The sequence below is a fragment of the Aeromicrobium sp. UBA7512 genome, from assembly GCF_002476985.1.
Classification (GTDB): Bacteria; Actinomycetota; Actinomycetes; order Propionibacteriales; family Nocardioidaceae; genus Aeromicrobium; species Aeromicrobium phoceense.
Window position 1 is genome coordinate 17255 of the sequence record NZ_DLNK01000006.1, and the last position, 55616, is coordinate 72870.

Sequence of the window (55616 nt, forward strand, 5' to 3'; positions counted from 1 at the left end):
CGTCGGTCCTGTGTCGTGACGGGGAGCTGACCATCACCTCCAGCCGTCCCCACTCGGGCAAGTGGCTGGTCCACTTCGCGGAGGTTCCCGACCGCACCGCGGCCGAGCGGTTCCACGGCGCGGTCCTCGAGGTCGAGGTCGATCCCGACGAGGTCCCCGAGGACGACGACGCCTTCTACGACCACCAGCTCGTCGGGCTGACCGTCACGGTCGGCGGCACGTCGCGCGGTCGCGTCCTCGACGTGATGCACCTGCCCGCCCACGACTCCCTGCTGGTCGAGGTCGACGGGCGACGCGTCCAGGTGCCGTTCGTCGAGGCGCTCGTGCCCGAGGTCGACCTCGAGGCCGGCACCGTCACGATCGAGGACCGCCCGGGGCTGCTGAACCCCGAGGAAGCGGACGAGGTGCGCTAGTGCGCATCGACGCCCTCTCGATCTTCCCCGACTACTTCGCTCCGCTGGAGCTGTCCCTGCCGGGCAAGGCGCGCCGCGCCGGCTTGGTCGACTTCCACGCGCACGACCTGCGCGACTGGGCCCACGACCGTCACCGCACGGTCGACGACACGCCCTACGGCGGTGGCGCCGGCATGGTGATGAAGCCCGAGCCGTGGGGCGAGGCGCTGGACGCCGTCTGCACCGACGCGGCGATCGTCATCGTTCCGACTCCCTCCGGGGCTCCGTTCACGCACGCCGAGGCGGTGCGGCTGTCGGGCGCCGAGCAGCTCGTGTTCGCGTGCGGGCGCTACGAGGGCATCGACCAGCGCGTGCTCGACCACGCCGCCACCCGGTGGCAGGTCCGCGAGATCTCCCTGGGCGACTTCGTCGTCAACGGGGGAGAGGTCGCGGCCCTGGCGATCATCGAGGCGGTCGTGCGGCTGCTGCCCGGCTTCATGGGCAACCCCGAGAGCCTCGCGGAGGAGTCGCACGCCGACGGCCTCCTGGAGTACCCCGTCTACACCAAGCCCGCCTCGTGGCGCGGGCTCGACGTCCCGCCGATCCTCCTGTCGGGCGATCACGGGCGGATCGCGGACTGGCGGCGGGAGCAGTCCCGCCTGCGCACGCAGCAGCGTCGTCCCGATTTAACACGCGACCTCAGTGAGTAACACGTTCGTAACGGCTCCGGCGGCCCTCCGTAATCGGCCTTGAGCAGGATCGTTGCAGCGCCGCGGCAAGGGAGCTCGGGCGCAGCACACGTGAACTACCTACTGCGAAGAGGTTGATATGGAACCCGGGACGATCTGGCTGCTCATCTGCGCGGCCCTAGTGCTTTTCATGACGCCCGGTCTGGCGTTCTTCTACGGCGGACTCGTCAAGGCCCAGAGCGTCATCTCGATGATGATGCTCAGCTTCGGTGCGATGGGCCTGGTCTTCGTGCTGTGGATCCTCTACGGCTACAACATGGGATCGGCCGGCTCGTCCGACCTCATCGACGGCTGGCTCGCCAACCCGTTCTCCGACTTCGCCCTGCAGGACCTGGCCACCGGTGACGGCGCCGCCGGTCTGGCCGGTGTGGCGTTCGGCTCGACGTTCGCCGTGATCACGACCGCGCTGATCTCGGGCGCCGTCGCGGACCGTGCGCGCTTCTTCCCCTGGATGCTCTTCTCGGGCCTGTGGGCCACGATCGTCTACTTCCCGTCGCAGGGCTGGGTCTGGGGCTTCGACGACGAGGGACTGACGGGCTGGATCGGCACGCTCACGATCGGTGACGCCGTCCCGATCGACTGGGCCGGTGGCACGGTCGTCCACATCAGCGCCGGCGCCGCGGCGTTCGCCCTGGCCCTCGTGCTGGGCAAGCGCACGGTCGGCTTCAGCAAGGAGGCCGCCGAGCCGCACAACGTCCCGCTCGTCCTCATCGGTGCCGCCATCCTGTGGTTCGGCTGGTTCGGCTTCAACACCGGCGCGGCGACCGAGAGCGGCCTGGGCGCGCTCATCTTCCTGAACACGATCGCCGCTCCCGCGGCCGGCGTCCTGGGCTACATCGTCGTCGAGCACTTCAAGGACGGGAAGCCGACCGCCGTCGGCGCCGCCTCGGGCATCGTCGCCGGTCTCGTCGCGATCACTCCCTCGGCCGCCAACCTGACGCCGTTCTGGGCGATCGTCCTGGGCCTGCTGGCCGGTGCGGTCTGCTGCTTCGCGATCGACCTCAAGTACAAGCTCGGCTACGACGACTCGCTCGACGTGGTCGGCCTGCACCTGGTCGCCGGCTTCATCGGCTGCCTCTACCTGGGCTTCTTCGCCACGGACACGGGCCTGTTCACCGGTGGCAACATCGACCAGCTGATCGCCCAGATCATCCCGTCGGTGTTCGTCGCGGCCTACTCCTTCGCCGTCGCCTTCGGCCTCGGCAAGGCGATCGACGCCACGGTCGGCTTCCGCGTGACCGAGGACGAGGAGGTCGCCGGCCTGGACAACGTCCTGCACGGCGGCGCCGCGTACAAGTTCGACTGATCCATGCACCACTGCGGCGCCCCGTCCCCGATTTCTCCGGGGGCGGGGCGCTGTGGCATCATGGACTGTTGGTGCAGGACGGCTCTGCCACGAGGGAGCTTCCACGCAGCACCACCCGAAACTTCGAGCAACACCGACATTCCGCAGGTGACTTGTGGCACCCGGCGAGGAGAGACCATGACGAACGTCATCGACCAGATCGCAGCGCAGAGCAAGCGTGACGACATCCCGCAGTTCCGTGCCGGCGACACCCTCAAGGTGCACGTCAACATCGTCGAGGGCAACCGCTCCCGTGTGCAGCTGTTCCAGGGCGTCTGCATCAAGGTGCAGGGCTCGGGCATCGGCCGCACGTTCACCGTCCGCAAGGTGAGCTTCGGCGTCGGCGTCGAGCGTACGTTCCCGGTCCACTCGCCGGTCATCGAGAAGATCGAGGTCGCCACCCGTGGCGACGTCCGTCGCGCCAAGCTGTACTACCTGCGCAACCTGCGCGGCAAGGCCGCCAAGATCAAGGAGAAGCGCGAGATCTGATCTCGACCGCTCCGCGACGACCCCGCACCCTCATGGGTGCGGGGTCGTGGCATGTCCGGGGCTAGGATCCCGGGGTGACCGACGAGCCCCGAGCCCAGCGACGGCGGCGGCCGTGGTGGCTCTCCGCGATGGTCTACGTGTCCGCGACGCTCGCGCTCGCGCTGGCCGTGACGACGTTCGTCGTCCAGCCCTTCGTCATCCCCTCGAGCTCGATGGTCCCGGCGCTGGCGAAGGGCGACCGCATCCTCGTGCAGAAGTGGACCTATCGCGGCGGTGAGCCCCAGCGGGGCGACGTGGTCGTGTTCCGGGACCCTGGCGGGTGGCTGGGCGAGCTGGACGACCCGTCCGCGTTCCAGCGCGGACTGCGAGCCGTCGGCCTCGCTCCGCAGGGCGGCTACCTCGTGAAGCGCGTCGTCGGCGTGGCCGGTGACGAGGTGCGCTGCTGCGACGAGGCGGGCCGCACCCTCGTCAACGGGCACGCGATCGACGAGCCGTACCTGGCCGACGTGAGCGCGAACGCGGCGCGGACGTTCCAGGTGACGGTGCCGCGCGGCATGCTCTGGGTCGAGGGGGACAACCGGGGCGACTCACGCGACTCCCGGGCCATGCAGGACGAGCCCGGCGAGGGCTTCGTCCCCGCCGACTCGGTCGTCGGACGGGTGTGGGCGAGGGCCTGGCCGACCGATCGGATCGGGCCCCTCCGGCCGACCGACGCGTTCGCCGACGTGCCGTCGCCCTGACGCGACACCGATGCGCGGTTCGCCCGGGGCCAGCCGGTAGGCTCATCGGGTGTCCGAGGAGAAACGTCAACTGCCGCTCTGGCAGGAGTCCCTCCTCCTCGTGGCGACAGCCCTCGTCCTGGCGCTGATCGTCAAGACCTTCTTCTTCCAGGCCTTCTACATCCCGTCGGACTCGATGGTCCCGACGATGGTCAAGAACGACAAGCTGCTCGTGCAGAAGTGGTCCTACTGGAGCGGCGGGCCCGAGCGCGGCGACATCGTCGTCTTCCGCGATCCCGGCAACTGGCTCGGACCCGACGTCGACGAGTCGTCGAACGCGGTCCAGCGCGGTCTCGAGCTGGTCGGGCTGTTCCCGTCCGGCGGGCACCTCATCAAGCGCGTCATCGGCACCGGTGGCGACCGTGTGGTCTGCTGCGACGCCGAGGGCCGCACCACGGTCAACGGCGAGCCGATCGACGAGCCCTACCTGGCCGACCCGTCGGTCAACGCCGACCAGACCTTCGACGTGAAGGTCCCGAAGGGCTACCTGTGGGTCCAGGGCGACAACCGGGGCAACTCGGCCGACTCGCGGGCCCACCTCGGCGAGCCCGGGGGAGGATTCATCGCTGACGAGGACGTGGTCGGCAAGGCATGGTTGAGGGTGTGGCCGCTCAACCGCTTCGGCACGATCGAGGGCACCGACGCGTTCGACGAGGTGCCGTGAGCCCGGCGCCGTCGCTGCGCGTCGAGCGCCAGCTCCTGCGCGCGGGGCGCACCGCCCTGGCCTGCAGTGACGAGGTCGGTCGCGGCGCCCTCAGCGGGCCCGTCACGATCGGCATGGTCCTGGTGACCGAGCAGACCCGCACGGCACCGCAGGGCGTGCGCGACAGCAAGCTGCTCACCCCAGCGGCGCGCGAGGCGCTGGTGCCGAAGATCCGTCGGTGGGCGCCCGTCCACGGCGTCGGCCACGCGAGCCCCGCCGAGATCGACCAGTACGGGATCATCGCCGCCATGCGACTGGCCGGCCACCGAGCGCTCGCGCAGCTGACGGTGCGCCCCGACGCGGTGCTGCTCGACGGCAACCACGACTACCTGAGCGTGCCCGAGCAGTCGGCCCTCTTCGGCCCGCCCGACCTGTCCGACGACGTGCCGCCGGTGACCACGATGATCAAGGCCGACCTGCGCTGCGCCGCGGTCGCCGCCGCCAGCATCCTGGCCAAGACGACCCGTGACGCCTTGATGGTCGAGCTCGCGTCGCAGCATCCTCAGTACGGCTGGGAGCTCAACAAGGGATACTCGGCACCGGAGCACATCGCGGCGCTCGCGCAGCACGGTCCGTCGGTCCATCACCGGCGCTCGTGGTCGCTGCCGGGCTGCGGGTCCGGAACGACGGTCGAGATCGACGAGACGCGAGAGGTGGTGGCCGGATGAGCGCCGAGGATCTCGAGCGGTACGAGAACGAGATGGAGCTCTCGCTCTACCGCGAGTACCGCGACGTCGTCGGCATCTTCAAGTACGTCGTCGAGACCGACCGCCGCCTGTACCTGTGCAACGCGGTCGACGTGAAGGTGCGCTCCGAGTCCGGTGACGCCTACTTCGAGGTGACGATGGCCGACGCCTGGGTCTGGGACATCTACCGTCCCGCGCGCTTCGCCAAGAACGTCAAGGTGCTGACGTTCAAGGACGTGAACGTCGAGGAGCTGCAGGACTCCGACGTCAAGCTGCCTCCGGCCTGACCGGCGATGACGCCCGATCCCGCCCCGTCCCGAGACGGAGCGCGGACGTTCGCGCACGTCCTGGTCAACACCCTCGTCGCCAACGTCACCACGAGCTTCCTGTGGTTCGCGCTGACCTTCTGGGTCTACCTCGAGACGCGATCGGTCCTGGCCACCGGCGTCGTCGGCGGCGCCTACATGCTCATGCTGGCGCTGTTCGCGATGCTGTTCGGCACGCTCGTCGACCGCCACCGCAAGCGCGACGTGCTGGTCGGGTCGAGCCTCGCCACGGCCGCGTCCTTCCTGGTCGCCGGCGTGCTCTACGCCGTGCTGGGACCCGGGGCGATCGTCGACATGACCGGTCCGTGGTTCTGGCTCTTCTCGGGCATCGTCCTGTTCGGCTCGGTCGTGGAGAGCCTGCGCAACATCGCGCTGTCGACCCTGGTGACCCTGCTCATCCCGGCCGACCGCCGTGACCGGGCGAACGGGCTGGTCGGCACGGTGCAGGGCCTGGCGTTCATCGTCACCAGCGTCTTCAGCGGGCTCGCGATCGGCCAGCTCGGCATGGGATGGACGCTCGTCATCGCCAACGTCCTCACGGTGTGCACGGTCGTCCACCTGCTCTTCGTGCGGATCGCGGAGGAGCAGCCGGCCGCCGACGAGGACGGGAAGCGCCCGACGGTCGACGTCCGGGGAGCCCTCGCCGCGATCGCGCTGGTGCCCGGGCTGTTCGCGCTCATCGTGCTCACGACGTTCAACAACCTCGTCTCGGGCGTGTTCATCGCGCTCGTCGACCCCTACGGGCTGACGCTCTTCACCGTCGAGGAGTGGGGCCTGGTCTTCGGCGTGGCGTCCACGGGCTTCATCCTCGGCGGTCTCGTGATCGCCCGGTGGGGGCTGGGCTCCAACCCGCTCCGCACGATGCTATGGGTGCTGGCGGCGATGGGGGTGATCAACGCGACCTTCACGCTGCGCGAGTCGGCGTGGCTGTGCATCGCCGGCATCTGGCTGTTCCTGCTGATCGTGCCCGCCGTGGAGGCGGCCGAGCAGACCGTGATCCAGCGCGTCGTGCCGTTCACCAGCCAGGGCCGGGTCTTCGGGTTCGCCCAGGCCTTCGAGGCGGCCGCGGCTCCCGTCACCGCCTTCCTCGTCGCCCCCATCGCGGAGTTCTGGGTGATCCCGATGATGGAGTCCGAGGCCGGCGCGCAGCGGTGGGCATGGCTGGTGGGGTACGGCGACGCGCGCGGCATCGCGCTGATCTTCTTCTTCGCCGGACTGGTCATGGTGGTGATCTCCCTGGCGGCGTTCGGGACGCGCTCCTACCGGGTGCTGTCCGACCGCTACCGCGACGACGCGGTGTCCGGCGTGACCGCGGGCTGACGCTCGTCCACAGGCCGCGGCGGCCCGGCTGGCGTCGTCCACAGGCATGCCGCGGGACCTTCTCCCCGGCGCTGCGGGCCGGGAGGCTCGTCCCATGACCTACGCGCGCAACCAGGCCCTCGGCGCCTACGGCGAACGGATCGCCGCCGACCACCTGCGAAGCCTCGGGATGGTGATCCTCGCCCGCAACTGGACCTGCCAGCACGGAGAGATCGACATCGTCGCGCGCGACGGCGACACCCTCGTGGTGTGCGAGGTCAAGACCCGCACCAGCACCACCCACGGCACGGCCCTGGAGTCGGTGTCCGATCGCAAGGTCACGATCCTGCGCCGGTCGCTGGCGCACTGGCTCGACGTCCACGGCGTGAGCCCCGACGGGGTGCGCATCGACGTCGTCACGGTGTGGGTCCCGCGCAGCGGGGGCCCGCGGGTCGAGCGGATCGCGGGGGTGGCGTGATGGCCGCCGTGCACTCGATCGCGCTCGACGGCCTCACGGGGCGGCCGGTCGAGGTGGAGGTCGACATCGCCTCGGGGCTCTCGGCCACCGTGGTGGTCGGACTGGCGGACGCCACGGTCAGCGAGGCCCGCAACCGGGTGCGGTCGGCCGTGGTGAACTCGGGGACGTCGTGGCCCGACACCCGCGTAACGATCAACCTCGCGCCGTCCAGTCTGCCCAAGAGCGGTCCCCACTACGACCTGGCCATGGGGCTGGGCGTGTTCGCGGCGAAGGCCGTGGTGCCGGTCGAGACGTTGGCGGGCACCGTCTTCCTCGGCGAGCTGGCCCTCGACGGTCGCCTGCGGCCCGTGCGCGGCGTCCTGCCCGCCACCCTCGCCGCGGCCGAGGCCGGGTTCGAGCGCGTCGTGGTCCCCGAGTCGAACGTGAACGAGGCGCGGCTGGTGCCATCGATCGCGGTGGTCGGCGTGCGGTCGCTGCGCCAGGTCGTCGCGATGCTGCGCGGCGAGGAGGAGCCCGAGGATCCACCCGTGCCGCCACTGAGTGAGGCGGGGGACGGCTGGAGCGGGGTGGCGCTCAGCGGCGAGCTCGATCTCACCGACGTCGTCGGCCAGGACGACGCGTGCCTGGCCACGGTGATCGCCGCCAGTGGTGGTCACCACCTGCTGCTCACGGGCCCGCCCGGCGTCGGCAAGACGATGCTCGCGCAGCGCCTGCCCGCGCTGCTGCCCGACCTGGACCCGAACGACTCGCTCGAGGTCAGTGCCCTGCACTCCCTCGCCGGAGTCCTTCCGTCGGACCTGCCGATGCTGGTGCGACCGCCGTTCCTCGAGCCGCACCACACCGCCAGTGCCGCCGCGGTGGTCGGCGGCGGCAGCCGGGTGGTGCGGCCCGGTGCGATGTCGCTGGCCCACCACGGCGTGCTCTTCCTCGACGAGGCGCCCGAGTTCGCGAGCAACGTCCTCGAAGCCCTGAGGCAGCCGCTGGAGAGCGGGCAGGTGGTGGTGTCACGGGCCGCGCAGACGGCCGTCTTCCCCGCACGATTCCAGCTGGTCCTCGCCACCAACCCGTGCCCGTGCGGTCACGCCGGCTCGGTGATGCAGCGGTGCGAGTGCCCTGCGGCCACGCGGCGGCGTTACGCCGACCGGCTGTCCGGACCGATCCGCGACCGCATCGACATCCACCGCACCCTGGTGGAGCCGTCGCGTCGGGATCTCGTGCACGGGCTGATCGCCCGGCCCACCACCGGCGAGCTGGCCGAGCGGGTGGCGCAGGCCCGGGACCGCCAGCGACGGCGCCTCGTGGACACGCCCTGGCGCGTCAACGCGGCCGTGCCGGGGGTGGAGCTGCGCAAGGTCTGGCCGGCTCACGACGACGGCAGCCGGCTGCTCGAGCAGCAGGTGCGCGGGCACAAGGTCACGCCGAGATCGGCCGATCGCGTGCTGCGGCTCGCGTGGAGCATCGCCGACCTCTGCGGGCACGACCGGCCCACGATCGACGACGTGCAGGCCGCGCTCGACCTGCGCCGGGGCAGTGCCATCGGCGGCGAGCTCCTCGGCCTGCTGGGGGCGGCATGACCAGGAGCCAGTCCCGCACCCGACTGCTGCTCTCGCTCGTCGTCGAGCCCGGCGACCCCCGCCTCGTCGCCTGGCGCGAGCGGTGTGACCCCGTCGAGCTCTGGCAGGCAGTCGTGCGGGGCGGCCCCGAGATCCCCGGGCCGTGGCACGAGGCCGCCGCCGAGGCCCCGCGCCGGGCCGATCATGCGCTGCGGAGGGCGGAGGAGGCGGGCGGTCGCTGGGTCGTCCCCGGCTCGTCGGCGTGGCCCGTGGCCCTCGACGACCTCGACCAGATCGACGGCATCGGTCAGGTGGCCGGCGCCCCACTCGGGCTCTGGGTGCGCGGCGGCGGCGACCTGTCCTCGATCGCGGCCGCGCCGGTGGCCGTGGTCGGCGCGCGCGGCTGCACGACCTACGGGGCCGAGGCCGCCAGCGACATCGCCGCCGACTGTGCCGACCAGGGCCACGCCGTCGTCAGTGGCGCGGCGTTCGGGATCGACGCCTGCGCCCACCGCGGGGCCCTGCTCGCGGGTGGGCCCACGGTGGCGGTGCTGGCGTGCGGCGTCGACGTCGACTACCCCAAGGCCCATGCGGCCCTGCTGCGCCGCATCGGCGAGGAGGGCCTGGTGATCAGCGAGTTCGCGCCCGGTGCCGAGCCGCAACGGCACCGCTTCCTGGTGCGCAACCGGCTCATCGCGGCGTTGAGCGTCGGCGTGGTGGTCGTCGAGGCGGCCCGCCGCAGCGGGTCCCTCAACACCCTGCACTGGGCCGACCAGCTGGGCCGCACCACGATGGTCGTGCCCGGTCCGATCACGTCGCAGGCCTCGTGCGGCACCCACCTCGCCGTCCGCGACGGCAAGGCACTGCTGGTCACCTCCGGCCGTGACGTCGTGGCCGACACCTTCGGCGTCGTGGACGCCGACCTGCCGGCGATCAGCCCGGCGGCGCGGCGGGTCTGGTTGCGGCTCGGAGCCGAGCCGCAACCGGCCGAGCAGGTGGCGGCCGCGCTGCGCCTCAGCCCGGTCCCGGTGCTGCGTGCGCTCCGTGAGCTCGAGCGTCACGCCGTGGTCGTGGGCGACGGGAACGGGTGGCGTCGCGACCGGGTCCCCGGTGGCGTGCAGGGGGTAGGTTGAACCGGGTGAACCACTCCGAGGCCATGGATCCCGAGCAGGCTGACGAGGTCTTCGCCCACTGGGAGGACAAGTACGGCTCCAGCGACGGTGTGTGGTCGGGGCACGTCAACACCGCCCTCGCGCAGATCGCCGCCGACCTCCCCGCCGGCTCGGCTCTCGATCTCGGCGCAGGAGAGGGCGGGGACGCCCTGTGGCTGGCCGAGCGTGGCTGGTCCGTCACGGGCATCGACATCTCGCCGACGGCCCTCGCTCGCGCCGAGGCCGCGGCGGAGCGCGCCGGGCTGAGCGAGCGGGTCACCTGGGTGGCCGCCGACCTCGACACCTGGTCGTCGACGCAGGCGTTCGACCTCGTCACGGCGTCGTTCCTGCAGTCGCCCGTCGCCCTCGACCGGGCCCGGATCCTCAGGACGGGAGCCGACCGCGTCGCGGTGGACGGACACCTGCTCGTGATCGCCCACGCCGAGGCGCCCCCGTGGGCCCACGCCCACGACCACGACCACGTGCAGGAGATGGACTTCCCCACGCCGGAGTCGGACCTGGCGATGCTCGACCTCCCGGCCGACGCCTGGCGCACGGTCGTCGCGGAGGTGCGCGACCGCACCGCGTTCGCGCCCACCGGCGAGCAGGTCGTGCTGCGCGACGGGGTCCTGCTGCTGCAGCGCCTCGCCTGAGGCGCCCGTCAGGTGTGCAGCGGGCGGTCGCTCGGCCTGCCGTGACCGAGCTGGTCCAGTGCGTGATCGACGATCTCGCCGAGCACCTCGAGGCCCTCGCGCACCCCTCCGGTGGATCCGGGCAGGTTCACCAGCAGGGTGTGCCCGCTGATGCCTGCCACGCCCCGCGAGAGTGCGGCGTGCGGCGTCGTGCGCAGGCCACGGGCGCGCAGGGCCTCCGCGATGCCCGGGGCCGGACGGTCGATGAGCGCGGAGGTCGCCTCCGGCGTGTGGTCGTCATCGGTGAACCCCGTGCCACCGGTGGTCACGACCAGCGCACAGCCCTGGTCGACGAGGCGGCGCAGGACGTCGGCCACCTCGGGCCCGTCGGGCACGACGTGCGGGCCCGACACCTCGAAGCCCCGGTCGCGTCCCCACTGGGCGATCCGAGGTCCGGTGAGGTCCTCACGGCTGCCGGCGGCCGCTCGTGTGGAGCAGACGACGACGCCGAGGGCGTGACGGTCCTGGTCACTCATCGCGGGTCCAGTCGTGGGTCCCGCCGGTCTTCGCCTCGACCTGGACGGCGTCGATCCGCGCGGTGTGGTCGACCGCCTTCACCATGTCGAAGAGCGTCAGGGCGGCCACACTGACCGCGGTCAGCGCCTCCATCTCGACCCCGGTGGGGCCGGTCGTGGCCACGGTCGCCTCGATGCGCACGGCGTCGTCGAGGGCGCGGAAGTCGACGGTGATCGCCGCGAGCGACAACGGATGGCACATCGGCACGAGGAAGGGGGTCTGCTTCGCGGCGAGGATGCCCGCGATGCGCGCGGTGGCCAGGGCCTCGCCCTTGGGAAGGTCGCCGGTCATGATCCGCTCGACCACGTCGGCCCGCGTGCGCAGGAGGCCGGAGGCGGTGGCCTCGCGCCGGGTGGTCGCCTTCGCCGAGACGTCGACCATGTGGGCGCTGCCGTCCGCGCGGTAGTGTGACAGGTCCTTCTCGTCGCCCGGTCCGGTGCTCATGCGATCCTCCACCACTCCACGGTATCGCCGGCCTCGAGTGCCGTGACGTGCTCGGGCACGAGGACGAGGACGTCCGCCCGGGCGTAGGACACCGCGAGGTGGGAGCCGGCCGCGCCGACCAGGCTGACGGTGCCGTCGGCCTGCAAGGTGCCACGACGCGCCTGCAGGCGTCCGGCGGGGGAGGCCAACGGCTCCGCGAGGGGCGCTGATCCGGACGGCCGCTGGGCCACGCGTCCTGCCGCGCGGGCGAGGGGCGCTCGGAGGAACAGCTCGAAGGAGACCAGGACACTGACGGGATTGCCGGGCAGGCACACCACGGGGACCTCGCGGTCGCCGGCGAGCACCGAGGCCAGGCCCTGCGGGCCGCCGGGCTGCACCGCCACGTGGTCGAACCACGCGCCCGGCGTTCCCTCCAGGGTCTGACGGACGACCTCACGCGTACCCGCGCTCACCCCGCCGGTCGTGATGACAAGGTCGTGGCCGGCGGCCAGCTGTGCGAGCACGTCGCCCAGCAGATCCGGGTCGTCGGGCACCACGTGTGTGGTCACGGGGAGTCCGAGCTCGCGCGCGTGGGCGGCCAGCGCCCGCGAGTTCGAGTCGGGGACCGCGCCGCTCACCAGCTCCGCGCCGGTGCCCACCACGGCCAGCCTCAGCGGCGGCGCGACCTCGACCGACTCGACGCCCGCCACGACGAGGGCGCCGATCGCCGCCGGGTGAAGGGGAGCACCGGCCTCGAGAACCGTCGCGCCGGAGGTCACGTCGGCACCGACGGTGCGCACGAACGTCCCCGGCTGAACGGGCTCGCGGAACTCGATCAGCGCCCCGCCGCCGACCGGGCCGAACTCGCCCGCGCCGGTGCGCTCCACGGGGACGACGGCGTCGGCGCCGAGCGGGATGGGGGCGCCCGTCATGATCGGCGCGGCGGAGCCCGGGTCGAGTCGGGGCGGGTGGGCGTCGCCGGCCACGACGTGCGCCACGGTGGGCAGCGTCACGGGCGCGATGTCGGCGCGGGCGAGATCAGCGGCATGGACGGCGAACCCGTCCATCTGGCTGTTGTCGAAGCCGGGGACGTCCAGTCGCGCGACGGCGGGCGCGGCGAGTCGGCCGGTGAGCTCCTCGGTCACCGGTCGTCGGACGGGCTGGTCCTGGGCGCGTCGTTGAGCGGCGCGCCGGATCACCTCGGCCACCGCGTGGACATGTTCCTCGACCGACCTGCTCATCCTTGCTCCTGCCCGAGTCGCATCTGAGCCGCTAGTATCGCTTTCATGTCTCAAGTGCGTGTTGCCGATGCCGCTGACTTCCTCGGAGTCAGCACCGACACCGTACGCCGCCTGATCGCGTCCGGGCGGCTCGCCGCGGACAAGGACGGCTCCGGCCGGACTGTGGTCGAGGGGCGCGCCCTCGCCGACTACGTGCGGGTCGAGGGCAGATCGGCTCCGGACCCGACCGCCGTCAGGCGCTCGGCACGCAACCGGTTCGTCGGCATCGTGACCGAGGTCCTCAGCGATCGCGTCATGTCGCAGGTCGAGCTGCAGTGTGGCGCTCACCGGGTCGTGTCGCTCATCAGCACGGAGTCGGTCCGCGAGCTCGGCCTCGAGCCGGGCGTCGTCGCGGTGGCCGTGGTCAAGGCCACGAACGTGGCGATCGAGATCCCCAAGGACCAGGCGTGAGGCGTGCGGGCGCCGCGGCCCTTGCGCTGGTCGCCTTGCTGACGGCCGCCGGATGCAGCAGCGACGACGGTGACGGGGGCGAGCAGCGCACGCTGACGGTGTTCGCGGCGGCCTCGCTCACGTCCACGTTCACCGAGCTCGCGGAGCGCTTCGAGGTCGAGCACGACGGCGTGGAGGTCAGGCTCTCGTTCGGTGGCTCGTCCGATCTTGCGGCCCAGATCGCCGAGGGCGCCCCGGCCGACGTGTTCGCCTCGGCGGACGAGCAGACCATGGCCCGGGTGACCGGTGCATCCGACACGGCCCTCGCCCCCGAGGTCTTCGCGACGAACACGCTGCAGATCGTCACGCCGGCCGATGACGCGGTTCGCGTGGATGCCCTCGCCGACCTGGCGGATTCGGGCGTGAAGGTGGTCCTGTGCGCTCCCCAGGTGCCGTGCGGCGCGGCCACCCGCACCCTGCTGGCGAAGAGCGCGCTGGACGTGGACCCGGTCAGCGAGGAGCAGTCGGTGACCGACGTGCTGGGGAAGGTCACCAGCGGTGAGGCCGACGCGGGGATCGTCTACCGCACCGACGTGATCGGTGCGGGTGACGCCGTGCGAGGCGTCGACGCGGCGGGCGCGGGCGAGGTCGTCAACCGCTACCCGGTCGTGGCACTGGAGGCCGACGAGTCGGCGGATGCGTTCGTCCGGTTCGTCACGAGCGAGGCGGGACGCGAGGTCCTCGCGGCCGCCGGCTTCGGCGCGCCGTGACGGGCCGGTCCGACGTCCCACGCTGGATCGCCCTTCCGGCGCTCGTCGGGCTGGCACTGCTGGCGCTGCCGCTGGCCGGACTGGTGTTGCGCGTGGAGTGGGGCGACTTCCTGGGCCTCGTGACGAGCGAGTCGTCCCGGGCGGCGCTGGGGCTCAGCCTGCGGACGGCGGCCGTCAGCACGGTGCTGTGCCTCCTGCTCGGCGTGCCGCTGTCGCTGTTGCTCGCCCGGTCCTCGGGGCACTGGTCATCGGTGGTCCGTGCCGTGGTCCTGGTGCCGCTGGTGCTGCCACCCGTGGTCGGCGGCATCGCGCTGCTGGCCACGTTCGGGCGGCGCGGCCGGCTGGGCCAGCACCTGGAGGCGTTCGGCGTCGAGATCGCCTTCACGACGGTGGCCGTGGTGCTGGCCCAGACGTTCGTGTCGCTCCCGTTCCTCGTCATCACCCTCGAGGGCGCGCTGCGTGCTGCCGACCCGGGTTACGCGGACGTCGCGGCAACGCTCGGCGCCGCTCCCGGCCGGGTGCTGGGCCGGGTGACCCTGCCCCTGGTGGCGCCCGGTCTCGTGGCCGGAACCGTCCTGTCCTTCGCGCGGGCGCTCGGGGAGTTCGGCGCCACGGTCACGTTCGCCGGCAGCCTGCAAGGGGTGACGCGCGCACTGCCGACCGAGATCTACCTGCAGCGCGAGGTCGACCCCGATGCGGCCGCGGCCCTGGCGTTCCTGCTGGTCGCGGTGGCGGTCGTCGTGATCGCGGTCGTCCACCGTCCGGGGCGATCGCCGTGGTGAGCCTCGCGGCGCGCGTGCGCGATCCCGCCCGCGGGGTCGACCTGCGGTTCCATGTGGCTTCCGGCGAGACGGTGGCGCTCATGGGGCCGAACGGAGCCGGGAAGTCGACCGTCCTGGCCACCGTCGCCGGCCTCCTGCGGCCGGCAGAGGCGCACGTCCGTGTCGGTGACCGGGTCCTGGCGGGGGAGGGGCAGTGGGTGCCGCCCCACCGCCGATCCGTGGCGCTGCTGGGACAGCAGCCCCGGCTGTTCCCCCACCTCACGGTGCGTGAGAACGTCGCGTTCGGTCCGCGCAGCGTCGGTCGCGACGCCGGTCTCGCCGATCACTGGCTGGACCAGGTGGGAGCGTCGGCGCTGGCCGACCGTCGTCCGCGTCAACTGTCGGGCGGCCAGGCCCAGCGGGTGGCGATCGCCCGGGCCCTGGCGGTGGAACCCGACGTGGTGCTGCTGGACGAGCCGCTGGCGGCGCTGGACGTCGAAGCGGTGCCCGAGGTGCGGCGAGTCCTGCGCCGGGTCCTGGCCGGGACCGCGACGGTGCTCGTGACCCACGACCCCCTCGACGCGATGACCCTGGCCGACCGCGCGGTGATCGTGGAGGCGGGACGTGTCGTCCACGAGGGCACGGCGCGTGACGTGCTGACGCACCCGCGCAGTGCGTTCGGCGCCGCCCTGGCCGGGGTGAACCTCGTGGAGGGCGTGGCCACGGGACCGGATCACCTCCGCAGTGCGGACGGTCGCGAGCTCGCGGGGATCCCGCGCCGCACGCTGGACGTGGGCGCCGCCGCGATCGCCACCTTCGCGCCCAGCGCCGTGGCGATCCATCGGGAGCGGCCGGGAGGGAGCCCGCGCAATGTGCTGCCCGGGGTGGTCACCGGGATCGAGGTCCGCGGGGCGACCTGTCGGGTGGAGATCTCGGGATGGCTCGCCGACGTGACCACCGCCGCCGCCGCAGAGCTGGAGCTCGAGCCGGGACGCGATGTCTGGATGAGCATCAAGGCCACCGAGGTCCGGCTCGACCCGGCCTGACGGCCTCCCGCGATTCACCGATCGCCGGTGCGAGAGTGGGACGCGTGACTGACTGCTCCGAGGCCTGGGCCCGCACGCTGGCCGACTACGAGCGTCACCTGTGCCAGGAGCGCGATCTCTCGGACCACACGGTCCGTGCCTACCTGACCGACCTCGGCAGCCTGGCCGCGCACGCCACCCTGCTGCACGTCGAGGACCCGGCGGACCTGACGATCCGCACCCTGCGCAGCTGGCTGGCGAACCTGCAGACGCGAGGACGGGCGCGCACGACGATGGCGCGCCGCTCGACCGCCGCGCGGGTCTTCACCGCGTGGCTCGAGCGCACCGGCCGCGCGCCGACGGACGCCGGGGCCCTGCTGGCCGCCCCGAAGGCGCACCGCACCCTGCCGCCGGCGCTGAGCCAGTCCGACATGCGCGGCGTCATCGACGCGATCGTCGATTCGATCGAGGACGACGGTCCGACGGGCCTGCGCGACCTCGCGGTGATCGAGCTGCTGTGGGCGACGGGCATCCGCGTGGGCGAGCTGGTGGGTGCCGACGTGGACGACCTCGACACATCCCGCCGGGTGCTGCGGGTCATGGGCAAGGGCTCGAAGGAGCGGATGGTCCCGTACGGCGTGCCAGCCCAGGAGGCCGTCGCGGCGTGGCTCGAGCGGGGACGTCCGGCCCTCGCGGTGGCAGGCAGCGGGCCTGCCCTGTTCCTGGGTGCCCGGGGCGGCCGCATCGACGCGCGGGTCGTCCGCCGCATCGTCCACGAGCGCGTGGCCGCCGTGCCGGACGCGCCCGACGTGGGACCTCACGGACTGCGCCACACCGCCGCCACCCACCTGCTCGAGGGCGGTGCGGACCTGCGGTCGGTGCAGGAGCTGCTGGGTCACGCCTCGCTCGGCACCACGCAGATCTACACGCACGTCAGCGCCGACCGCCTGCGTGCCGCCTTCACCCAGGCCCACCCGCGCGCCTGACGACCTCACCGCTCGCCCAGGGGATCGACCGGTCGCCCGTCGACGAGCCGCATGAAGTGCAGGTGGCACCCCGTGGAGAACCCGGTCGACCCGACGCGGCCCACCACGTCGCCGGTGACCACCCGCTGGCCGCGGTGCACCGCGACCGAGCCGAGGTGGGCGTAGGACGTGGCGATCCCGCCGCCGTGATCGATCTGGACCCGCAGCCCGTACGCGCCGCTGGGGCCGGCGCGCCCGACCCGGCCGGCTCCCGCGGCAGGGACCGGGGTCCCGCACGCGGCGCCGATGTCCACGCCGTCGTGCAGCTTGCGCACGCCGGTGACGGGATGCACCCGCATCCCGAACGCCGAGGTCACGGGTCCGTCGAGGGGAAGGTCCCCGGCACCCGCGCCGGGCGGCTCCGGCGGCGAGCCGTCGGGATCGATCAGCCGGTACGCCCCTGAGGTCGCGAGCAGCGCGGCGGGATCGAGGTACACGTCGCCGCGCAGCCGGCCGAGATTGAGGCACGTCCGACGGCACGAGGGGTGGCCGCCGAGGAGCCGGCCGACGGGCTGGCCGGCGGTCACGGCGTCGCCGACCCGGACGGTGGGGGAGACGGGTTGGTAGGTCGATCGCTCGGCGCCGTGGTCGATCGTGATCGTCCAGACGCCGGCGACGCGACCCGCGAACGTGACCCGCCCGACGGCAACGGCGCGGACCGTCTGGCCCGCCCGCCCGGGAATGTCGACCCCGCGGTGGCCGGCTCCGTAGTCGGACTCGGGCGGGTCGAAGGGGCGGTCGATCCGGTGCTCGCCGATCGGCCACGTCCAGGGCGCGGCCGCAGCGGGAGCGACGGAGGCGGCGAGCAGGGTGGTCACGAGCAGGAGCAGGGCACGGCGCATGTGCCGAGCCAAGCGATCCGGGGTCGGGAGCGGAACCGGTTCCTGGGTCCCTGTGGACGGGCGGTCAGGCCTCGCAGGCACCTGTGGAGACCGGCCGTTCGGCCCACCGTGGCACCGATTTCCTCCGGCGCGGGCCGGTGCACTAGACTGGGCACATCCGTCCTCTGGGCGGAAATTCGCGTGTCCTCTCCCGTGACGTGTTGCACCGAACGGGGCGCGATCCAGGTCCCATCCACGATGGGTGGCCCGCGTCGGACACCAGGGCATCGCCGCCGGCGATGCGTCAACTTGGTTTGAAAGGAAGTACGGCCATGGCCGTCGTCACCATGCGTCAGCTGCTCGAGAGCGGCGTGCACTTCGGGCACCAGACCCGTCGTTGGAACCCGAAGATGAAGCGCTTCATCATGACCGAGCGCAACGGCATCTACATCATCGACCTGCAGCAGTCGCTGTCCTACATCGACTCGGCGTACGAGTTCGTCAAGAGCACCGTCGCCCGCGGTGGCTCGATCCTGTTCGTCGGCACCAAGCGCCAGGCGCAGGAGCCCGTCGAGGAGCAGGCCAAGCGCGTCGGCATGCCCTACGTCAACCAGCGTTGGCTCGGCGGCATGCTCACCAACTACACCACGATGTCCGATCGTCTCCAGCGCATGAAGGAGCTCGAGGAGATCGACTTCGACGACGTCGCGGGCTCCAACCGCACGAAGAAGGAACTCCTTCAGATGCGTCGTGAGTACACCAAGCTCAACCGCACCCTCGGCGGCATCCGCGACATGGGCCGCGTGCCCAACGCCGTGTGGATCGTCGACACGAAGAAGGAGCACCTCGCGGTCGACGAGGCCAAGAAGCTCAACATCCCGATCGTCGCGATCCTGGACACCAACTGCGATCCCGACGACGTCGACTACCCGATCCCGGGCAACGACGACGCCATCCGCTCGGTGGGCCTGCTGACCCGCGTCATCGCCGACGCCGTCGCCGACGGCCTCATGTCGCGCGGTGGCGCCAAGACGGGCGAGGAGGCCCCGGGCCAGGAGCTCGGCGCCGAGGAGCCCATGGCCGACTGGGAGAAGGAGCTGCTCGCGTCGAAGGCCGCCGAGGCCCCCGCCGCTGAGGCGCCTGCCGCCGACGCCCCGGCTGCCGAGGCCGCTGAGGCGCCTGCCGCCGAGGCTCCCGCTGCCGAGACGACTGAGGCGCCTGCCGCCGAGGCTCCCGCTGCCGAGACCGCTGAGGCGCCTGCCGCCGAGGCCCCGGCCGAGACTCCTGCCGAGTCCTGAGCCACTCTGACCACTGGCCGGCCCGACGCGATCCGTCGGGCCGGCCCCACCAGAACCGAGGTTGAACATGGCAATCACTGCTGCCGATGTGAAGAAGCTCCGCGACGCCACGGGCGCGGGCATGATGGACGCCAAGAAGGCCCTCACCGAGGCCGACGGCGATTTCGACAAGGCCGTCGAGGTCCTGCGGATCTCGGGCGCGGCCAAGGCCGCCAAGCGCGGCGCTGAGCGCGAGGCCTCCTCGGGCCTGGTCGCCAACGCCGGCTCCGCCCTGGTCGAGCTCAACTCCGAGACCGACTTCGTCGCGAAGAACGACCAGTTCATCGCGCTCGCCGAGCGTCTCGCCGTCGCGGCCGACGCCGCCAAGCCGGCCGACGCCGAGGAGTTCGCGAAGGTCCAGCTCGACGACGGCAAGACCGTCGCCGAGACGATCAGTGCGCTCGCCGCGGTCATCGGCGAGAAGCTCGAGCTCGGTCGCGTGAGCGCCCGTTCGGGCCAGGTCGCCACCTACATGCACCGTCGTGCCAGCGACCTGCCGCCGGCCGTCGGCGTGCTCGTCGAGTACGAGGGCGACAACCTGGACGCCGCGCGTTCGGTCGCGATGCAGATCGCGGCCATGCGCCCGCGCTGGCTGACGCGCGAGGACGTGCCCGCCGACATCGTCGCCAAGGAGCGCGAGATCGCCGAGGCCACGGCCAAGGAGGAGGGCAAGCCCGAGCAGGCCCTGCCCAAGATCGTCGAGGGCCGTGTCAACGGCTTCTTCAAGGAGAACGTGCTGCTCGAGCAGTCGAGCGTCACCGACAACAAGAAGACCGTCAAGGCGGTCGCCGAGGAAGCCGGCATCACCGTCAAGGGCTTCAGCCACATCGAGGTCGGCGCCTGAGCCGCACCAACGATCGACGAGGGCCCCGTGGAGCGATCCGCGGGGCCCTCGTGCATTCCCCGGCGGTGACCGGTCAGTCGCGCGGGGCGCCCTGGCAGTTCGGGCACCAGTAGACGCGCCGCTGCTGGGTGGCCACGCGCCCCAGGGAGTCCTCGCGGATGGTGGTGCCGCAGCGCAGGCACGGCCGGTCGGTGCGGCCGAACACCCAGTGCAGCTCGCCGGCTCGCAGGCTGCCGGTGAAGGACCGCTCGATGCGATCGCGGTTGAGCCGGATCAGCTTCACGCCGCGGTCGACGATACGGCCGAGATCGGCCTCACCCACCGGGGTGTGCGGGTCGACCGCCGACAGGAACAGCATCTCGTTCACGAACTCGTTGCCGAACCCGGCGAGGTTCCGCTGGTCGTGCAGGGCGACGAAGATCGGCACCTCGGGGTCGTGCGCGAGGTTGGCGAGAGCGACGTCGCGTTCGAAGTCGGGATCGAGGACGTCGGGACCGAGGTGGCCCACGACCGAGTCCTCGTCCTCGCGCCGCAGCACCTCGACGATGCCGAGGCTGAAGCCGACGGCCACCCACTCGTCGGTGCTGACGATCGCCCGGACCGTGTGGGCCGGCCGTCGCAGCCCCCGGCCGCCGCGGCGCAGGGTGGCCGGGCGGTAGAGGTGCCACGAGCCCTCCATCTTGAGATGGGAGTGGATCGTCCACGCGTCGGTGCGCATCAGCAGGTGCTTGCCGCGCGGCACGACCTCGCGCAGCACCTCGCCGGACAGGTCAGTGGTGGCGTACCGCGGCACCCGGAACTCGGTGGCGGTGAGGACTCGGCCCGCCAGCGCCTCGTGCAGGTGGTGGGCGGCCCTCCAGACGGTGTCGCCCTCAGGCATCGAGCCGCAGCCCCTTCAGGTGAGCCTCGAACCCCGCGGCCGCGAGCGCCTCGCCCAGGGGTGTGGAGGCGACGGGCTCACCGTCGGCCGTCTGCACCGTGACCCGTCCGAGTCGTCCGCGCCGCACCGTCTGCACGAGGGAGGTCGCGGCAGCCTCGAGGGCGACAGCGCCGTCGGTGAACGTGAGCGCCGACTTGCCGCCACGCTCGAGGTAGACCACGGGACGGCCGTCGTGGACGACCACGAGCGATCCGGCCTTGCGGGCGGGGCGGTGGCCGTCGGAGCCCCGGTCGGGCCACGGCAGGGCCGCCCCGAAGGGGTTCGCCGGGTCGGTGGCCGCGAGGGTGACGGCGGGTGCGTCCGCCGGCTCGTCGGAGTCGCGCACGAAGGACCGCAGCCGGTCCACGACGCCGGGTGCGGCGAACTGGGCCGCGCCGAGCGAGTCGACGAAGTAGCCGCGCAGCGCCGTGCCGTTCTGCTCCATCTCGCGCAGCACGCGATAGGCAGCCGCGAAGCCGCCGGGGGTCTGCTCGGCCTGGACCGATCCGCGGGTGACCACGCCGTAGCGGTTCAGGAGGGTCTCGACGCGGGCGACGTGCTCAGCCGTGGTCTGGCCGCCCAGCGGGACGGAGAACCACCGGCCGGAGGCGATGGGAGGCACGACCGCGCGCGGGGCCCGCATCCGCCCGCCCACCATCCGGGCGCGCGGCGCCTGGCGGCGGGTGCGGTGGGTGCCGCCCCCGGCGACGAGGCTGCGCACCGGCGCGAAGGTGTCGTTGCTGACCTGACCGCTCCAGACCAGCTCCCACAGCCCCTCGACGAGGCCCTCGCGCTCGGTGTCCTCGACGCGTGCCGCCAGCTCGCCGAAGAGCCAGGCACCGGAGTCGCCGAGGACCTCGAGCAGGCGGCCGGCGGCGGTGTCGGAGCCCGCCACGACGAGGTCGCCGGTGGCCGGCGCGGGGGTGTCCCCGGGCAGCAGGCGGATCCAGCCGTCGCGCCCGGGGAGGGTGCCGGCGCCCGTCCACGTGACCTCGCCCGCGGTGGTGAGCTCGTCGAGCATCGCCGGGGAGTAGTCGGTGACCCGGGCCGGCAGTACGAGGCTCTCCCACGCGCTGGCGGGCAGCGCGGCTCCGGCCAGCTGGTCGACGACGGTGAGGACGCCGTCGACGCCGCGCAGTCGCGAGCCGACGTGCTGCCACGCGGGCAGGAACCGTGCGAACGCCGCGGAGTCGACCGGCTCGACCTGCTTGCGCGCCGCCGCGAGCGAGCGGTTGCGCAGCCGGCGCAGCACCTCGGAGTCGACCCACTCGGCCTCTCCGGAGGCCACCGGCAGGAACTCGCCGCGGGTGACCCGGCCCGCCTCGCTCAGGCGCTGGAGCGCGTCGCGCACCACCGCGGGGCCGAGGGCGAGGCGCCGCGAGACGTCCTCGCCCGTGAAGGGGCCGTGGGTGCGGGCGTAGCGGGCGACGAGCTCGCCGAGGGGGTCGTTCCCCGTGGCCAGGTGCGCGTCGGCGACGCCGAGCGGGAGCGCGGTGCCCAGCGCCTCGCGCAGACGGCCGGCGTCCTCGATGGCGGCCCACCGGGCCTGGCCGCCGACCTGGACCTCGATCGCGCGGCGCGACTCGCGCAGCTCCTTGAGCCAGGCGTCCGCCTCCAGTCGTGCGTCCTCGCGGGTGCGCTCGGCGACCTCGTCGACGGAGAGCGGGCCGAGCAGCCGCAGCAGGTCGGACACCCCCTCGATGTCCTTGGCCTGCCGCTCGGGCACGAGGCGCTGGAGCTCGGCCTCGGTCAGGGTGACGACCTCGGGATCGAGCAGCTCGCGCAGGTCGGCCCGGCCCAGCAGCTGGCCCAGCAGCTCGGGGTCGAGGGTGAGCGCCGCGGCGCGCCGCTCGGCCAGGGGCAGGTCGCCGTCGTAGAGGAAGGCACCGACGTAGCCGAACAGCAGGCGCTGGGCGAACGGCGAGGCGGCGTCGGTGCCGACCTCGACCAGGGCGACCTCGCGCGAGCGGAGCCGCCGGGCGAGGGTGACGAGCGCGGGCAGGTCGTACACGTCCTGGAGCACCTCGCGCGCCGTCTCGAGCAGGATCGGGAAGTCGGGGTACTTGCGGGCGACGTCGAGCAGCATCGCGGCACGGCGTCGCTGCTGCCACAGCGGCGCGCGGGCCCCGGGGTTGCGCCGGGGCAGCAGCAGGGCCCGGGCGGCGCACTCGCGGAAGCGCGCCGCGAACAGGGCGGACCCGCCCACGAGATCGGTGATCTGGGGCTCGAGGTCCTCGGGGTCCTCGAGGTCGAACAGGTCGGCGCCCGGCGGCTCGCCGGTGACATCGGGGACCCGCACGACGATGCCGTCGTCGGACGCCACGACCGCACCGTCGACGCCGAACCGCTGCTCGATCCGCCGGCCCACCAGCAGCGCCCACGGAGCGTGCACGGCCCGCCCGTAGGGCGACAGCAGGACGAGCCGCCAGTCGCCGACCTCGTCGCGGAAGCGCTCGACCACGAGCGTCGTGTCGGTGGGCAGCTGGCGGGTGGCCTCGTACTGGTCCTTGACGAGCGCCGAGAGGTTGCCGACGGCATTCGCGTCGAGGCCCACCTGCTCGACGCGCGCACGCTGCTTGGCGGGGGAGAGGGCGCTCAGCTCGCGCAGGAACGCGCCCATCGCCTCACCGAGCTCGTAGGGGCGCCCCATCGCGTCGCCGCGCCAGAACGGGAGCCGAGCGGGCTGGCCGAACGCGGGCACGACGATGACCCGGTCGGACGTGATCTCGAGGATCCTCCAGCTGGTGGCGCCGAGCGCGATGACGTCGTTGATGCGCGACTCGTAGACCATCTCCTCGTCGAGCTCGCCGACGCGGCGGCCCGCGGTGCCCTCCTCGCCGGCCAGGACCACCGAGAACATGCCGCGATCGGGGATCGTGCCGCCGCTGGTGACGGCGAGCCGCTGGGCCCCCGGCCGGCCGGTGAGCGTGCCGGCTTGCCGGTCCCAGACCGCCCGGGGGCGCAGCTCGGCGAACTCGTCGGACGGATAGCGCCCGGCGACGAGGTCGAGCGTGGCCTCGAAGGCGGCGTGGGGCAGCGTGGCGAACGGCGCCGACCGCCGCAGCGTCTCGAACCAGGCCTCGACGTCGATCGGCTCGAGGGCGCACGCGGCGATGGTCTGCTGGGCGAGGATGTCGAGGGGATTCGCGGGCACGGCGAGCCGCTCGATGCGGCCGGCCAGCATGCGCTCGACGGTGACGGTGGTGGACAGCAGGTCGTGGCGGCCGGTGGGGAACACCAGCCCGCGCGAGACCTCGCCGACCTGGTGGCCGGCGCGGCCGACTCGCTGCAGCCCCGAGGCGACCGACGGCGGCGCGGAGACCTGGATGACGAGGTCGACCGCGCCCATGTCGATGCCGAGCTCGAGGCTGGAGGTGGCCACGACGCACCGCAGGCGACCGGACTTCAGGTCGTCCTCGATGATCGCCCGCTGCTCCTTGCTGACGGAGCCGTGGTGGGCGCGCGCGAGCACCGGCTCGGCACCCGAGGACAACCCGGAGAGCCCGCCCATGTGGGCCGGCTGACGGTTCGCCGGCTCGGGCCGGTAGCCCGTCTCGCGCTCGACCCAGACCTCGTTCAGCCGTTGGGTGAGCCGCTCGGCCACGCCGCGGCTGTTGGCGAAGACGATGGTGGTGCGCGCCTGCTGGATCGCGTCGACGATTGCCTCCTCGACGTGGGGCCAGATCGTGCCGCCGGCCTCCTGCGGCCGCGACTCGTCGAGCCCGCGGGCGGCGCTGCCCTCCCGGGGTCCCTCGTGGCGGGGCGGCATCTCGGTGAGGTCCTCCACGGGAACCCGCACCGACAGCTCGAGCCGCGAGGGGGCGTCGGGAGCGACGACCTCGACCGGGGCGCGACCGCCGAGGAAGCGGGCCACCTCGTCGTGCGGGCTGACGGTGGCCGAGAGGCCGATCCGCTGGGCGGGAGAGTCGAGCATGTCGTCGAGCCGCTCCAGGGAGACCGCCAGGTGCGCGCCGCGCTTGGTGCCCGCGACGGCGTGGACCTCGTCGACGATCACCGTGTGGACGCCGCGCAGCATGGCGCGCGAGGCCGACGTGAGGAGCAGGAAGAGCGACTCGGGCGTGGTGATGAGGACGTCGGGTGGGTGGGACTGGAGCCGGCGCCGCTCCGCCGGCGGCGTGTCGCCCGTGCGGACGCCCACCGACACGGGAGCCAGCTCGTGACCGAGTCGCGCCGCCACCCCGGAGATGCCGACGAGGGGTGACCGCAGGTTGCGCTCGACGTCGACGGCGAGAGCCTTGAGCGGCGAGATGTACAGCACCGAGGTGCCCTGCGTCTCGACCGCGGGATCGCGGTGCAGCAGGCCGTCGATGGCCGACAGGAACGCCGCGAGGGTCTTGCCCGATCCCGTGGGGGCGACCACGAGGGTGTGGCGGCCCTTCTCGATCGCGTCCCACGCGCCGGTCTGGGCCGACGTGGGCGCACTGAAGGACTCGTCGAACCACGTGGCGGTCGCGGGGCCGAAGGACATGGAACCCATCGTGGCACCGGACTCCGACAGTGGCGCTGCGACGGCGACCCTGCCCGGAATTCCGGCGTGCCGGGGTCAGGGCGCCAGTGGCCCTCAGGCATGCTTGAGGCCATGAAGTTGCGGATGCTGTCGGTGACCTGTGCCCTCGTGCTGACCCTGGGCGCGTGCTCGGACGGGGAGAAGAAGCAGGCCCCCGACCCGAAGGAGCCGAACAAGACCACCGCGGCGAAGATCACGCCGATCAACCCGCTGACCGGTGGGCAGCTCAAGGAGACGCCCGCGAACCCCGTGTTCGTGGTCAAGGTCGACAACACCCCGGCCTCCGCTCCCCAGACGAACATCGACCGGGCCGATCTCGTCGTCGAGCAGACGGTGGAGGGTGGCATCACCCGACTCGCCGCCCTCTACTACACGGCGACCCCCTCGACCGTGGGCCACGTCCGCTCCATGCGCGCCACCGACATCGGCATCGCGAAGCCGGTGAACGGGCAGATCGTGGCCTCCGGCGGCGCCGGCAAGACGATCTCGCGCATCAAGGACGCGGGCATCCCGATCCACTCGCAGGACGCCGGCTCGGCCGGGATGTCGCGCGACGCCGGCTACGCGCCGTACAACGTCGTCGTCGACCTCGGCGAGCTCGCGAAGGACGTCAAGAACACGCAGCCCGAGCGCTCCTACTTCCAGTGGGCCGGCGCGGGCGCCGCGACGCCGAAGGGCCCGCAGGTCACGTCCGCGACCGTGAAGTTCTCGCGCAGCCACACCACGTCGTGGAAGTTCAACAGCAAGGCGTGGAAGCGCACGAACGGCACCAGCGACAAGGAGTTCGGCGCGAGGAACCTCGTCGTGCTGTGGGCCGACGAGAAGAGCGCGGGCTACACCGACCCGGCCGGCAACCCCGTGCCCGAGACGACGTTCCAGGGAGGCGGCAAGGCCGTCGTGTTCGTGGGCGGCACCCGGGTCAACGCGAAGTGGAAGAAGGCGAACAACGCCTCCACGATCGTGCTCACGACCCGCGACGGCCAGCCGATGAAGCTGCCCCGCGGCAAGACGTGGATCGAGCTGCTCAGCAAGGGCGAGTCCACGGCGCTCAGCGCCCGGTAGCCCGGATCAGGCGGACGGCTGGTCGCCCTCGGCGGCCAGCTCCTCCAGCTTGTGGCCGATCTCGACCTCGATCGCCTCGCGCAGCACGCTGCGGAACATCGCCACCACGACCTGGCTGGCGATCGGGATCAGCTGGTCGATCTTCTCGAAGACGGCCGGCCACTCCTCCTGCGGCAGGCCCGCGTCGAGGAACGGCTGCGCGACGTCGCGGCTGACGTGGTGGACGAACCGGTCGGAGATCTGCTCGAGGTGCTCGCGCATGTGCGGCACGATGTCGACCACGCTGTCGGGGTTCAGCCCGATGGCGACGGACGCCGCGCCGGGGCGCACGACGCTGGGCTCGAGCATCCGCACCGAGTCGTCGTCGACCTGCTCGAGCAGCCCCACCTCGATCATCTGGTCGATGAGCTTGTGGTCGGGGGGCAGCCCCGAGAGCGAGGCCAGCTCGGCGCGGCTGATGATCTCGCTGGGGTCCTGCGCGTCGTCGACCTCGAAGATGTTGAGCAGGTCCAGCGCCACGTTCGACGCGGTGGACGGGGACTTCAGGATTGCGTCCTCGATGGCCGCGAGGGTGAAGCCCCGGCCCAGCAGCGTGCGGATGAGGATGAGGCGCTGGAGGTGCTTCTGGGTGTAGTACCCGGTGCGGCCCTCGAGCCGCGGCGGATCGATCAGTCCGCGGGTGGAGTAGGCGCGCACGTTGCGCACCGTCATCGCGGCCCGCTCGGCGAGCACGTCGACGGTGAACTCCTCCTCGCGCTGGGCGTCCACCATGCCCGCAAGTCTAGGGGTGCGCGACCCAGGATCGGGCATCATGGGGGTATGGCAATGGTGCGAGGCCGCTTGTTGGTCGCCACCTCGGCGATCCAGTCAGGGCCCTTCTGGCGCAGCGTCGTGTACGTGCTCGACCACGACGAGGACGGCGCGCTGGGCGTCATCGTCAACCACCCGCTGGAGTCGGACGTCGACGAGGTCCTTCCCGAGTGGGCCGACTGCGTCAACGCCCCCGGCTGCCTCTTCGAGGGTGGACCCGTCGCGATGGACTCCGCGCTCGCGGTGGGCGTCGTCAGCGACGTCACCAGCGGCCCGCCCGGCTGGCGTCAGATGGCCGGGCGCGTGGGCCTGGTCGACCTCGAGGGCCCTCTGCCCGAAGGCGGCGAGCTGCTCGGGCTGCGGGTGTTCGCCGGGTACGCCGGATGGACGCCCGGACAGCTCGAGGCCGAGATCGAGGAGGGCGCGTGGCTCGTGCTGCCGGCCGAGGAGGGCGACCTCATCTCGCCCGTGCCCGACCGGCTCTGGAGCGACGTGCTGCGCCGTCAGCCGGGGGAGACCCGATTCTGGGCGAACCTGCCGGTCGACCCGGCCCAGAACTGAGCGCGTCGGCGTGGACCCGTCCTCGGTGTCGGCTCCGTCGCCTACGATGGGGTCGTGGGATTCTTCGGCCGCGGCACCCAGACCGTCCATGACGAGCGCACCGAGCAGCGCACCGACAACGGCGATCACGAGCGCTTCAGCCACTACGTGCCGAAGGACAAGCTGACCGAGGCCATGGTCATGGGCACCCCCGTCGTCGCGCTGTGCGGCAAGGTGTGGGTCCCCAGCCGCGACCCGCAGCGCTTCCCGGTCTGCCCCGAGTGCAAGCAGATCTGGGAGGACTTCAACCCCGGTGACGACGAGGACTCCGGGAGTGACTCCGACCAGTGAGCTCGGCCCAGTCACTCCGGGCCTGGCAGCGTGAGGCGTTCGACCAGTACGCCCGCACGCAACCGGCCGACTTCCTCACGGTCGCCACGCCCGGCGCCGGCAAGACCACGTTCGCGCTGACGATCGCCGCCGACCTCCTGCACCGCAGGATCATCGAGCGCGTCGTCGTCGTGGCGCCCACCGAGCACCTGAAGAGCCAGTGGGCCCAGTCGGCCGCGCGCTCGGGGATCGCGCTCGAGCCGAACCTCACGGGTGCGCTCGGCGCCCGCTTCGACGGCTACTGCGTCACCTACGCGGGCCTGGCCACGAACCCGGTCGGCCACCGCGTCCGGATCGAGCGCAGCCGCACGCTGGTCATCCTCGACGAGATCCACCACGCCGGTGACGCGATGAGCTGGGGCGACGCCGTCCTCGAGGCCTGCGAGCCGGCCGTGCGCCGCCTGGCCCTCACCGGCACGCCGTTCCGCTCCGACGACAACCCGATCCCGTTCGTCACGTACGCCCCGGTCGGCGACGGCTCGATCTCCAGCGTCGCCGACTACGCCTACGGCTACGGGTCGGCGCTCAAGGAGGGCGTCGTCCGCCCCGTGCTGTTCATGGCGTACTCCGGCGAGATGCAGTGGCGCACGAGTGCCGGCGACGAGGTGTCCGCCCGGCTCGGCGAGCCGCTCACGAAGGACCAGACCGCCCAGGCGCTGCGCACCGCGCTCGACCCCAACGGCTCGTGGGTCCCGGCCGTCCTGGAGGCCGCGCACAAGCGCCTGCTCGAGGTGCGTCGCGACATCCACGACGCCGGCGGGCTCGTGATCGCCAGCGACCAGAACTCCGCCCGCGCCTACGCGAGGCTGCTCAAGGAGCTCACGGGCGTCGAGCCCACCCTCGTGCTCTCCGACGAGGCGGGCTCGAGCGCCCGGATCGCCGAGTTCTCGGCCGGCACCGACCCGTGGATGGTGGCCGTGCGCATGGTCAGCGAGGGCGTCGACGTGCCCCGCCTCGCGGTGGGCGTCTACGCCACCACGGTCGCCACGCCGCTGTACTTCGCGCAGGCGATCGGCCGCTTCGTGCGGGCCCGCCGCCGTGGCGAGACGGCGTCGGTCTTCCTGCCCAGCGTCCCCGGCCTGCTGAAGCTGGCGGCCGACCTCGAGGCCGAGCGCGATCACGTGATCGGCCGCCCCGTGCACGACGAGGGCGACCTGTTCGCCGCCGAGGACCTGCTGATGGCGCAGGCCAACGCGTCCGAGGCCGCGAGCGACGAGCTCGGCAACCAGTACGCCGCCATCGGCAGCGAGGCCTCGTTCGACCGCGTCCTCTTCGACGGCGACGAGTTCGCGCCGATCGACTACGAGATGGTCGCCGGCGACAGCGACGAGCTCGACTTCCTCGGCATCCCCGGCCTGCTCGAGCGCGACCAGGTGGCCGCGCTGCTGCGCAGCGCGCGCACCCGCAAGCGCGAGGTGGCGCCGGCACGCGCCGAGGCCGACGTCGAGTACGAGCGCCGCGCCGAGCTGCGCCGCGAGCTGAACTCGCTGGTCGCTGCGTGGCACCACCGCACGGGGTCGCCGCACGGCGTCACCCACAACCGGCTGCGTCACGAGTGCGGGGGCCCGCCCGCCGCCCAGGCCACCACCGATCAGCTGAAGCGCCGGATCGACACGCTCCGCGACTGGGCCCTGCGCGCCTCGGGCTGACCCGATCGTGTGACGCAGATCGCGTCCGCACCCCTAGGCTGTGCGCGTGAGTGCCCCACTGCCCCCGCGCACCCGACTGTTCGCCGCGATCCTCGAGCGGACGGCCACGCCCGTCGAGGAGGCCACCGACTACGCCGAGCTGCGGGCCCAGCGCCTGAAGCTGATGAGGTCGGCGCCCGGCCGGATGGTCTTCGGCACGCCGGACCGCCGCGCCCGCGCCGAGACGATCGAGATCCCGCTGAAGGGGCGCACCCTGCGCGCGCTGGTCCACCGGCCCACGGGCGTCGGCGGGCCGCGACCCGTGATCGTGAACTTCCACGGCGGCGGGTGGGTGCAGGGCTCGCCCGAGCAGTCGGCCTGGCTGACGTCGCGCGTCGCCGCCGGCACGGGTGCGACCGTGATCTCGCCGTCCTACCGGCTGGCGCCGGAGCACCCGTTCCCGGCGGCGGTCGACGACACGTGGGAGGCGCTCACCTGGATCGCCGAGCATGCCGACGCCCTCGGGATCGACGTCGAGCGGATCGGCGTCATGGGCGACAGCGCGGGCGGCAACCTCGCCGCGGTCGCGGCCCAGCGCTCGGTGACGGAGGGAGGGCCCCGGTTGCGAGCGCAGGTGCTGATCTACCCCGCGGTCGAGATGTACGACAAGTTCGCGTCCGAGCTGCGGATGCCGCGCGAGCCGGTGCTCTCCTCGGCGAACATGTCGGCCTTCGCCCACCTGTACATGGGCGACGCGTACGGCACGGAGGACCCGCTGGCCTCGCCGCTGCGCGCCAAGTCGTTCGACGATCTGCCGCCGGCCTTCATCCTGACCGCCGACCACGACCCGCTGCTGGACAACGGCGACCACTACCGTGAGGCGCTGCAGCGCGCGGGAGTGCCCGTGCGGTACCGCGAGTACCCCGGCACCGTGCACGGGTTCATGAGCCTGCCCGGGGTGTCGCCGGGAGCCGCCGACGCGGTCTCGGACATCGTCGACTACGTCGCCGCCCGGGTGGTCCTTCCGCAATGAGCCGGCGGATCCGGTCGGCCGGGCTCGACCCGGCGGTGGACTACGAGGAGATCTCGCGGCTGTTCGGCCAGTACGACTTCCCCTGGGACCTCGAGCAGTCGCTGAGCTTCGCCCTCTTCCGGACCTACGCCGTGCCCTCGATCGGGCGCCTGCTGTACGAGACGGGCCAGTTCACCACCGACACGCAGCGCCGCCACGACGACACCGCGCTGCTGCTGGGGGAGATCGTCGATCAGGGCCTGGAGAGCGATCCCGGCCGGGCCGCGGTCCGCCGGATGAACCAGATGCACGGCCGGTACGGCATCAGCAACGACGACATGAGGTACGTTCTCGCGACGTTCGTCGTGATGCCGAACCGCTGGGTGAACCGCTACGGCTGGCGGCGCACGACGCCCGTGGAGGACGTGGCCGGCGTCAACTACTACCTTCGGCTCGGGCGGCTGATGGGGATCCGTGACCTGCCGGACGACCTCGCCGGGTTCGAGCGCCTCCTCGACGCGTATGAGACCGAGCACTTCAGGTTCGACCCCCGGTCGCGCGCCGTGGCCGACGCGACCCTCGACCTGTTGACCACGTTCTACCCACGCCCTCTGGCCCCGGCGGTGCGGCGCTTCAGCGTCGCGATCATGGATCCCCACCTGCGCACGGCGTTCGGCTACGACCACCCGCCGGCCTGGTTCGAGCGCCTGTGCCACGGCGCCCTGTGCGGCCGCGGCCGGGTGGTCCGGTTCATGCCCGAGCGCCGGGAGCCGCGGCGTGTCCGGGACTCCCGGCGGATCCGGAGCTACCCCGGCGGCTTCCTCATCGAGGAGCTCGGCACCTGAGAAGTCGCGCGAGCGCGAAAGTTGTGCGAACGTACCACTAAGGGTTCCTCTGGGAAGTGATGCCCGGCCCGGCGCTCCCTCGCCGGGCCGGGTGTCACGTACGGAGGGCCTCCACGACGCGGTCGAGGTCGTCCTCGTCGTTGTAGAGGTGGAACCCGACCCGTGCCGCCCCCTGGCGCACCGAGGCCCGCAGCCCGGCCTCCCGCAGCCGCGCGGCCGCGTGCTCCATCGGGATCGCGACGATCGCCGAGTCGCCCGGAGGCAGGTCCAGCGCCTCGCGCGCCCGTCCAGCCAGCCATAGGCAGTGGGCGGTCACGGCATCGAGGTCGAGGGTCGCCAGCCACGCGAGGCTCGCGGCCGCGCCCGCCACGGGGAACCACGAGGGGGAGATGTCGAACCGCCGGGCATCGGGGGCCAGGCGCAACGGCAGACCGTACGTGGTTCGCCACGGGTCGCCGCCCGCGTAGCGGTTGGCGTGGTGCGGGACGAGCCGGTCGGCCAGCCGGTCCGCGTAGGACGCCCAAGCGATCCCCGTGGGCCCGAGCAGCCACTTGTACGTCGAGCTGGCCACGACATCGGCCCAACCGAGGTCGAGACGCAGCCAGCCCAGCTGCTGGGTCGCGTCGAGGATCACGAGGGTCTCCGTGCCCTCGGTCGCGGCTCGCAGCGCGGCCAGGTCGACCCGCGCCCCGTCGGCCGACTGCACGGTGGACACCGCGACGGCGTCGTGGTCGCGGGCGAGCTCGGGAAGACGATCGAGCGGCGCCTCGGTGACCGAGACGCCCCGGCCGTGGTGGGCGGCGAAGGGAAAGCTGACGGACGTGAACTCGCCCTCGGGCACCAGCACGCTGGCCCCGTCGGGCAGCGCCGAGGCCACCGGTCCCAGCAGGGCCGCGACCGAGGAGCCCATCGTCACCGACGCCGCCGGGACCCCGGCGATCCGGGCGAAGGAGTCGCGCGCGGTGGCGATCTCGTCGTCGAAGTCCGGACCCGCCACGGTGCCCGCCGCCCAGCCGCGGTGGACTCGCTCGAGGGCGTCCACGGTGGACTGCGGCGGCAGCCCGTAGGCGGGGGTGTTGAGGTACCCCTCGGGCCCGATGAACGTCGCTCCGAATGCCTCGCGCATGGTTCGACGCTAACCGGCTCGGGAATCGAACCGGCGTCGCCCCTGTTGACCTCGGAGTGAAGCTCTCGGTCCTGGATCTCGTCCCTGTTCGCACCGATCAGACCACCGGTGACGCCGTCGCTGCCGCCACGGAGCTGGCGCGCACGGCCGACCGGCTCGGGTTCGAGCGGTACTGGGTGGCGGAGCACCACAACATGCCCGCCGTCGCCGCCGCGTCGCCGCCGGTCCTGATCGCCCTCCTGGCCGCGGCCACCGAGCGCATCCGCGTGGGCTCCGGCGGTGTCATGCTGCCGAACCACGCGCCCCTGGCGGTGGCCGAGCAGTTCGCGCTGCTGGAGGCTGCCTTCCCGGGCCGCATCGACCTCGGCATCGGGCGCGCCCCCGGCTCGGATCCCGTGACGTCGTGGGCCCTGCGCGGCGCCGCGGGTCGCGACGACTCCGACATCGAGAACTTCCCGCGCTACCTCGACGACGTCGTGGCGCTGATGGACGGCCGCGGCGTGCGCGTGCCGATCCCGAACCAGCAGTACGTGCTGAAGGCGACGCCCGCCGCCGTGAGCGCCCCGGACCTGTGGCTGCTCGGCTCGTCGATGTACTCGGCGCACCTCGCCGCGGCGAAGGGCCTGCCCTACGTCTTCGCGCACCACTTCAGCGGTCAGGGAACGGCCGAGGCGCTCGAGGTCTACCGCAGCGAGTTCCGTCCCAGCGACGTGTGCGAGCGCCCCACCACGTTCCTGACGGTGAACATCGTCGTGGCCGACACCGCCGACGAGGCGACCGCGCTGGCCCTGCCGAACCTGCAGAACATGGCCCGGCTGCGCACCGGCAAGCCCCTGGCCCCGATCGATCTCGTGGAGGACGCCGAGGCGCTCGACCTCGACCCCGGGATGGACTCGCTCGTCGACTCGGGCCTCGCCCGCATGGTCGTGGGCGACCCAACCACGGCGCGCAAGGAGCTCGAGGAGCTCGCCGCGCAGTTCGACGTGGACGAGGTCATGCTCCACCCGGTGGCCTCGGCGCGCCGCGGCGCCGACCCTCGCACGACCCCCGGCCGCGCGCGCACCCTCGAGCTCGTCGCGGGCTGACGCGTCTGCGTGATCTCGATACACCGTCTCGCTTCGCTCGCCGGCACTCGATCACCGGCCCGGTGATCGAGTAGCAGCGGGCCTGCCCGCCGGTGATCGAGTAGCTCGCGAGCGCAGCGAGCGGCGTATCGAGATCACGGTGAGGCGACGCCGCCTCAGTCCAGGTGTGGCGCCGTCGTCGAGACGCCGGCTGCCGCCCACTCCTGCTGCACGCGGTTGAGGTTCTCCGGCGAGACCGCGGCGGTCAGCTCCTGCAGCACCCGGACCGTGAAGCCCTCGGCCGCACCGTCGAGGGCCGTGGCGCGGACGCAGTGGTCGGTGGCGATGCCGCAGACGTCGATCTCCTCGACGCCGTGCTCGCGCAGGAAGTCCGCGAGGTCGCGACCCTCCTCGTCGGTGCCCTCGAAGCCCGAGTACGCGGCCGCGTAGGCGCCCTTGTCGAAGATCGCGGCGAACAGCTCCTCCTCCAGCGGCGGGTGCAGCTCGGCGCCGGGCGTGCCCACCACGCAGTGCGGCGGCCACGAGTCGACGTAGTCGGGGGTGTCGCTGAAGTGGTCGCCGGGATCGATGTGCGCGTCGCGGGTGGCCACGACGAGGTCGTAGTCGCCCTCGGCGATGAGGTCGGCCACGGCCTCGGCCACGGCGGCGCCACCGGTCACGGCCAGCGAGCCGCCCTCGCAGAAGTCCTTCTGGACGTCCACGACGACCAGCGTGCGGGGTCCGGGCATGTCAGTCAGTCCTCCTCGTAGATCGTCGGAATCGCGGGGTCGCCCTTCGAGAGTCGCCGGGCGGTGGAGGGCAGCTCGCGCAGGGATGCCTGCAGCCGCTCGCGTGACTCCTGCAGCGTCGCGTGGTCGACCCGCTTCCCGGCCTCGACCAGCGGCACCATGAGCTCGCGGTCATCGCCGTCGTCGCGCGGGGCGATGTCGATGCCCACCACCTCGGCCTCGGCCACGCCGGAGGCGCTGAGCCGGCGCATCGCGGTCTTGCGGCCGCCCACGGACGCCTTGTCCTTGCTCTTCTTGGCGACGCCGAGCATCGTGCCGTCCGCAGCCTCGCGGGCGACGAGCTTGTAGACGAACCCGCTGGTGGGGGAGCCCGAGCCCGTGACCAGCGAGGTGCCGACGCCGTAGCCGTCCACCGGGGCGGCGGCGAGCGCGGCGATCGCGTACTCGTCGAGGTCGCTCGTGACGGTGATCCGGGTGTGGGTGTTCCCGGCCGCGTCGAGCTGGGCCCGCGTGGCGCGGGCGACGTCGCCGAGGTCGCCGGAATCCAGCCGGACGCCGCCCAACTGCGGTCCGGCCACCTCGATCGCCGCGGCGACGCCCTGCGGCACGTCGTACGTGTCGACGAGCAGGGTCGTGTCGTGGCCGAGGGAGCGCACCTGGGAGGCGAACGCGTCGCGCTCGGTGTCGTGGACGAGGGTGAAGGCGTGGGCGGCCGTGCCGGCCGTGGGGATGCCGTGCCGGCGGCCCGCCTCGAGGTTCGACGTCGCGGCGAAGCCGCAGATGTAGGCCGCCCGCGCGGACGCCACGGCCGCCTCCTCGTGGGTGCGCCGCGTGCCCATCTCGATGCAGGGCCGGTCGCCCGCGGCCATCGTCATGCGTGTGGCGGCCGAGGCGATCGCCGAGTCGTGGTTGAGGATCGACAGGATCAGGGTCTCGAGGATCACGCCCTCCCCGAACGAGGCGTCGACCCGCAGGATCGGCGAGCCGGGGAACCACAGCTCGCCCTCGGGGTAGCCCCAGATGTCGCCGGTGAAGCGGTAGTCGGCGAGCCAGTCGCACGTGGCGTCGTCGACGACCTTCGCCGAGCGCAGGAAGGCGATCTCGTCGGGGTGGAAGCGGAAGTCGGCGAGCGCGTCCAGGACGCGTCCGGTGCCGGCCACCACGCCGAACCGCCGGCCCCCGTTGAGCCGGCGCCCGAACACCTCGAAGACGCTGCGCCGGGAGGCGGTGCCGTCGGCCAGCGTGGCCTGCAGCATCGTCAGCTCGTAGTGGTCGGTCAGCAGCGCGGTCGACACCATGGGATCAGCGTAGGTCCACGGCGACCTTCGTGCGGGTGAGCCGGGGCAGGCACAATGGAGCCGTGACCACCCCCACCCCCGTCGAGACCGAGCAGCCGGAGGCCGACCTCGTCGTCCAGCTCGAGGACCCGTGGGTCACCATCGTCTGGAACGATCCGGTGAACCTCATGTCGTACGTCGCGTTCGTGTTCCGCACGTACTTCGGCTACACCGAGGAGAAGGCCACGCAGCTGATGCTCGCGGTGCACGAGGAGGGTCGCGCGATCGTCTCCAGCGGTCGCCGCGAGGAGCAGGAGCGCCACGTGCAGGCGATGCACGAGTACGGCCTGTGGGCCACCCTCGAGCGGAGCGACGCGTGAAGCCCTTCCGCCGCCGGCGCCGCGGCACCGTCACGGCCACCTTCGAGCTCAACGAGGCCCAGCTGATGGTGAACCTCGCCAGCCAGGTGGTCGAGCTGCTCCAGGACCGCAACGGCCCCAGCGAGTCCGAGCCCGACCCGCTGGCCCAGCTGATCGGCATGACGGGGCCCGTCCAGCCGCCCGAGGACCCCGTGCTGGCCCGGCTGCTGCCCGACGCCTACCGCGACGACCCGGTCGAGGCCGCGGAGTTCCGCCGCTTCACCGAGCAGGCGCTGTCCGCCACCAAGGTCGGCAACGCACGCGTCGTGATCGAGAGTCTCGAGGCCGGCGGACTCGACGTGGGCGCCAAGAACGTCGAGGTCGAGCTCGACGAGGGGCAGGTCCTGGCCTGGCTGCGCGCGCTGACCGACATCCGGATGGCGCTGGCCGTCCGGCTCGGGATCGAGACCGAGGAGGACGCCGAGCGGCTGGCCGAGTCCGACGACGAGGCCACCGTCGCCATGGGCGACGTCTTCGACTGGCTCGGCTTCGTGCAGGAGACCCTCGTCCACGTCGCCTGACGCGCTGATCTCGATACGCGGCTCGTTCCTCGCCTGCTACTCGATCGGCGGACCGGGCTCCGGTGATCGAGTGACGGCGAGCGCAGCGAGACGTCGTATCGAGATCCCGTCCGTCCACCGGATGGGTGGTCCGCCCGTCGGGCGCCCTCGATAGACTCGGGAATCGTGTTGACCATCCTGCGTGACCACGTCGAGGCGATCGTCGCCCACGCGCGTCGCGACCACCCCGACGAGGCCTGCGGGGTCATCGCTGGGCCGATCGGCTCCGACCGCCCGGTGCGCCTCATTCCGATGCTCAACGCCGCGATGTCGCCCACGTTCTACGAGTTCGACTCCGGCGACCTGCTGCGCCTCTACCGCGAGATGGACGACAACGACGAGGAGCCCGTCGTGATCTACCACTCGCACACGGCCACCGAGGCCTACCCGTCGCGCACCGACGTCAACCTCGCCGGCGAGCCCGGCGCCCACTACGTGCTCGTGTCCACCCGCGACGGTGCCCACGAGGCCGGTCCGGTCGACTTCCGCTCCTACCGGATCCTCGATGGCGAGCTCACCGAGGAAGAAGTTCGCGTCGTGGACCGTTACACCGAAGACAGCACGACTGCCGCCGAGGCAGCCCCCCGAACCGAAGGTGACAACTGATGGCCGTCGAGGTCCGCATCCCCACGATCCTGCGCCCCTACACCGGGGGTGAGCGCGCCGTCGACGCCGAGGGCGCCACTCTCTCCGCCCTGATCGACGATCTCGAGGCGAACCACGAGGGCATCAAGGAGCGCCTGCTCGACGGCGCCGACCTGCGCCGCTTCGTGAACGTCTACGTCAACGACGAGGACGTCCGCTTCACCGGCGGCCTGCAGACCGAGCTGTCCGATGGCGACACGGTCGTCATCCTGCCCGCCGTCGCGGGCGGCGCGGCCTGAGCATGCGGTATGACTCGCTCATCGACTCGGTCGGTCACACGCCGCTGGTGGGCCTGCCGCACCTGTCTCCGAGCGACGACGTCCGGCTGTGGGCCAAGCTCGAGGACCGCAATCCCACGGGCTCGATCAAGGACCGTGCGGCGCTGTCGATGATCCTCGCGGCCGAGGCCGACGGATCCCTCACGCCCGGCTGCACGATCCTCGAGCCCACGAGCGGCAACACCGGCATCTCGCTGGCGATGGTCGCGCGCCAGCGCGGCTACCAGCTGATCTGCGTCATGCCCGAGAACACCTCGATCGAGCGGCGCCAGCTGCTGACGATGTTCGGTGCCGAGATCATCAGCTCGCCGGCCGCGGGTGGCTCCAACGAGGCCGTCCGGGTCGCCAAGGGCCTGGCAGCCGAGCACTCCGACTGGGTGATGCTCTACCAGTACGGGAACCCGGCCAACGCCGACGCGCACTACAACGGCACCGCACCCGAGCTGCTCGAGGACCTGCCCACCATCACGCACTTCGTCGGCGGGCTCGGCACCACCGGCACGCTGATGGGCGTCGGCCGGTTCTTCCGCGACCACAAGCCCGACGTGCGCATCGTCGCGGCCGAGCCCCGCTACGGCGAGCTCGTCTACGGGCTGCGCAACCTCGACGAGGGCTTCGTGCCCGAGCTGTACGACGCCTCGCTGATCGACGGACGGTTCTCGGTGGGCCCGCGCGACGCGGTACGTCGCGTGCGCCAGCTCATCGACGAGGAGGGCATCTTCGCGGGCATCTCGTCCGGCGCGATCCTGCACGCCGCGCTGGCCCAGGCCGCGAAGGCGGTCAAGGCGGGCGAGCGCGCCGACATCGCCTTCGTGATCGCCGACGCCGGGTGGAAGTACCTGTCCACCGGGGCGTACGAGGGCACGATCGACGAGGCGGAGGACCGCCTCGAGGGACAGCTGTGGGCCTGACCTGTTCACCGCGCCCCACCACCCGTTAGCCTTCGAGCCGTGAGCGACATCGTCGTGTTCTCGGGCAGTGCGCACCAGAAGCTTGCGGAGGAGATCTGCAGCAACCTGGGTGTCGCGCTGAGCCCTTCGGACAGTCAGCGGTTCAGCAACGACTGCCTCCAGGTCCAGCTGCTGGACAACTGCCGCCAGCGCGACGTCTACATCGTGCAGCCGCTCGTGCCGCCGACGCAGGACCACCTGATGGAGCTGCTGCTCATGGTCGACGCGGCGCGCGGCGCCTCGGCGGCCTCGGTCACCGCGGTGATCCCGCACTACGCCTACGCCCGCTCGGACAAGAAGGACGCCTCGCGCATCTCGATCGGCGGCAAGCTCGTCGCCGACATGCTCGCCACGGCGGGGGTCAACCGGGTGGTCACGATGACCCTGCACGCGCCGCAGGTGCACGGGTTCTTCTCGATGCCCGTCGACCACCTGACCGCGCTGGGCGAGCTCGCCGAGCACTACCGCGCCCAGGACCTCAGCAACGCGATCGTCGTGTCGCCCGACTTCGGCAACGCCAAGACCGCCTCGCAGTTCGCGCGCCTGCTGGGCCTGCCGGTGGCCGCCGGCAGCAAGCAGCGCAAGGCCGACGACAAGGTCGTCATCGACACGATCGTCGGCGACGTCGCGGGCAAGCGCGCGATCGTGCTCGACGACGAGATCGCCACGGGCGGCTCGATCATCGAGCTCATGGACAAGCTGGCTGAGACCGGCGTCACCGAGGCCTCCGTGGCCTGCACGCATGGGCTCTTCGCGGGCAAGGCCGTCGAGCGGCTGCGGTCGCACCCGGCGATCACCGAGGTCGTCACCACCGACACCGTGCCGGCCCCGGCCGACTGGCCCGAGCTCAAGGTCCGCTCCGTGGCGCCGCTGTTCGCCGAGGCGATCGCGCGCATCCACGCGGGCGAGTCCGTCTCCAGCCTCTTCGACGGCGTCGACCCGGCGCACGCGCCGCCGCAGCCCAAGCTGCCGCTCTGACCCTCAGCCCTCGAGCTCGTCGATGAGCCGGTCGAGGAGGCCGCGCAGTGCGCGGGCGTCGGATCCGCTCATCCCCATGCCCTCCACGAGCCGTGCGGGCACGTCGGCCACCCGGTCGCGCAGCATCCATCCCCGGTCGGTCACCGAGACGAGGACGCGGCGCTCGTCCTCGTGGTCGCGGGCCCGCGTCACCAGGCCCGCGGTCTCCATGCGCTTGAGCAGGGGAGTGAGGGTCCCGGAGTCCAGGTGCAGGCGCGTGCCGAGCTCGCTCACGCCGAGTGGCGCGTCGGCCTCCCACAGCGCCAGCAGGCACAGGTACTGCGGATAGGTCAGGCCGGCATCGGCCAGCAGGTCGGTGTAGCGCCTCGTCACCGCGCGCGAGGCCGCGTACAGCGGCAGGCAGAGCTGCTGGTCGAGCGCGAGCTGGGGGTAGTCGTCCACGGGACAAGACTACGCCTTGCGGCATTCAATTGCGCGCAATAGAGTTGTGCACATGAACCCCATCTACACTGCCTCCGCCGTCGCCACGGGTGACGGCCGCAACGGCCACGTCGAGTCCACCGACGGCATCCTCGCCGCCGACGTCCGCAGCCCGAAGGAGATGGGCGGCCCGGGCGGCGCGACGAACCCCGAGCAGCTCTTCGCCGCCGGCTACGCCGCCTGCTTCCACTCCGCGCTGCGCCTGGTCGGCAAGAAGGCCGGCGCCGACGTGTCCGACTCCGAGGTCGTCGCCGACGTCTCGATCGGTGACAACGGCAACGGCGGCTTCGGCCTGGCCGTCGCCCTCGAGGTGACGCTGCCGAACGTCAGCGCCGAGGACGCCCAGAAGCTCGTCGAGCAGGCGCACCAGGTGTGCCCGTACTCGAACGCGACCCGCGGCAACATCGAGGTCGACCTCAGCGTCGCCTGACCGCGCGCCGGCTGCCACCCCGGCCCACTTTTGGAACAGGATGCACGTAGTTCGAGCGTTCCGACGTGCGTCTCGTTCCAAAAGTCGGCCGGGGTCGGTCGGCAGGGCGGAGCGCGAGACGGTCAGCGCACGCCGCGAATCCGTACGACGGCCAGCGCGCCGGCCAGTCCGATCACGCCCGCAGTGACGTAGAGCGTCGTGTAGCCGCCGAGCACCGTCACGATCGGCGCGGCGATCACCGGCGCGAGCACCTGCGGCAGGGCGTTGGCGATGTTGATGACGCCGAGGTCCTTCGCGAAGCCCGCCTCGTCGGGCAGCACCTCGGTGACGATTGCGAGGTCCACGGCGATGAACGCCCCGAACCCGACGCCCAGCACGACCGCGGCCACCAGGACGCCCGGCCAGGTCTGCCAGAACGCCAGCAGCAGCGCCGCGACGGCCATGACGACTCCGGCCCAGATGACGAACACCTTCCGCCGCTTCACGCGGTCGGACCAGCGTCCGGCCACGACCGCCGAGATCGCCACCACGACCGAGTTCACCGCGATGACGATGAACACACCGCCGTCGGGGTCGGCCAGCCCGACCGCGTCGGTGAGGAAGTACAGCAGGTAGAGCGTCGCGATCGCGTTGCCGAGGTTGACCAGGAACCGCGTGAGCCAGGCCCACGCGAAGTCAGGATGCTCCGACGGCGAGACCCAGAACGAGTGGACGAAGCCCCGGGCCGACCAGGGCACGCGCTCGGTGACCGGCTCGTCCTGGCTGCGGGCGAGGTACGGCAGCGCGCTGAGCAGCAGGAACACCGCGCACGCGAGGTAGCCCGCGCGGGTGCCGCCGAACGCGATCGCGAGCCCCGCACCCACGAGGATGCCGAGGGTCTGCCCGAGCCCGACGAGCCCGCTGGCCCAGGCGCGCTGGGCGACGGGCACCCGATCGGGCAGGGTCGCGGTGATCGACGCGAGCGACGCGTTGACCGAGGCCTGCACGAGGCACCAGCCGACGACGACCTGCCAGAAGTCGCTCGCCCCGGCCAGGATCGTGAGGCCGAGCGCGCCCACCACCGAGCCGCCGGTGATCCACGGCGCCCGGCGGCCGAACCGCGAGCGGGTGCGGTCGGACAGTGCGCCGAACAGGGGATTGGCGACCATCGAGATCGCCGCGCCGATGCCCGTGACGACCGCCAGCGCCGTCTCCTTGCCGTCGCCGACGATCGCCTCGGTCTGCTGCGGCAGGAGCACCGCGAGCGGGCCGAAGAACGCGACGTAGGTGCCCAGGTTGACGACCGCGACCGACAGCAGCCACGGCAGCCGGACCGGGGCCAGTCGCTCGACCGGCGTGGTCACCCGGCCCGCTGGGCGTCGATCACCGAGCGGTACCAGGCGAACGAGTCCTTGGGGATGCGCTGCTGCGTCGCGTAGTCCACCCACGTCAGGCCGAACCGCTGCGAGTAGCCCTCGGCCCACTCGAAGTTGTCCATGAACGACCAGTGGAAGTAGCCCCGCACGTCCACGCCGGCGTCCATCGCCTCGCGCAGGGCCGCGAGGTGCGCGGCCGTGTAGTCGATGCGGCGCTGGTCGCGGATCCTGCCGTCCTGCCCGGGCGCCTCGTTGAACGCGCCCCCGTTCTCGGTGATGAGGATCGGCGGCAGCGCGTCGCCGTAGGTCTCCTTCAGCCCGGTCAGCATCTGCGTGAACCCGTCGGGGATGATCGGCCAGCCGAAGTCGTTGTACTCCAGTCCCTCGGGCGTGACCATCTCGAACGGGACGGCGGCACCCGGCTCGGCCGCGCCGATGTACTGCGGGTTGTACGAGTTGATCCCGAGGAAGTCGATGGGCTGGGCGATGACGTCGAGGTCGCCGTCGTGCGCCACCGGGTCGACGATCCCGGCCAGGGGCCAGGTCTTCAGCAGGATCGGGTCCAGGAACGCGCGGTTGTAGATGAGGTCGAACAGTCCGGCCGCGTCACGCGCGGCGTCCGAGTCGTCGATCGGGCGCACCTGGGTGTGGTTGTTGGCCGGGCCCACCTGCTTCGCCCCGGCGGCGCGCAGTGCCTGGACCGAACGACCGTGCGCGAGCAGCTGGTGCCACGCCACCTGCAGGGCCCCGAAGCCCAGCTCCTTGCCGGGGGCGTGGATGCCGGTGCCGTGGCCGAGCAGCGTGAAGATGACCGTCTCGTTGAGCGTGAACCAGCGCGTCACGCGGTCGGAGAGGCGCTCGCCCACGATCCGCGCGTACTCGGCGAACCGCTCGGCGATGTCGCGGTTCTCCCAGCCGCCGTCGGCCTCGAGGGCCAGTGGGGAGTCCCAGTGGAACAGGGTGGCGCTCGGCTCGATGCCGTGCTCGAGGAGGCTGTCGACGAGCCGGTCGTAGAAGTCCAGGCCGCGCGGCTCGACGCGCACGCCGTCGGGCTGGATGCGCGGCCACGAGATCGAGAACCGGTAGGCGTCCACCCCGAGCTCGGCCATGAGGGCCGCGTCCTCGCGGTAGCGGTGGTAGTGGTCGCACGCGACGTCACCGGTGTCGCCGTCCTTGACGCGACCGGGCGTGTGGGCGAAGTCGTCCCAGATCGAGCGGCCGCGGCCGTCCTCGTCGACCGCCCCCTCGATCTGGTAGGAGGCGGTCGAGACGCCCCACGTGAACTCGGGACCGAAGTGAGGCAGATCACTCATGGCCCCCATCCTGCACCGAACGAGGGTCCGGAAGCGGCGTGATGACGGACCTCACGCCCCTTCGATTGCCCGCCGGGGCCGGGAGGTGTCTACCCTCTGGGGTGTGAGTGACGCACCCATCGGCATCTTCGACTCGGGCTTCGGTGGCCTCACCGTGGCCCGGGCCGTGCTCGACCAGCTGCCGCACGAGCCGATCGTCTACCTCGGCGACACCGCCCGGCAGCCGTACGGTCCCAAGCCGATCTCCGCGGTGCGCGAGTACGCGCTCGAGTGCCTCGACCACCTCGTCGAGCAGGGCGTGAAGACCCTCGTGATCGCCTGCAACTCCGCCAGTGCCGCCGTCCTGCGCGATGCCCGCGAGCGCTACGACGTCCCTGTCGTCGAGGTGATCCTCCCCGCGACGCGCCGCGCCGTGAACGCCACGCGCAACGGCCGGGTGGGCGTCATCTGCACGGCGGCCACCGCCACCTCCGGCGCCTACGACGACGCGTTCGCCGCCAATCCGGGGATCGAGCTGCACACCAGCACGTGCCCCCGCTTCGTCGAGTTCGTCGAGGCGGGGATCACCGGCGGGCCCGAGCTGATCGCCGTGGCGCAGGACTACCTCGCGCCGTTGCAGGACGCCGGGGTCGACACGCTCGTGCTCGGCTGCACGCACTACCCGCTGCTGACCGGCGTCCTCGCGTACGTCATGGGCGATAGCGTGACCCTCGTGTCGAGCGCGGAGGAGACGGCCAAGGACGTGTACCGCCTGCTGGCGTCGCACGACCTCGAGCGCGACCCGGCCCTGCCGGCCCCGGCGCACCGCTTCCTGACCACCGGTCATCCCGCCGAGTTCGCGGACCTCGGGCGCCGCTTCCTCGGTCCCGAGGTGGAGTCGGTCGACCAGTTCGCGTGGGTGACGACGTGAGGCTCACGATCGTCGGCTGCTCCGGCTCGTTCCCGGGCCCCGAGTCCGCCGCCAGCTGCTACCTCCTCGAAGCGCCGTTCGAGGGCCGCACCTTCCGCCTGGTGCTCGACCTCGGATCGGGAGCGCTCGGTCCGCTGCAGGAGTACATCGACCTGCGCGACATCGACGCGATCAGCCTGTCGCACCTGCACGCCGACCACTGCTTCGACATGAGCGGGCTCTACGTCGTGCGCAAGTACCACCCCGCGGGCGCGCCGCCGAAGATCCCCGTCTACGCGCCGCCGGGCAGCGACTGGCAGCTCTCGAACGCCTACGGGACCACCGCGCCCAACGGGATGACGCTGCCGTTCGAGTTCCACGACCTCGTCGACGGCCTCGAGACCACCGTCGGCCCGTTCACCGTGACGGCGCGTCGCACCCCGCACCCCGTGGAGGCGTACGCCGTCCGCATCGAGCACGAGGGGCGCGTCCTGGTGTACTCCGGCGACACCGGACCCGACGACGGGCTGGCCGAGTTCGCCGCGGGCGCCGACGTGTTCCTGTGCGAGGCCTCGTTCGTGGAGTCCGCCGAGAACCCGCCCGACCTGCACCTCACGGGGGCCGACGCGGGCCGCATCGCCGGGAAGGCCCGGGTGGGCCGACTGCTGCTCACGCACATCCCGCCGTGGACCGATCGCGACGAGGTCGAGGCCGACCTCGCGACCACGTGGTCGGGGGAGCGGGCGCTCGTCCGCCCCGGCGACGTAGTCGAGTTGTAACCCTTCACCGCGTTGCCGGGTGGGTCCGGAGGTAGTTAAGTGACTCTCGGTGCCCAAAGCACCGTGCCACCAGGGTGCGGCGTGTGTGTCCGGGGGGACGGGTGCCAAGAGAGGTAGATCGTGACGATCTCATGGAAGCCACTCGCCCTGGCCGCCGCACTCGCGGCCTCGGCACTGACGGGGCCGGCGATCGCCGGCAGCACGGCCTCTGCCGCACCCGCCACCGCGAAGGCCGCCGAGCCGCAGCCGTTCCACCCCGACCAGGACCTGAAGGACATCACCTTCCAGGGCAAGAAGGTCGACACGTCGCTGGAGTACCAGGGCAAGAAGAGCTCCGCCCGTAGTCGCAGCGCCGCGCCGACCGCCGAGACCCCGCCCGTGGGCACGGTCCGCCCGTGGCTCGCGCTCGACGACGTCGAGGGCGGCATCTACCGCAAGGACTACACGCTGCGCGGCGCCGGCGACCACATCGAGGTGTGGGTGGCCAACGACATCGCGTTCCCCGAGGGCGACTGCCGTGGCGACGACGCCACCGTCGTCACCGACGCGCAGGTGGACAGCCTCGTGAACGAGTTCGACACGAACATCTACCCGAAGGAGTCCGAGGCGTTCAGCACGCCGCCGGCCCGCGACGGGTCGAACGCCCTCATCGAGGGAGACTTCAGCGGCGGCGGCGACAAGATCGTGACGCTCGTCGACAACGTCCGCGACGACAACTACTACGACTTCCCCGCGGCCCCGACGTACATCGCCGGCTTCTTCTGGTCGACGTTCAACGAGTACATGGACCGCAACGTCATGACGATCGACGCGTTCGACTGGGAGCACCGCACCGGTGCCGACCCGGTCGACGAGCCGACCGACGACCTCTGCACGAGCCGTCCGGCCCGTCCGCACCTCTACGAGGGCACGTTCGCCCACGAGTACCAGCACCTGCTGCAGTACTACACCGACGCGAGCGAGACGATCGCCGTGAACGAGGGCCTGTCCGACTTTGCGCAGAGCCTCGTGGGCTACGTCGACGGCACCAAGACCGTCGAGGACAAGGGTGGCGACAGCCACCTCTACTGCTTCCAGGGCTTCGGCACGGTCCAGACGCCGTACAACACCAACCCCCGCGACTGCGGTGGCCCGGAGAACTCGTTCAACCTGTGGGACGAGGGCAACACCTCGTCCGGCGTGCTGGCCGACTACGGCCACGCGTACCAGCTGATGCTCTACCTGTACGACCGGTTCGGCCAGGACGTCATCTCCGCGCTGCACCGCGACGGTGAGGAGCAGGGCATCGCGGCCATCGAGAAGCAGCTCGAGGCCGAGGGCACCACGTTCCGCAAGGTCTTCCACGACTTCCAGTCGATGACCCTGCTGGACCGGATCGTCGGCGACGCGAGGAAGTCGCTGCTCGTGGGCGCCTCGAAGTCCAAGGTCACGACGCCGAGCCTGCGCTCGACGGTCAACCTCGACAACCCGGCCTCGTACGCCACGCCGGGTGCGGCCCCGAACGGTGCGGACTACGTGCCGGTCAAGGTCAAGGGCAAGGCGCTCACGGGCGCCCAGCTGCGCAACGCCACGTTCGAGGGTGCCAAGACGCTTCCCGCGCAGCCGCTGCGCTGGACGTCGGTCACCGACGACCCGGATCGCCCCGGGGATGCGGTGCTGTTCTCCGGCAACGCCAACAGCCTCGACGTCGCGGCGGTCACCTCGGTGAACGTCCCGGCGGGCTCGCCCACGCTCACCCTCGACGCCAAGTACGGCGCCGAGGAGGGCTACGACTACGGCTACGTCCAGGTCTCCACCGACGGCGGCGCCACATACACGTCGATCTCCGGCGACCAGACGGTCGAGGGCCCGCAGGGTCCGGCGCTCGCCGGCACCACCGACGGCTTCGAGCAGCACACGTTCGACCTGTCGGCCTACGCCGGCCAGGAGATCCTGCTGTCGTTCCGGTACATCTCGGACGGTGGCGTCAACGAGGGCGGCCTGAAGATCGACAACGTGGTGGTCGGCGGCACGACCATCAGCGACGGCTCCAACATCGGTGACTTCTCGTCGCCGACGCAGGTCCGCCCGACGCCGGTCGAGAACTGGCACGTCAAGCTCGTCGGCATCCGCCCGGGCAAGGTGCCCTACGTGGCGCAGGTGGCCTCGGACGGCAAGAGCTCGGTCAAGCTCGACAAGCTGTCGCTGCTCAAGCTCAAGCCGGCCAAGCAGATCGTGGCCATCGTCAGCTACGACGACTCCACCGAGATGGTCCAGCAGTACGCGCCGTACAAGCTGACCGTCAACGGGGAGCTGCAGCCCGGCGGCAGCTGATGGTCTGACGGTTTTCCCGGTGGCGTGGGACACGAAACCCACGTCACCGGGGAAACCTCCGTCCGGCTACCGTGGGCGGGGTGACCCGAGAAGACGGCAGGACCCCCGACGAGCTGCGCCCGATCACCATCACCCGAGGCTGGCTCGACCACGCCGCGGGCTCGTGCCTGGTGGAGTTCGGCAAGACCCGCGTGCTGTGCGCCGTGGCCGCCACCGAGGGCGTGCCGCGCTGGCGCAAGGGCTCGGGCATGGGCTGGCTCACCGCCGAGTACGCGATGCTGCCCCAGGCCACGCACGACCGCTCCGCGCGTGAGTCGGTCAAGGGCAGGGTTGGCGGCCGCACCCACGAGATCAGCCGTCTCGTCGGCCGCTCGCTGCGCGCCGCGGTCGACCTGTCCCAGCTCGGCGAGAACACCATCGCGATCGACTGCGACGTGCTCCAGGCCGACGGGGGCACCCGAACGGCCGCGATCACCGGCGCCTACGTCGCGCTGGTCGACGCCGTGAACCACCTCAAGCAGCAAGGCGCCGTCAAGGGTGACCCGCTCGTCGACTCGATCGCCGCGGTCAGCGTCGGCATCATCGACGGCACCCCGATGCTGGACCTGCCCTACGTCGAGGACGTGCGCGCCGAGACCGACATGAACGTCGTGATGACCGGCTCCGGGAAGTTCATCGAGGTCCAGGGCACCGCCGAGAACGCGCCGTTCGACCGCTCCGAGCTCGATGCGCTGCTCGCGCTGGCCGAGAAGGGCTGCGCCGACCTCACCCGCCTGCAGCGCGAGGCCCTGGACGCGTGACCCGGGTCGTCCTGGCGTCGGGCAACGCGAAGAAGCTCGACGAGCTCCGGCGCATCCTCGAGCCGCTCGTGCCGGGCGTCGAGGTGCTCGGCCTGGCCGACGTGGCCTCCTACGACGAGCCCGCCGAGACCGAGCCCACGTTCGAGGGCAACGCGCTGATCAAGGCGCGGGTCGCCGCGGCCGAGACCGGCCTGCCGGCGCTGGCCGACGACTCCGGTCTGTGCGTCGACGCGCTCAACGGCATGCCCGGCGTGCTGTCCGCGCGCTGGTCGGGCGTCCCGAAGGACCAGGGAGGCGACGCGGCCAACAACCGGCTGCTGCTGGCCCAGCTGACCGACGTCCCCGACGAGCGCCGTGGCGCCGTGTTCCGCTGCGCGATGGCCCTCGTCCTTCCGGACGGCACCGAGATCGTCGAGGTGGGGGAGATGCCCGGCCGCGTCCTGCACGGTGAGCAGGGCGAGGGTGGCTTTGGCTACGACCCGCTGTTCGCCGCCGAGGGGTACGACGTCTCCACCGCGGAGCTCTCGCGGGACGAGAAGGACGCCATCAGCCACCGCGGACGCGCGCTGCGTGCGATCGCCCCGCGCGTCGCCGACGCGCTCCGCGACTGATCCTTCCGGGGTGACGCCGGGGCGATCCGCCCGCCCCTAGCGTGGGCCCATGGCACTCGTGGAGTTCAAGGACCTGGTGATCGACGTCGAGGACCCGGCGGCGGCGGCCGAGCGCTGGGGCCGCTGGCTGCACCTCGACGGCGAGACCGACGAGGTGGGCGCCGTCCTGCGAGGCGGGCATCCGGGCCAGACGATCTGGATCAACCCGGCGCCGCCGAAGACGGTCAAGGACCGGGTCCACCTCGACCTCGTGGCGCGCGACCTGACGCCGTTCGAGGGCCTCGAGCGCGTCACCGAGCCGGGGGAGTTCAGTTGGACGACGTTCCGCGACCCGGAGGGCCACGAGTTCTGCGTCTTCGAGGGCGACAAGCGGCCGGAGGGGCTCAAGGACGTCGTCGTGGACGCGGTCGACCACGCCGCGATCGGCACCTGGTGGGCCGACGTCTTCGGGGCCACCCTGGACACGGACGGCGACTACACGTGGGTGGACGACATCCCGGGCGCCCCGACGGAGTCCTTCGACTTCGTCACGGTCCCCGAGCCCAAGACCGTCAAGAACCGGATCCACTGGGACGTGACGCTCGTCGGCGACGCCACGGTGGACGACCTCGTCGCGCGGGGAGCCACCGTGCTGCTGCCGCCGGGCGACGACCGGGGCTGGACCGTCATGGCCGATCCCGAGGGCAACGAGTTCTGCGTCTTCGAAGCGGCCTGACCGCGGGTCAGAACCGGATCGCGTCGACGATCCGCACCCGCACCGCCACGATCGCGGGCAGCACCCCGGCCAGGGCGCCGACCAGCAACGACACCCCCATGCCGAGCACGGCGGCCGACAGCGGGAACGGCGGCACGTCGTCGATGCCCTCGAGGAGGTACTTCGCGGTCCACGGGCCGTTGACCAGCGCGATGGCGATCATCACGCCGACGAGGCCCGCGACGAAGGTGGCGACGATGCTCTCCATCACGACCGAGAAGAACACCCGGCCCGAGGTCGCACCGAAGCTGCGCCGGATGCCGATCTCGCGCACGCGCTGCTGGATCGTGATGACCGAGACGTTCAGCAGGCTCAGGGCGCCGAGAAGCAGGATGACCGAGCTGATGCCCACGACGACCCACTTCACGACGTCGAGGTCGTCGGCACCGCCCCAGGCGAGGTAGTCGCTGCGGTCGGCGGTGACCTCCAGTCCGGGCAGCTCGGCGTCCATGGACCGGGTGACGGCCTCGGCCAGCTCCTCGGCGCCCTCGGTGGGCACCCACAGCTTCCAGGACGCGTCGGTGACCGGCAGGCTCGCACCGAACCAGTGGTCGTAGGCACTGGCGAGCACGTAGGCCCGCGGGTGCTCGGCGAAGCGGGTGGACGAGGACGTGACGCCGACGATCGTGGCACTCACCGAGGTCTGGCCTCCCTGCAGGTCGACCGTGACCGGCAGGCGGGTGCCGACGAGTCCCAGCTCCTTCAGGAACCGCGGGTCGACCACCAAGGAGGGGGAGAGGTTCCGCGCGTCCGAGTCGACCAGCCACCGTCCCTGCGCGGTGACGACCCGGTGCATCGGGGCGTACGCGGGATCGACGACGATCGCCTCCACCGGGCTGGAGCTCGCGATGCGGGTCGCCGTCAGCTGGGCACCGCCCACCATCGACGCGTGGCTGATCCGGTACTGCTCCACCACCTTGTCGAACGCCGGCCGGATCGCGGAGGCCCTCGGGCCCATGCCGTCGCCCTGCTCCTGGTAGGCGTAGACGCTGAGCATCGCCGGACGGCCCTCCTTCTCGTACTGCTCGACGAGCGCCTGCTGCCCGATGTCGGCCACCGCCACGGTGCCGCTGAGCGCCGCCACGGCCACGCCGACGCCCACCAGCGACAGCAGGACCCTCAGCTTGTGGATGCGCAGCTCGTGCCACGCCTCGATGACCGCGGCGGCGAACCCGGTCAGCGCACGGCCGATCATGCGACCGCGTCCAGGGGGCGCAGGGCACCGTGCTCGAGGCGGTAGCGACGGCGCGCGATCGCCGCCACGCCCGGGTCGTGCGTGATGGTGATCAGCGCGGCTCCCGAGTCGCGGGAGACGTCGTCGAGCAGGGTCATCACCTGGCCGCCGGTCTCGACGTCGAGGGCCCCGGTGGGCTCGTCGGCCAGCACCACGCGCGGTGAGCGCACCAGGGCGCGGGCGATCGCGACGCGCTGCTGCTCGCCGCCGGACAAATGCTGGGGCCGGCTGTCGAGCCGGTCGGCCAGGCCGACGCGCTCGAGCATCTCGGCCGCGATCCGCCGCCGCGACCAGAACTCCCGGCCCGTGGCGTACATCAGCGGCGCGACGACGTTCTCCAGCGCCGACAGCCCCGGTAGGAGGTTGAACTGCTGGAACACGAACCCGATGTCGCGGCCCCGGATCCGGGCGGCGGCACCACCGGAGAGGGTGCGGACGTCGTGGCCCCGCCACTCCAGCGTGCCGTGCGTCGGCCGGTCGAGGAGCCCGAGCATGTTCAGCAGCGTCGACTTGCCGGTGCCCGAGCGCCCGACGATGCCGATGTGGTCACCGCCGTGCACCACGAGGTCGACGCCCGACAGGATCGTCAGGTCCTCGTCGTCGGGCAGGACCACGGTGCGGCCCACGCCCGTGAGGCGGACGAGCTCGACCGCCCCCGAGGCGCTCATCAGTAGCCCTCGTCGAACTCGGCGCCCTCGCCGGAGGAGGGCGCGCCCGGGACGTACTGCAGGATCTCCGTGCCCTCCTTCAGGCCCTTGAGGACCTCGACGCTCTTGCCGTCGTTGACGCCGAGCCGAATCGTGCGCTCGGTCGGCTCGCCACCGTCCTCGACGACCCAGACCGTGCCGCGCTCCAGCAGGCCCCGCACCGCCGTGACCGGGACGACGAGAGCGTCCTTCGTCGATCCCGCGTCGATGCGCATCGTCATGGACAGGCCGTCGAACACCGTGACGTCCTCGGGCACCACGCAGGTGACCTTCGTCCCCGCGGCCGACTCGCCGCCCTCTTCCTCCGAGCGCTCCTGCGCCGCGTCCTCACTGACCTCGTCGGCGATCCGCAGGTCGGCGCAGGTGAACGGCTCGGGCCCGCCGTCGATCGTCACCGTGGCCTCGTCGGGTGCGTCGAGCAGGCGGTACCGGTCGACCACGGCGACGGAGCCCTGGGCGGTGAACGTGGACCGCCTGATCCGTGCCACCGACGCGTCCTCGCCGACCTCGGCGCCGACCTTCGCGTTGAAGGAGGCCACCCGGCCCTCCGCGGGCGCCGTGACCGTCACGTACCTGACCGCGGGAGGAGCGGGCTCGTCCTCGTCGTCGCTGCCGGACTCGGTCGGCTCGACGGTCGTGCGCACCTCGAACAGCGGGTCGCCCTTGCTGACCTTCGCCCCGTTCGGGACGTGGGCGTGGGTCAGGACGCCCGCGGCCGAGGACTTCACCGGCACGGCCGGGTCGATGACGATCGTGCCGTCGAGGTCGAGCGAGTTCTCGATCTCGCCGCGCTCGACGGTCAGGCTCGGCGAGAGGGAGACGGCCGTGGGCGAGTCGCCGCCCTCGGACCCGGTCGCGTCACCGCCGAACGCCAGGACGGCGAGGCTGACGGCGATGGTCGCGCCGACGAGCAGCCAGGCGGTCGGGAGGACGAACCGGCGGAAGGTGCGGGTGAAGGTCACCGCCGGAAGGTACCACGCAATGCGCAGTAGTGGGAGTCGATCCCGTTAGGGTTCCCGTCATGGAGACTCTCGACCTGAATGCCGACATCGTCACCCTGACCCGCGCGATCGTGGACGTGCCGTCCGAGAGCCTGGACGAGGCCGAGCTGGCCGACGCGGTGGAGTCGGCGCTGCGGGCCCAGGCGCACCTCGAGGTGGTCCGCGACGGGCACACGATCATCGCCCGCACCGATCTCGGGCGCGCCGAGCGCGTGGTCATCGCCGGTCACATCGACACGGTGCCGGTGAACGGCAACATGCCGTCGCGCCTCGAGGGCGACACCCTCTGGGGCCTCGGCACGTGCGACATGAAGGGTGGCGTCGCCATCGCGCTGAGCCTGGCCGCCGCGGTCGCCGAGCCGGTCCGCGACGTCACGTGGGTGTTCTACGAGGCGGAGGAGATCGCCGCGGTCCACAACGGACTGGGACGCGTCGCCCGGGAGCACCCCGACTGGCTCGCCGGTGACTTCGCGATCCTGATGGAGCCGTCGAAGGCCGGCGTCGAGGCGGGCTGCCAGGGCACGATGCGCGTCGAGATCCGCACCGCCGGTGAGCGCGCCCACTCGGCGCGCTCCTGGATGGGCCACAACGCGATCCACGACCTCGGCGCGGTGCTGGCCACCCTGTCCGAGTACACCCCGCGGACGGTCGAGATCGACGGGCTGACGTACCGCGAGGGACTCAACGCCGTGGGCATCTCCGGCGGCGTGAGCGGCAACGTCATCCCCGACGCCGCCGTGCTCACCATGAACTACCGCTTCGCGCCCGACCGTGACGAGGACGCCGCGCTGGCCCACCTGCGCGAGGTGTTCACCGGCTACGACCTCACGGTCACCGACTCGGCTCCCGGCGCCCTCCCGGGTCTCGAGCGGCCCGCGGCGGCGGCCTTCGTGGAGGCCGTCGGTGGTGAGGTCGGGCCGAAGTTCGGCTGGACCGACGTCGCCAAGTTCACCCAGCTCGGCGTCCCGGCGGTGAACTACGGTCCCGGTGACCCGATCTACGCGCACAAGGCCGACGAGCAGGTCCCGGTCGAGCACCTGCACCGGGTGCACGCGCGCCTGCGCCGCTGGCTCACGGGCGACGCGGACTGACTCAGCGGCCGAGCGCCTCCTGGGCGATCCGCGCGATCTCGGTGTGCCCCGCGCTCGTCGGGTGCGGGTCGCCGAGCGTGCAGTAGTAGGTCCAGCGGCAGACGTCCTCGGCGCGACCCGGGATCGTCCCGAACGCGGCGGTCTCCACCGTGCGGTCGGCCGACTCGTAGGCGCCGAACGCCCGCGTCACGTCCACGAAGGTGGCGTCGTGCTTCGCGTAGACCGCGCGCAGTGCGGGGTTGAAGGTCGTCCGGAACATCTCCACCGTGGCGTCGGCGATCGCCGGCGCCGACTCCGCCTCGGGGTGCAGCACCGGCTCACCCGTCCAGAAGTCGGGGTACGTCAGCCCCAGGATCGGCACGTCCGCTCCGACGCGGTCGCGGATCAGCGTGAGCAGGTCGTCGATGGCCTCGGTGGCGGCCGGCATGGTCTTGCGGGCGCAGGCCTGAAGGTTCGAGTCCAGGGAGCAGCCCCGCAGGTCGTTGAGGCCCAGCACGACGGTGACGAGCTCGATCTCGTCGCCGTACCGGTCGAGGTGGCGGGTCATCTCGTCTGCCTCGGAGCCGCCGGTGACCGGCGGCGCGGCGGACCCGCGCCGCTCCTCGTCGCACGCCTCGCCCTCGAGGAAGGCCACTGCCGTGATGCCCGCGCAGCTGACGTTCACCAGCTCCAGCCCACGATCCTCGGCGATCTTCCAGGCGAAGCCCGACGTGGTGTTCTGGGCGGGCTCTCCGTTCAGCGCCGGGCGGTACCCGGCGGCGTAGGAGTCGCCGATCGCGAGGTACTGCGGGCCCGTGTCCGAGGCAGGCGGCACCGGGGCCGTGGAACAGGCGGCGAGGGCCGTCGTCGCCAGCGCGAGGGCGGCGGCGAGGCGGCCGAGGGGGACGAAGTGCACCCGCACCACCGTAATGACGATCGCCCGGGCGGCCACTCGGGGCGAACACTCAGGTGTGACCTGAAACTTACTGGCGGCCGCGTCGGCGTGCCGTCGGCGGTGCGCCGGGCGTCGCGCCTAATCTGGGCCGCATGTCCAGCCGCACACTTCCCCGCTCGCTGCGCGTGACATCCGCAGCGATCGTGCTTGCTCTGGCCGCCGTCGTCGTCATCGCCGCTGTGGCGATGCAGACGATTCCGGCCCTCATCATGGCCTCTTGCGTGGCCCTCTCGGCCGGTATCACATCGACCGTTCTCATGTCCGAGGAGATCCGCGAGGTCCGCCAGAAGTTCGCGAAGGACCGCGTACGCGATGCTCGTGTCATCGCCCAGCGCGAGCGCGAGCACCTCGACGTCGACGCGACGTTCCGTCGCGCCGTCAGCGAGCGCCTGCGCGCGAGCGAGGCCGAGATCTCCCGACTGCGCGCCGACCTGGCCGCCGGCAGCGCGCAGATCGACGAGCTCGAGGAGCGCCTCGCCACCGAGCAGGAGCTCGTCGCGATGCTCGGCGTGCGCCCCGAGATCGATCCGCGGATCGTCACGCCGGAGACCGAGGCCGGCGCCGCCGACCGGGCCGACGGCTCGGGCGAACTTCGCTCCGCCTGACGGCTTCTCGACCCTTGGCGTGATTCCGTCGTCGCGATGGGCGATAATGGATCTCGGCCCGAAATATCGGGCGACCAACGAGAGGGGTACAGATGGCCGCCATGAAGCCTCGGACCGGCGACGGACCGATGGAGGTCACCAAGGAGGGACGCTGCATCGTCATGCGCGTGCCGCTCGAAGGTGGCGGACGTCTGGTGGTCGAGCTCAACAACGATGAGGCCGCCACCCTCGGTGACGCCCTCAAGGCCGTCTGAGCTCGCTGGATGTACGGACTCTCAGTGCGTTGGTCCCTGACCGACGCGCCTGACGGCGTGCTGGAGCGTCTGCACGAGTACGTCGAGTCCGAGTCCCACGCGAAGTTCGCGGGCCTGCCCGGCCTGCGCTTCAAGACGTGGCGGGCTCGCGAGGGCGAGTGGTTCGAGGGCACCTACGTGTTCGTCAGCGACGAGGCGCGTGCGGCGTTCCAGGCCGACTTCGAGAAGCGTGCGGCCGACGCCCCCGGCACGGCCCTGGTGGGCGTCACGCCCACGATCGAGCCCTTCCAGGTCGTCGCCGTCGTGCGCGGCCCGGCGGGCTTCCGCTCCGCCGCCCGCTTCGAGGACTGACCGGCGCCGCGTGCGCGCCCCGCGATCAGTGGGGCTTCTGCAGCACCAGCAGGCCGTCGCCCAGCGGCAGCAGGAGGGCCGAGAGGTCCTCGTCGGCCCGC

At 72.0% G+C, this 55616-nt stretch carries 62 protein-coding genes (1 of these 62 cut by a window edge); 44 read left to right on the forward strand and 18 right to left on the reverse strand.

Annotation, left to right across the window (positions count from 1 at the left end; genetic code table 11):
* From rimM to B2363_RS09565, 13 genes are all read left to right on the forward strand, one after another.
* A partial coding sequence (gene rimM, locus B2363_RS09505; protein WP_286929794.1) for a ribosome maturation factor RimM occupies positions 1-413 on the forward strand: 413 nt, incomplete at its 5' end.
* Positions 413-1102 carry a tRNA (guanosine(37)-N1)-methyltransferase TrmD gene (trmD, locus tag B2363_RS09510; RefSeq protein WP_286929795.1) on the forward strand — a complete coding sequence of 230 codons (690 nt, stop codon included), beginning with the start codon at positions 413-415 and terminating at the stop codon, positions 1100-1102. The genes rimM and trmD, both read left to right, overlap by 1 nt.
* Before the next feature lie 118 nt (positions 1103-1220).
* A complete protein-coding gene (locus B2363_RS09515; protein WP_181756321.1) occupies positions 1221-2447 on the forward strand; it encodes an ammonium transporter in 1227 nt (408 codons plus the stop codon).
* 177 nt (positions 2448-2624) lie between these two features.
* Positions 2625-2975, forward strand: coding sequence for a 50S ribosomal protein L19 (gene rplS, locus B2363_RS09520; RefSeq protein ID WP_181756322.1), 351 nt, complete (start codon positions 2625-2627; stop codon positions 2973-2975).
* Positions 2976-3049: 74 nt separating this feature from the next.
* The gene (gene lepB, locus B2363_RS09525; RefSeq protein ID WP_286929796.1) at positions 3050-3715 is read left to right on the forward strand and encodes a signal peptidase I; all 666 of its coding nucleotides are present in this window, start codon (positions 3050-3052) and stop codon (positions 3713-3715) included.
* 49 nt (positions 3716-3764) lie between these two features.
* A complete protein-coding gene (lepB, locus tag B2363_RS09530; RefSeq protein WP_181756324.1) occupies positions 3765-4418 on the forward strand; it encodes a signal peptidase I in 654 nt (217 codons plus the stop codon).
* Entirely contained in the window at positions 4415-5125 is a 711-nt protein-coding gene (locus B2363_RS09535) for a ribonuclease HII (protein ID WP_286929797.1), read from the forward strand. The genes lepB (B2363_RS09530) and B2363_RS09535 overlap by 4 nt, the downstream gene beginning before the upstream one ends.
* Positions 5122-5430 (forward strand): DUF2469 domain-containing protein, encoded by a 309-nt coding sequence (locus B2363_RS09540; protein WP_078700258.1) that lies wholly within the window; start codon positions 5122-5124, stop codon positions 5428-5430. The genes B2363_RS09535 and B2363_RS09540 overlap by 4 nt, the downstream gene beginning before the upstream one ends.
* A gap of 6 nt (positions 5431-5436) precedes the next feature.
* Positions 5437-6789: an MFS transporter gene (locus tag B2363_RS09545; protein ID WP_286929798.1), complete on the forward strand. Its 1353-nt coding sequence runs from the start codon at positions 5437-5439 to the stop codon at positions 6787-6789.
* A 94-nt stretch (positions 6790-6883) separates the two neighbouring features.
* A complete protein-coding gene (locus tag B2363_RS09550) occupies positions 6884-7246 on the forward strand; it encodes a YraN family protein (protein WP_286929799.1) in 363 nt (120 codons plus the stop codon).
* Entirely contained in the window at positions 7246-8820 is a 1575-nt protein-coding gene (locus B2363_RS09555) for a YifB family Mg chelatase-like AAA ATPase (RefSeq protein ID WP_286929800.1), read from the forward strand. The genes B2363_RS09550 and B2363_RS09555 overlap by 1 nt, the downstream gene beginning before the upstream one ends.
* On the forward strand, positions 8817-9932 hold the full coding sequence (gene dprA / locus B2363_RS09560) for a DNA-processing protein DprA (RefSeq protein WP_286929801.1): 1116 nt from the start codon (positions 8817-8819) through the stop codon (positions 9930-9932). Before B2363_RS09555 ends, dprA begins: the two co-directional genes overlap by 4 nt.
* Before the next feature lie 5 nt (positions 9933-9937).
* The gene (locus B2363_RS09565; protein WP_286929802.1) at positions 9938-10603 is read left to right on the forward strand and encodes a class I SAM-dependent methyltransferase; all 666 of its coding nucleotides are present in this window, start codon (positions 9938-9940) and stop codon (positions 10601-10603) included.
* Between the two features lie 8 nt (positions 10604-10611).
* On the opposite strand, the gene B2363_RS09570 is transcribed toward B2363_RS09565, so the two are convergent.
* From B2363_RS09570 to glp, 3 genes are read right to left on the reverse strand one after another with little or no spacing between them, the layout of a single operon-like run.
* Positions 10612-11118: a MogA/MoaB family molybdenum cofactor biosynthesis protein gene (locus tag B2363_RS09570; RefSeq protein ID WP_286929803.1), complete on the reverse strand. Its 507-nt coding sequence runs from the start codon at positions 11116-11118 to the stop codon at positions 10612-10614.
* On the reverse strand, positions 11111-11602 hold the full coding sequence (gene moaC / locus B2363_RS09575) for a cyclic pyranopterin monophosphate synthase MoaC (protein ID WP_181756330.1): 492 nt from the start codon (positions 11600-11602) through the stop codon (positions 11111-11113). The genes B2363_RS09570 and moaC overlap by 8 nt, the downstream gene beginning before the upstream one ends.
* Positions 11599-12822 carry a gephyrin-like molybdotransferase Glp gene (gene glp, locus B2363_RS09580; protein WP_286929804.1) on the reverse strand — a complete coding sequence of 408 codons (1224 nt, stop codon included), beginning with the start codon at positions 12820-12822 and terminating at the stop codon, positions 11599-11601. Before glp ends, moaC begins: the two co-directional genes overlap by 4 nt.
* Before the next feature lie 45 nt (positions 12823-12867).
* Here glp and B2363_RS09585 point away from each other — a divergent pair, with 45 nt between their 5' ends.
* From B2363_RS09585 to B2363_RS09605, 5 genes are read left to right on the forward strand one after another with little or no spacing between them, the layout of a single operon-like run.
* Complete coding sequence (locus tag B2363_RS09585; RefSeq protein WP_286929805.1) at positions 12868-13272, forward strand: TOBE domain-containing protein; 405 nt, start codon at positions 12868-12870, stop codon at positions 13270-13272.
* Positions 13269-14021 (forward strand): molybdate ABC transporter substrate-binding protein, encoded by a 753-nt coding sequence (modA, locus tag B2363_RS09590; protein ID WP_286929806.1) that lies wholly within the window; start codon positions 13269-13271, stop codon positions 14019-14021. Before B2363_RS09585 ends, modA begins: the two co-directional genes overlap by 4 nt.
* Positions 14018-14803: an ABC transporter permease gene (locus B2363_RS09595; protein ID WP_286929807.1), complete on the forward strand. Its 786-nt coding sequence runs from the start codon at positions 14018-14020 to the stop codon at positions 14801-14803. Before modA ends, B2363_RS09595 begins: the two co-directional genes overlap by 4 nt.
* On the forward strand, positions 14797-15828 hold the full coding sequence (locus B2363_RS09600) for a sulfate/molybdate ABC transporter ATP-binding protein (RefSeq protein ID WP_286929808.1): 1032 nt from the start codon (positions 14797-14799) through the stop codon (positions 15826-15828). The genes B2363_RS09595 and B2363_RS09600 overlap by 7 nt, the downstream gene beginning before the upstream one ends.
* A gap of 44 nt (positions 15829-15872) precedes the next feature.
* Positions 15873-16793 (forward strand): tyrosine recombinase XerC, encoded by a 921-nt coding sequence (locus B2363_RS09605; RefSeq protein WP_286929809.1) that lies wholly within the window; start codon positions 15873-15875, stop codon positions 16791-16793.
* Between the two features lie 5 nt (positions 16794-16798).
* Here B2363_RS09605 and B2363_RS09610 read toward each other — a convergent pair whose 3' ends face one another.
* A complete protein-coding gene (locus tag B2363_RS09610; protein WP_286929810.1) occupies positions 16799-17674 on the reverse strand; it encodes a peptidoglycan DD-metalloendopeptidase family protein in 876 nt (291 codons plus the stop codon).
* Positions 17675-17985: 311 nt separating this feature from the next.
* Here B2363_RS09610 and rpsB point away from each other — a divergent pair, with 311 nt between their 5' ends.
* A complete protein-coding gene (gene rpsB, locus B2363_RS09615; protein ID WP_286929811.1) occupies positions 17986-18951 on the forward strand; it encodes a 30S ribosomal protein S2 in 966 nt (321 codons plus the stop codon).
* Positions 18952-19018: 67 nt separating this feature from the next.
* Entirely contained in the window at positions 19019-19834 is an 816-nt protein-coding gene (tsf, locus tag B2363_RS09620) for a translation elongation factor Ts (protein WP_286929812.1), read from the forward strand.
* Between the two features lie 73 nt (positions 19835-19907).
* On the opposite strand, the gene B2363_RS09625 is transcribed toward tsf, so the two are convergent.
* Complete coding sequence (locus B2363_RS09625) at positions 19908-20714, reverse strand: DNA-formamidopyrimidine glycosylase family protein (RefSeq protein ID WP_286929813.1); 807 nt, start codon at positions 20712-20714, stop codon at positions 19908-19910.
* Positions 20707-25242 carry an ATP-dependent helicase gene (locus B2363_RS09630; protein WP_313600902.1) on the reverse strand — a complete coding sequence of 1512 codons (4536 nt, stop codon included), beginning with the start codon at positions 25240-25242 and terminating at the stop codon, positions 20707-20709. The genes B2363_RS09625 and B2363_RS09630 overlap by 8 nt, the downstream gene beginning before the upstream one ends.
* 111 nt (positions 25243-25353) lie before the next feature.
* Here B2363_RS09630 and B2363_RS09635 point away from each other — a divergent pair, with 111 nt between their 5' ends.
* On the forward strand, positions 25354-26343 hold the full coding sequence (locus tag B2363_RS09635) for a DUF3048 domain-containing protein (protein WP_286929815.1): 990 nt from the start codon (positions 25354-25356) through the stop codon (positions 26341-26343).
* A 6-nt stretch (positions 26344-26349) separates the two neighbouring features.
* Here the strand turns inward: B2363_RS09635 and B2363_RS09640 are convergent, their stop codons facing one another.
* On the reverse strand, positions 26350-27114 hold the full coding sequence (locus B2363_RS09640; protein WP_286929816.1) for a MerR family transcriptional regulator: 765 nt from the start codon (positions 27112-27114) through the stop codon (positions 26350-26352).
* A gap of 48 nt (positions 27115-27162) precedes the next feature.
* Between B2363_RS09640 and B2363_RS09645 the strand changes: the two genes are divergently transcribed.
* Genes B2363_RS09645 through B2363_RS09665 form a run of 5 tightly spaced genes read left to right on the forward strand, consistent with a single transcriptional unit; the run spans position 27163 to position 31568 of the window.
* Complete coding sequence (locus B2363_RS09645; protein ID WP_181756344.1) at positions 27163-27714, forward strand: YqgE/AlgH family protein; 552 nt, start codon at positions 27163-27165, stop codon at positions 27712-27714.
* A gap of 54 nt (positions 27715-27768) precedes the next feature.
* A complete protein-coding gene (locus tag B2363_RS09650; protein ID WP_078700277.1) occupies positions 27769-28044 on the forward strand; it encodes a DUF3039 domain-containing protein in 276 nt (91 codons plus the stop codon).
* Positions 28041-29732 (forward strand): DEAD/DEAH box helicase, encoded by a 1692-nt coding sequence (locus B2363_RS09655; RefSeq protein WP_286929817.1) that lies wholly within the window; start codon positions 28041-28043, stop codon positions 29730-29732. The genes B2363_RS09650 and B2363_RS09655 overlap by 4 nt, the downstream gene beginning before the upstream one ends.
* 46 nt (positions 29733-29778) lie before the next feature.
* Positions 29779-30744 (forward strand): alpha/beta hydrolase, encoded by a 966-nt coding sequence (locus B2363_RS09660; RefSeq protein ID WP_286929818.1) that lies wholly within the window; start codon positions 29779-29781, stop codon positions 30742-30744.
* Positions 30741-31568 (forward strand): oxygenase MpaB family protein, encoded by an 828-nt coding sequence (locus B2363_RS09665; RefSeq protein WP_286929819.1) that lies wholly within the window; start codon positions 30741-30743, stop codon positions 31566-31568. Before B2363_RS09660 ends, B2363_RS09665 begins: the two co-directional genes overlap by 4 nt.
* A gap of 94 nt (positions 31569-31662) precedes the next feature.
* Here B2363_RS09665 and B2363_RS09670 read toward each other — a convergent pair whose 3' ends face one another.
* On the reverse strand, positions 31663-32694 hold the full coding sequence (locus tag B2363_RS09670) for an aminotransferase class V-fold PLP-dependent enzyme (protein WP_286929820.1): 1032 nt from the start codon (positions 32692-32694) through the stop codon (positions 31663-31665).
* A 56-nt stretch (positions 32695-32750) separates the two neighbouring features.
* Here B2363_RS09670 and B2363_RS09675 point away from each other — a divergent pair, with 56 nt between their 5' ends.
* Positions 32751-33779 carry an LLM class flavin-dependent oxidoreductase gene (locus tag B2363_RS09675; protein WP_286929821.1) on the forward strand — a complete coding sequence of 343 codons (1029 nt, stop codon included), beginning with the start codon at positions 32751-32753 and terminating at the stop codon, positions 33777-33779.
* 155 nt (positions 33780-33934) lie between these two features.
* Here B2363_RS09675 and B2363_RS09680 read toward each other — a convergent pair whose 3' ends face one another.
* Together B2363_RS09680 and B2363_RS09685 are read right to left on the reverse strand one after the other, a co-directional pair.
* Positions 33935-34507, reverse strand: coding sequence for an isochorismatase family protein (locus B2363_RS09680; RefSeq protein ID WP_181756350.1), 573 nt, complete (start codon positions 34505-34507; stop codon positions 33935-33937).
* A 5-nt stretch (positions 34508-34512) separates the two neighbouring features.
* Complete coding sequence (locus B2363_RS09685; protein WP_286929822.1) at positions 34513-35805, reverse strand: nicotinate phosphoribosyltransferase; 1293 nt, start codon at positions 35803-35805, stop codon at positions 34513-34515.
* 62 nt (positions 35806-35867) lie between these two features.
* Between B2363_RS09685 and clpS the strand changes: the two genes are divergently transcribed.
* From clpS to B2363_RS09715, 6 genes are all read left to right on the forward strand, one after another.
* Complete coding sequence (gene clpS / locus B2363_RS09690; protein ID WP_078700284.1) at positions 35868-36164, forward strand: ATP-dependent Clp protease adapter ClpS; 297 nt, start codon at positions 35868-35870, stop codon at positions 36162-36164.
* Positions 36161-36724, forward strand: coding sequence for a DUF2017 domain-containing protein (locus B2363_RS09695; protein WP_286929823.1), 564 nt, complete (start codon positions 36161-36163; stop codon positions 36722-36724). Before clpS ends, B2363_RS09695 begins: the two co-directional genes overlap by 4 nt.
* A 165-nt stretch (positions 36725-36889) precedes the next feature.
* Complete coding sequence (locus tag B2363_RS09700; RefSeq protein WP_286929824.1) at positions 36890-37369, forward strand: M67 family metallopeptidase; 480 nt, start codon at positions 36890-36892, stop codon at positions 37367-37369.
* Complete coding sequence (locus B2363_RS09705) at positions 37369-37647, forward strand: MoaD family protein (protein WP_078700287.1); 279 nt, start codon at positions 37369-37371, stop codon at positions 37645-37647. Before B2363_RS09700 ends, B2363_RS09705 begins: the two co-directional genes overlap by 1 nt.
* Before the next feature lie 2 nt (positions 37648-37649).
* Positions 37650-38597 (forward strand): PLP-dependent cysteine synthase family protein, encoded by a 948-nt coding sequence (locus tag B2363_RS09710; RefSeq protein ID WP_181756354.1) that lies wholly within the window; start codon positions 37650-37652, stop codon positions 38595-38597.
* A 39-nt stretch (positions 38598-38636) separates the two neighbouring features.
* Positions 38637-39614 carry a ribose-phosphate diphosphokinase gene (locus B2363_RS09715; protein WP_181756355.1) on the forward strand — a complete coding sequence of 326 codons (978 nt, stop codon included), beginning with the start codon at positions 38637-38639 and terminating at the stop codon, positions 39612-39614.
* Positions 39615-39617: 3 nt separating this feature from the next.
* Here the strand turns inward: B2363_RS09715 and B2363_RS09720 are convergent, their stop codons facing one another.
* Complete coding sequence (locus B2363_RS09720) at positions 39618-40055, reverse strand: MarR family winged helix-turn-helix transcriptional regulator (RefSeq protein WP_286929825.1); 438 nt, start codon at positions 40053-40055, stop codon at positions 39618-39620.
* A 52-nt stretch (positions 40056-40107) separates the two neighbouring features.
* Here B2363_RS09720 and B2363_RS09725 point away from each other — a divergent pair, with 52 nt between their 5' ends.
* Entirely contained in the window at positions 40108-40524 is a 417-nt protein-coding gene (locus B2363_RS09725; RefSeq protein WP_286929826.1) for an organic hydroperoxide resistance protein, read from the forward strand.
* A 122-nt stretch (positions 40525-40646) separates the two neighbouring features.
* On the opposite strand, the gene B2363_RS09730 is transcribed toward B2363_RS09725, so the two are convergent.
* Together B2363_RS09730 and B2363_RS09735 are read right to left on the reverse strand one after the other, a co-directional pair.
* Complete coding sequence (locus tag B2363_RS09730; protein WP_286929827.1) at positions 40647-41867, reverse strand: MFS transporter; 1221 nt, start codon at positions 41865-41867, stop codon at positions 40647-40649.
* Positions 41864-43192, reverse strand: coding sequence for a GH1 family beta-glucosidase (locus tag B2363_RS09735; protein ID WP_286929828.1), 1329 nt, complete (start codon positions 43190-43192; stop codon positions 41864-41866). The genes B2363_RS09730 and B2363_RS09735 overlap by 4 nt, the downstream gene beginning before the upstream one ends.
* A 103-nt stretch (positions 43193-43295) precedes the next feature.
* Here B2363_RS09735 and murI point away from each other — a divergent pair, with 103 nt between their 5' ends.
* The 6 genes from murI (at position 43296) to B2363_RS09765 (ending at position 49299) form a co-directional block, all read left to right on the forward strand.
* Positions 43296-44102: a glutamate racemase gene (gene murI / locus B2363_RS09740; protein ID WP_286929829.1), complete on the forward strand. Its 807-nt coding sequence runs from the start codon at positions 43296-43298 to the stop codon at positions 44100-44102.
* A complete protein-coding gene (locus B2363_RS09745) occupies positions 44099-44860 on the forward strand; it encodes an MBL fold metallo-hydrolase (RefSeq protein ID WP_181756359.1) in 762 nt (253 codons plus the stop codon). The genes murI and B2363_RS09745 overlap by 4 nt, the downstream gene beginning before the upstream one ends.
* Before the next feature lie 120 nt (positions 44861-44980).
* Entirely contained in the window at positions 44981-47173 is a 2193-nt protein-coding gene (locus B2363_RS09750) for a choice-of-anchor J domain-containing protein (RefSeq protein ID WP_286929830.1), read from the forward strand.
* Between the two features lie 80 nt (positions 47174-47253).
* Positions 47254-47973, forward strand: coding sequence for a ribonuclease PH (rph, locus tag B2363_RS09755; RefSeq protein ID WP_286929831.1), 720 nt, complete (start codon positions 47254-47256; stop codon positions 47971-47973).
* A complete protein-coding gene (gene rdgB, locus B2363_RS09760; RefSeq protein ID WP_286929832.1) occupies positions 47970-48584 on the forward strand; it encodes an RdgB/HAM1 family non-canonical purine NTP pyrophosphatase in 615 nt (204 codons plus the stop codon). Before rph ends, rdgB begins: the two co-directional genes overlap by 4 nt.
* A gap of 49 nt (positions 48585-48633) precedes the next feature.
* Positions 48634-49299 carry a VOC family protein gene (locus tag B2363_RS09765; protein ID WP_286929833.1) on the forward strand — a complete coding sequence of 222 codons (666 nt, stop codon included), beginning with the start codon at positions 48634-48636 and terminating at the stop codon, positions 49297-49299.
* A gap of 7 nt (positions 49300-49306) precedes the next feature.
* Here the strand turns inward: B2363_RS09765 and B2363_RS09770 are convergent, their stop codons facing one another.
* Genes B2363_RS09770 through B2363_RS09780 form a run of 3 tightly spaced genes read right to left on the reverse strand, consistent with a single transcriptional unit; the run spans position 49307 to position 52241 of the window.
* Positions 49307-50533 (reverse strand): ABC transporter permease, encoded by a 1227-nt coding sequence (locus B2363_RS09770; protein WP_286929834.1) that lies wholly within the window; start codon positions 50531-50533, stop codon positions 49307-49309.
* Positions 50530-51240 carry an ABC transporter ATP-binding protein gene (locus tag B2363_RS09775; RefSeq protein WP_286929835.1) on the reverse strand — a complete coding sequence of 237 codons (711 nt, stop codon included), beginning with the start codon at positions 51238-51240 and terminating at the stop codon, positions 50530-50532. The genes B2363_RS09770 and B2363_RS09775 overlap by 4 nt, the downstream gene beginning before the upstream one ends.
* Positions 51240-52241 carry an efflux RND transporter periplasmic adaptor subunit gene (locus tag B2363_RS09780; protein WP_286929836.1) on the reverse strand — a complete coding sequence of 334 codons (1002 nt, stop codon included), beginning with the start codon at positions 52239-52241 and terminating at the stop codon, positions 51240-51242. Before B2363_RS09780 ends, B2363_RS09775 begins: the two co-directional genes overlap by 1 nt.
* Positions 52242-52300: 59 nt before the next feature.
* Between B2363_RS09780 and dapE the strand changes: the two genes are divergently transcribed.
* Positions 52301-53371 carry a succinyl-diaminopimelate desuccinylase gene (gene dapE, locus B2363_RS09785; protein ID WP_286929837.1) on the forward strand — a complete coding sequence of 357 codons (1071 nt, stop codon included), beginning with the start codon at positions 52301-52303 and terminating at the stop codon, positions 53369-53371.
* Position 53372: 1 nt separating this feature from the next.
* Here the strand turns inward: dapE and B2363_RS09790 are convergent, their stop codons facing one another.
* Positions 53373-54266 carry an SGNH/GDSL hydrolase family protein gene (locus tag B2363_RS09790; protein ID WP_286929838.1) on the reverse strand — a complete coding sequence of 298 codons (894 nt, stop codon included), beginning with the start codon at positions 54264-54266 and terminating at the stop codon, positions 53373-53375.
* A 131-nt stretch (positions 54267-54397) separates the two neighbouring features.
* Between B2363_RS09790 and B2363_RS09795 the strand changes: the two genes are divergently transcribed.
* The 3 genes from B2363_RS09795 to B2363_RS09805 all read left to right on the forward strand — a co-directional run bounded on the left by B2363_RS09795 (position 54398) and on the right by B2363_RS09805 (position 55515).
* Positions 54398-54910, forward strand: coding sequence for a hypothetical protein (locus tag B2363_RS09795; RefSeq protein ID WP_181756368.1), 513 nt, complete (start codon positions 54398-54400; stop codon positions 54908-54910).
* Between the two features lie 92 nt (positions 54911-55002).
* Complete coding sequence (locus tag B2363_RS09800) at positions 55003-55164, forward strand: DUF3117 domain-containing protein (RefSeq protein ID WP_078700305.1); 162 nt, start codon at positions 55003-55005, stop codon at positions 55162-55164.
* Between the two features lie 24 nt (positions 55165-55188).
* Positions 55189-55515, forward strand: a complete 327-nt coding sequence (locus B2363_RS09805) for a hypothetical protein (protein ID WP_286929840.1) — start codon at positions 55189-55191, stop codon at positions 55513-55515.
* A gap of 25 nt (positions 55516-55540) precedes the next feature.
* Here the strand turns inward: B2363_RS09805 and B2363_RS09810 are convergent, their stop codons facing one another.
* Positions 55541-55616, reverse strand: the 3' end of a protein-coding gene (locus tag B2363_RS09810) for an O-methyltransferase (RefSeq protein ID WP_181756370.1). 554 nt of this gene lie beyond the right edge of the window; only the last 76 of its 630 coding nucleotides appear in the window; its start codon lies beyond the right edge, outside the window — the gene reads right to left on this strand; the stop codon is at positions 55541-55543.

Excerpts from the sequence above, each read along its gene's own strand:
- B2363_RS09585 (WP_286929805.1), top strand. The coding sequence starts at position 12,868 with ATGTCTCAAGTGCGTGTTGCCGATGCCGCTGACTTCCTCGGAGTCAGC.
- dprA (WP_286929801.1), top strand. The coding sequence starts at position 8,817 with ATGACCAGGAGCCAGTCCCGCACCCGACTGCTGCTCTCGCTCGTCGTC.
- B2363_RS09725 (WP_286929826.1), top strand. The coding sequence starts at position 40,108 with ATGAACCCCATCTACACTGCCTCCGCCGTCGCCACGGGTGACGGCCGC.
- B2363_RS09710 (WP_181756354.1), top strand. The coding sequence starts at position 37,650 with ATGCGGTATGACTCGCTCATCGACTCGGTCGGTCACACGCCGCTGGTG.
- B2363_RS09635 (WP_286929815.1), top strand. The coding sequence starts at position 25,354 with ATGAAGTTGCGGATGCTGTCGGTGACCTGTGCCCTCGTGCTGACCCTG.
- rpsB (WP_286929811.1), top strand. The coding sequence starts at position 17,986 with ATGGCCGTCGTCACCATGCGTCAGCTGCTCGAGAGCGGCGTGCACTTC.
- B2363_RS09550 (WP_286929799.1), top strand. The coding sequence starts at position 6,884 with ATGACCTACGCGCGCAACCAGGCCCTCGGCGCCTACGGCGAACGGATC.
- B2363_RS09670 (WP_286929820.1), bottom strand. The coding sequence starts at position 32,694 with ATGCGCGAGGCATTCGGAGCGACGTTCATCGGGCCCGAGGGGTACCTC.
- B2363_RS09775 (WP_286929835.1), bottom strand. The coding sequence starts at position 51,240 with ATGAGCGCCTCGGGGGCGGTCGAGCTCGTCCGCCTCACGGGCGTGGGC.
- B2363_RS09630 (WP_313600902.1), bottom strand. The coding sequence starts at position 25,242 with ATGTCCTTCGGCCCCGCGACCGCCACGTGGTTCGACGAGTCCTTCAGT.
- B2363_RS09765 (WP_286929833.1), top strand. The coding sequence starts at position 48,634 with ATGGCACTCGTGGAGTTCAAGGACCTGGTGATCGACGTCGAGGACCCG.
- B2363_RS09545 (WP_286929798.1), top strand. The coding sequence starts at position 5,437 with ATGACGCCCGATCCCGCCCCGTCCCGAGACGGAGCGCGGACGTTCGCG.
- dapE (WP_286929837.1), top strand. The coding sequence starts at position 52,301 with ATGGAGACTCTCGACCTGAATGCCGACATCGTCACCCTGACCCGCGCG.
- B2363_RS09570 (WP_286929803.1), bottom strand. The coding sequence starts at position 11,118 with ATGAGTGACCAGGACCGTCACGCCCTCGGCGTCGTCGTCTGCTCCACA.
- B2363_RS09665 (WP_286929819.1), top strand. The coding sequence starts at position 30,741 with ATGAGCCGGCGGATCCGGTCGGCCGGGCTCGACCCGGCGGTGGACTAC.
- B2363_RS09645 (WP_181756344.1), top strand. The coding sequence starts at position 27,163 with ATGGCAATGGTGCGAGGCCGCTTGTTGGTCGCCACCTCGGCGATCCAG.
- B2363_RS09680 (WP_181756350.1), bottom strand. The coding sequence starts at position 34,507 with ATGCCCGGACCCCGCACGCTGGTCGTCGTGGACGTCCAGAAGGACTTC.
- B2363_RS09540 (WP_078700258.1), top strand. The coding sequence starts at position 5,122 with ATGAGCGCCGAGGATCTCGAGCGGTACGAGAACGAGATGGAGCTCTCG.
- B2363_RS09610 (WP_286929810.1), bottom strand. The coding sequence starts at position 17,674 with ATGCGCCGTGCCCTGCTCCTGCTCGTGACCACCCTGCTCGCCGCCTCC.
- B2363_RS09555 (WP_286929800.1), top strand. The coding sequence starts at position 7,246 with ATGGCCGCCGTGCACTCGATCGCGCTCGACGGCCTCACGGGGCGGCCG.
- B2363_RS09770 (WP_286929834.1), bottom strand. The coding sequence starts at position 50,533 with ATGATCGGCCGTGCGCTGACCGGGTTCGCCGCCGCGGTCATCGAGGCG.
- B2363_RS09795 (WP_181756368.1), top strand. The coding sequence starts at position 54,398 with ATGTCCAGCCGCACACTTCCCCGCTCGCTGCGCGTGACATCCGCAGCG.
- B2363_RS09515 (WP_181756321.1), top strand. The coding sequence starts at position 1,221 with ATGGAACCCGGGACGATCTGGCTGCTCATCTGCGCGGCCCTAGTGCTT.
- rplS (WP_181756322.1), top strand. The coding sequence starts at position 2,625 with ATGACGAACGTCATCGACCAGATCGCAGCGCAGAGCAAGCGTGACGAC.
- moaC (WP_181756330.1), bottom strand. The coding sequence starts at position 11,602 with ATGAGCACCGGACCGGGCGACGAGAAGGACCTGTCACACTACCGCGCG.
- B2363_RS09800 (WP_078700305.1), top strand. The coding sequence starts at position 55,003 with ATGGCCGCCATGAAGCCTCGGACCGGCGACGGACCGATGGAGGTCACC.
- B2363_RS09685 (WP_286929822.1), bottom strand. The coding sequence starts at position 35,805 with ATGGTGTCGACCGCGCTGCTGACCGACCACTACGAGCTGACGATGCTG.
- glp (WP_286929804.1), bottom strand. The coding sequence starts at position 12,822 with ATGAGCAGGTCGGTCGAGGAACATGTCCACGCGGTGGCCGAGGTGATC.
- B2363_RS09625 (WP_286929813.1), bottom strand. The coding sequence starts at position 20,714 with ATGCCTGAGGGCGACACCGTCTGGAGGGCCGCCCACCACCTGCACGAG.
- tsf (WP_286929812.1), top strand. The coding sequence starts at position 19,019 with ATGGCAATCACTGCTGCCGATGTGAAGAAGCTCCGCGACGCCACGGGC.
- B2363_RS09705 (WP_078700287.1), top strand. The coding sequence starts at position 37,369 with ATGGCCGTCGAGGTCCGCATCCCCACGATCCTGCGCCCCTACACCGGG.
- B2363_RS09640 (WP_286929816.1), bottom strand. The coding sequence starts at position 27,114 with ATGGTGGACGCCCAGCGCGAGGAGGAGTTCACCGTCGACGTGCTCGCC.
- B2363_RS09735 (WP_286929828.1), bottom strand. The coding sequence starts at position 43,192 with ATGAGTGATCTGCCTCACTTCGGTCCCGAGTTCACGTGGGGCGTCTCG.